The 44,916-nt window shown below is 38.1% G+C and carries 45 protein-coding genes and 2 pseudogenes (1 of these 47 cut by a window edge); 12 read left to right on the top strand and 35 right to left on the bottom strand.

Annotated features, from left to right (window positions below; translation table 11 throughout):
• Positions 1-230: the 5' portion of a sodium:calcium antiporter gene (locus FIM44_RS02950; protein ID WP_238699887.1), read on the bottom strand. Its footprint begins 715 nt before the window's first position; only the first 230 of its 945 coding nucleotides appear in the window; the start codon lies at positions 228-230; its stop codon lies off the left edge, out of view.
• Between FIM44_RS02950 and FIM44_RS08595 the strand changes: the two genes are divergently transcribed.
• On the top strand, positions 217-414 hold the full coding sequence (locus FIM44_RS08595; RefSeq protein ID WP_033123711.1) for a hypothetical protein: 198 nt from the start codon (positions 217-219) through the stop codon (positions 412-414). The genes FIM44_RS02950 and FIM44_RS08595 overlap by 14 nt on opposite strands.
• Here the strand turns inward: FIM44_RS08595 and cagG are convergent.
• The 6 genes from cagG to cagB form a co-directional block, all read right to left on the bottom strand.
• Positions 400-831 (bottom strand): cag pathogenicity island type IV secretion system translocation protein CagG, encoded by a 432-nt coding sequence (gene cagG / locus FIM44_RS02955; RefSeq protein ID WP_140579029.1) that lies wholly within the window; start codon positions 829-831, stop codon positions 400-402. The two genes, FIM44_RS08595 and cagG, sit on opposite strands and share 15 nt — an antisense overlap.
• Positions 832-885: 54 nt before the next feature.
• A complete protein-coding gene (gene cagF / locus FIM44_RS02960) occupies positions 886-1,692 on the bottom strand; it encodes a type IV secretion system chaperone CagF (RefSeq protein ID WP_140579030.1) in 807 nt (268 codons plus the stop codon).
• A gap of 1 nt (position 1,693) precedes the next feature.
• A complete protein-coding gene (gene cagE, locus FIM44_RS02965; protein ID WP_140579031.1) occupies positions 1,694-4,645 on the bottom strand; it encodes a cag pathogenicity island type IV secretion system ATPase CagE in 2,952 nt (983 codons plus the stop codon).
• 8 nt (positions 4,646-4,653) lie between these two features.
• Positions 4,654-5,277, bottom strand: coding sequence for a cag pathogenicity island type IV secretion system protein CagD (gene cagD, locus FIM44_RS02970; RefSeq protein WP_140579032.1), 624 nt, complete (start codon positions 5,275-5,277; stop codon positions 4,654-4,656).
• A 1-nt stretch (position 5,278) separates the two neighbouring features.
• The gene (cagC, locus tag FIM44_RS02975; RefSeq protein ID WP_140579033.1) at positions 5,279-5,626 is read right to left on the bottom strand and encodes a cag pathogenicity island type IV secretion system protein CagC; all 348 of its coding nucleotides are present in this window, start codon (positions 5,624-5,626) and stop codon (positions 5,279-5,281) included.
• A gap of 165 nt (positions 5,627-5,791) precedes the next feature.
• Positions 5,792-6,019, bottom strand: coding sequence for a cag pathogenicity island protein B (cagB, locus tag FIM44_RS02980; RefSeq protein ID WP_015642708.1), 228 nt, complete (start codon positions 6,017-6,019; stop codon positions 5,792-5,794).
• A gap of 268 nt (positions 6,020-6,287) precedes the next feature.
• On the opposite strand from cagB, the gene cagA (FIM44_RS02985) reads away from it, so the two are divergent.
• On the top strand, positions 6,288-9,839 hold the full coding sequence (cagA, locus tag FIM44_RS02985) for a type IV secretion system oncogenic effector CagA (protein ID WP_140579034.1): 3,552 nt from the start codon (positions 6,288-6,290) through the stop codon (positions 9,837-9,839).
• Positions 9,840-10,021: 182 nt separating this feature from the next.
• Entirely contained in the window at positions 10,022-10,204 is a 183-nt protein-coding gene (locus tag FIM44_RS08810) for a hypothetical protein (protein ID WP_078258545.1), read from the top strand.
• On the opposite strand, the pseudogene FIM44_RS02995 reads toward FIM44_RS08810, so the two are convergent.
• Positions 10,161-10,265, bottom strand: a pseudogene (locus FIM44_RS02995) (RNA-guided endonuclease InsQ/TnpB family protein); the annotation flags it as partial. The gene FIM44_RS08810 and the pseudogene FIM44_RS02995 overlap by 44 nt on opposite strands.
• A 124-nt stretch (positions 10,266-10,389) precedes the next feature.
• Between FIM44_RS02995 and FIM44_RS03000 the strand changes: the two are divergent.
• Positions 10,390-10,764 (top strand): C-terminal helicase domain-containing protein, encoded by a 375-nt coding sequence (locus tag FIM44_RS03000; RefSeq protein ID WP_238699542.1) that lies wholly within the window; start codon positions 10,390-10,392, stop codon positions 10,762-10,764.
• A 253-nt stretch (positions 10,765-11,017) separates the two neighbouring features.
• Here the strand turns inward: FIM44_RS03000 and FIM44_RS03005 are convergent, their stop codons facing one another.
• On the bottom strand, positions 11,018-11,206 hold the full coding sequence (locus tag FIM44_RS03005; RefSeq protein ID WP_000849501.1) for a hypothetical protein: 189 nt from the start codon (positions 11,204-11,206) through the stop codon (positions 11,018-11,020).
• Positions 11,207-11,584: 378 nt separating this feature from the next.
• Here FIM44_RS03005 and cagA (FIM44_RS03010) point away from each other — a divergent pair, with 378 nt between their 5' ends.
• Complete coding sequence (cagA, locus tag FIM44_RS03010; protein ID WP_140579034.1) at positions 11,585-15,136, top strand: type IV secretion system oncogenic effector CagA; 3,552 nt, start codon at positions 11,585-11,587, stop codon at positions 15,134-15,136.
• Positions 15,137-15,567: 431 nt separating this feature from the next.
• Here cagA (FIM44_RS03010) and murI read toward each other — a convergent pair whose 3' ends face one another.
• Both murI and rho read right to left on the bottom strand, forming a co-directional pair.
• Positions 15,568-16,335 carry a glutamate racemase gene (gene murI / locus FIM44_RS03020; protein WP_140579035.1) on the bottom strand — a complete coding sequence of 256 codons (768 nt, stop codon included), beginning with the start codon at positions 16,333-16,335 and terminating at the stop codon, positions 15,568-15,570.
• A 36-nt stretch (positions 16,336-16,371) separates the two neighbouring features.
• The gene (gene rho, locus FIM44_RS03025; protein ID WP_017280516.1) at positions 16,372-17,688 is read right to left on the bottom strand and encodes a transcription termination factor Rho; all 1,317 of its coding nucleotides are present in this window, start codon (positions 17,686-17,688) and stop codon (positions 16,372-16,374) included.
• Positions 17,689-17,947: 259 nt separating this feature from the next.
• On the opposite strand from rho, the gene rpmE reads away from it, so the two are divergent.
• From rpmE to FIM44_RS03050, 5 genes are read left to right on the top strand one after another with little or no spacing between them, the layout of a single operon-like run.
• Positions 17,948-18,151: a 50S ribosomal protein L31 gene (rpmE, locus tag FIM44_RS03030; protein ID WP_000715278.1), complete on the top strand. Its 204-nt coding sequence runs from the start codon at positions 17,948-17,950 to the stop codon at positions 18,149-18,151.
• A 24-nt stretch (positions 18,152-18,175) separates the two neighbouring features.
• Positions 18,176-19,039, top strand: coding sequence for a 16S rRNA (cytidine(1402)-2'-O)-methyltransferase (rsmI, locus tag FIM44_RS03035; protein ID WP_140579036.1), 864 nt, complete (start codon positions 18,176-18,178; stop codon positions 19,037-19,039).
• A gap of 12 nt (positions 19,040-19,051) precedes the next feature.
• The gene (gene rlmB, locus FIM44_RS03040) at positions 19,052-19,735 is read left to right on the top strand and encodes a 23S rRNA (guanosine(2251)-2'-O)-methyltransferase RlmB (RefSeq protein ID WP_140579037.1); all 684 of its coding nucleotides are present in this window, start codon (positions 19,052-19,054) and stop codon (positions 19,733-19,735) included.
• A 12-nt stretch (positions 19,736-19,747) separates the two neighbouring features.
• Positions 19,748-20,713 carry a sialidase gene (locus FIM44_RS03045; RefSeq protein WP_140579038.1) on the top strand — a complete coding sequence of 322 codons (966 nt, stop codon included), beginning with the start codon at positions 19,748-19,750 and terminating at the stop codon, positions 20,711-20,713.
• Positions 20,710-21,531: a hypothetical protein gene (locus FIM44_RS03050; protein WP_140579039.1), complete on the top strand. Its 822-nt coding sequence runs from the start codon at positions 20,710-20,712 to the stop codon at positions 21,529-21,531. Before FIM44_RS03045 ends, FIM44_RS03050 begins: the two co-directional genes overlap by 4 nt.
• 70 nt (positions 21,532-21,601) lie before the next feature.
• Here FIM44_RS03050 and FIM44_RS03055 read toward each other — a convergent pair whose 3' ends face one another.
• The 7 genes from FIM44_RS03055 to FIM44_RS03090 all read right to left on the bottom strand — a co-directional run bounded on the left by FIM44_RS03055 (position 21,602) and on the right by FIM44_RS03090 (position 27,626).
• Positions 21,602-22,039 carry a hypothetical protein gene (locus FIM44_RS03055; RefSeq protein ID WP_140579040.1) on the bottom strand — a complete coding sequence of 146 codons (438 nt, stop codon included), beginning with the start codon at positions 22,037-22,039 and terminating at the stop codon, positions 21,602-21,604.
• 472 nt (positions 22,040-22,511) lie between these two features.
• Positions 22,512-23,450 carry an acetyl-CoA carboxylase carboxyl transferase subunit alpha gene (accA, locus tag FIM44_RS03065; protein ID WP_001029384.1) on the bottom strand — a complete coding sequence of 313 codons (939 nt, stop codon included), beginning with the start codon at positions 23,448-23,450 and terminating at the stop codon, positions 22,512-22,514.
• 22 nt (positions 23,451-23,472) lie between these two features.
• Positions 23,473-24,711, bottom strand: coding sequence for a beta-ketoacyl-ACP synthase II (locus FIM44_RS03070; protein ID WP_121299699.1), 1,239 nt, complete (start codon positions 24,709-24,711; stop codon positions 23,473-23,475).
• A 103-nt stretch (positions 24,712-24,814) separates the two neighbouring features.
• Positions 24,815-25,051, bottom strand: a complete 237-nt coding sequence (gene acpP, locus FIM44_RS03075) for an acyl carrier protein (protein WP_001163091.1) — start codon at positions 25,049-25,051, stop codon at positions 24,815-24,817.
• Positions 25,052-25,280: 229 nt separating this feature from the next.
• Complete coding sequence (fabG, locus tag FIM44_RS03080; protein ID WP_001160837.1) at positions 25,281-26,024, bottom strand: 3-oxoacyl-ACP reductase FabG; 744 nt, start codon at positions 26,022-26,024, stop codon at positions 25,281-25,283.
• A gap of 38 nt (positions 26,025-26,062) precedes the next feature.
• Positions 26,063-26,275: a 30S ribosomal protein S21 gene (gene rpsU / locus FIM44_RS03085; protein WP_001117778.1), complete on the bottom strand. Its 213-nt coding sequence runs from the start codon at positions 26,273-26,275 to the stop codon at positions 26,063-26,065.
• A 100-nt stretch (positions 26,276-26,375) separates the two neighbouring features.
• Positions 26,376-27,626: a hypothetical protein gene (locus FIM44_RS03090; protein WP_024114908.1), complete on the bottom strand. Its 1,251-nt coding sequence runs from the start codon at positions 27,624-27,626 to the stop codon at positions 26,376-26,378.
• Positions 27,627-27,800: 174 nt separating this feature from the next.
• Between FIM44_RS03090 and FIM44_RS03095 the strand changes: the two are divergent.
• Positions 27,801-28,047, top strand: a pseudogene (locus tag FIM44_RS03095) (ribbon-helix-helix domain-containing protein).
• A gap of 23 nt (positions 28,048-28,070) precedes the next feature.
• Here FIM44_RS03095 and FIM44_RS03100 read toward each other — a convergent pair.
• Both FIM44_RS03100 and dapF read right to left on the bottom strand, forming a co-directional pair.
• Positions 28,071-28,718, bottom strand: a complete 648-nt coding sequence (locus FIM44_RS03100; protein ID WP_048945441.1) for a YkgB family protein — start codon at positions 28,716-28,718, stop codon at positions 28,071-28,073.
• Between the two features lie 90 nt (positions 28,719-28,808).
• Positions 28,809-29,630, bottom strand: a complete 822-nt coding sequence (dapF, locus tag FIM44_RS03105; protein WP_140579042.1) for a diaminopimelate epimerase — start codon at positions 29,628-29,630, stop codon at positions 28,809-28,811.
• A gap of 115 nt (positions 29,631-29,745) precedes the next feature.
• Here dapF and FIM44_RS03110 point away from each other — a divergent pair, with 115 nt between their 5' ends.
• Positions 29,746-30,795, top strand: coding sequence for an AI-2E family transporter (locus tag FIM44_RS03110; RefSeq protein WP_140579057.1), 1,050 nt, complete (start codon positions 29,746-29,748; stop codon positions 30,793-30,795).
• Between the two features lie 366 nt (positions 30,796-31,161).
• Here the strand turns inward: FIM44_RS03110 and FIM44_RS03115 are convergent, their stop codons facing one another.
• The 15 genes from FIM44_RS03115 to FIM44_RS03185 form a co-directional block, all read right to left on the bottom strand.
• On the bottom strand, positions 31,162-32,034 hold the full coding sequence (locus FIM44_RS03115) for a radical SAM/SPASM domain-containing protein (RefSeq protein ID WP_194148684.1): 873 nt from the start codon (positions 32,032-32,034) through the stop codon (positions 31,162-31,164).
• A gap of 33 nt (positions 32,035-32,067) precedes the next feature.
• On the bottom strand, positions 32,068-33,168 hold the full coding sequence (gene ychF / locus FIM44_RS03120) for a redox-regulated ATPase YchF (RefSeq protein ID WP_140579043.1): 1,101 nt from the start codon (positions 33,166-33,168) through the stop codon (positions 32,068-32,070).
• Position 33,169: 1 nt separating this feature from the next.
• The gene (locus tag FIM44_RS03125; protein ID WP_140579044.1) at positions 33,170-34,660 is read right to left on the bottom strand and encodes a leucyl aminopeptidase; all 1,491 of its coding nucleotides are present in this window, start codon (positions 34,658-34,660) and stop codon (positions 33,170-33,172) included.
• 47 nt (positions 34,661-34,707) lie between these two features.
• The gene (locus FIM44_RS03130; protein WP_140579045.1) at positions 34,708-35,286 is read right to left on the bottom strand and encodes a DedA family protein; all 579 of its coding nucleotides are present in this window, start codon (positions 35,284-35,286) and stop codon (positions 34,708-34,710) included.
• Between the two features lie 14 nt (positions 35,287-35,300).
• Positions 35,301-35,840 carry an adenine phosphoribosyltransferase gene (apt, locus tag FIM44_RS03135; RefSeq protein WP_140579046.1) on the bottom strand — a complete coding sequence of 180 codons (540 nt, stop codon included), beginning with the start codon at positions 35,838-35,840 and terminating at the stop codon, positions 35,301-35,303.
• A 57-nt stretch (positions 35,841-35,897) separates the two neighbouring features.
• Positions 35,898-36,230, bottom strand: a complete 333-nt coding sequence (locus FIM44_RS03140) for a hypothetical protein (protein WP_000495089.1) — start codon at positions 36,228-36,230, stop codon at positions 35,898-35,900.
• Positions 36,231-36,281: 51 nt separating this feature from the next.
• The gene (gene rpiB / locus FIM44_RS03145) at positions 36,282-36,737 is read right to left on the bottom strand and encodes a ribose 5-phosphate isomerase B (protein ID WP_140579047.1); all 456 of its coding nucleotides are present in this window, start codon (positions 36,735-36,737) and stop codon (positions 36,282-36,284) included.
• A gap of 20 nt (positions 36,738-36,757) precedes the next feature.
• Entirely contained in the window at positions 36,758-37,456 is a 699-nt protein-coding gene (locus FIM44_RS03150; protein ID WP_140579048.1) for a site-2 protease family protein, read from the bottom strand.
• Between the two features lie 8 nt (positions 37,457-37,464).
• Positions 37,465-38,337, bottom strand: coding sequence for a signal peptidase I (lepB, locus tag FIM44_RS03155; RefSeq protein WP_140579049.1), 873 nt, complete (start codon positions 38,335-38,337; stop codon positions 37,465-37,467).
• Positions 38,338-39,210 (bottom strand): bifunctional methylenetetrahydrofolate dehydrogenase/methenyltetrahydrofolate cyclohydrolase FolD, encoded by an 873-nt coding sequence (gene folD / locus FIM44_RS03160; protein WP_194148685.1) that lies wholly within the window; start codon positions 39,208-39,210, stop codon positions 38,338-38,340.
• A 78-nt stretch (positions 39,211-39,288) separates the two neighbouring features.
• Positions 39,289-41,316 (bottom strand): LTA synthase family protein, encoded by a 2,028-nt coding sequence (locus tag FIM44_RS03165; protein ID WP_140579051.1) that lies wholly within the window; start codon positions 41,314-41,316, stop codon positions 39,289-39,291.
• 5 nt (positions 41,317-41,321) lie between these two features.
• The gene (locus FIM44_RS03170; RefSeq protein WP_140579052.1) at positions 41,322-41,876 is read right to left on the bottom strand and encodes a 3-deoxy-d-manno-octulosonic acid hydrolase subunit 1; all 555 of its coding nucleotides are present in this window, start codon (positions 41,874-41,876) and stop codon (positions 41,322-41,324) included.
• Positions 41,877-41,882: 6 nt separating this feature from the next.
• Positions 41,883-43,001 (bottom strand): 3-deoxy-d-manno-octulosonic acid hydrolase subunit 2, encoded by a 1,119-nt coding sequence (locus tag FIM44_RS03175; protein WP_140579053.1) that lies wholly within the window; start codon positions 42,999-43,001, stop codon positions 41,883-41,885.
• Positions 42,977-43,996, bottom strand: coding sequence for a dihydroorotase (gene pyrC / locus FIM44_RS03180; protein WP_140579054.1), 1,020 nt, complete (start codon positions 43,994-43,996; stop codon positions 42,977-42,979). The genes FIM44_RS03175 and pyrC overlap by 25 nt, the downstream gene beginning before the upstream one ends.
• A 3-nt stretch (positions 43,997-43,999) precedes the next feature.
• A complete protein-coding gene (locus tag FIM44_RS03185; RefSeq protein ID WP_238699889.1) occupies positions 44,000-44,911 on the bottom strand; it encodes an energy transducer TonB in 912 nt (303 codons plus the stop codon).
• Positions 44,912-44,916 lie beyond the last annotated feature (5 nt).

Here is a 44,916-nt window from a genome sequence, read left to right on the forward strand (position 1 = left end):
AAAATGCTTGCAATCTGACTATTAACAGCACTAATTTGCGCGCCTTGCGTGTTGCCTTGCACGTTAAATTCCCCTGTTAATTTGCTGATATTTAAGATATTGTTCCCCACAGCCATGCTTTGATCGTTAAAACCTTGATACAATTGGTTGTATTGTTGGTTAGCGGCTTTCATAGGCATGCTTACGGCTTCAGCGATGCTTTGATTGTATTGGGTCATGATAGCGGTCATTTGCGGATTAGTAAATCCCACAACAATAGGAATAATCGCTGCTGTCATAGCACCCGCTACTATTCCTGCAAATGGCCCTGCAACACCACTTGTGCTTGAGATGACTGATGAGATTTCCGATAAGAAGCCTGCAGAAGATGATTCATATATAGCTTGTGTGCCTGCCATGTTAAAACCCCCCTAAGCTTGGTGGTAAAAACGATGAATCTGGATATGTTGGTGCATAACCATACATGAAAGGATTGTTTGGGCCGTAATCGCCCATCATTTGGCTCATGAGAAGATTTTGAATGCCCCACATCGCATTGATACCTAGATTATCATTAGGTTGAAAACTCCCTAAACTTATGTTATCAAACTTGATATTAACATTCTTATCATTATAGTCATTGAGTATCGCCACTTTTTGCTCTAGGGTTTCTTTAGGGATCTCTATTTTTAGTTGATCTCTAGAAACAAGCCCCACGCTATTTAGTGCCATATCTTCAGGACTAATATCTTTTATATCAGTGTTTTGGTCAGCGTTAAGCGGAGCGTTAAACATGCCAATGATAAGACACCAAGCAAATAGTAATCTAATTTTATAAAAATTCGTTTTCATACTTTTGACTCCTTTATTCTTATTTTTAGCACTATTCTAGCGCATTAACACCGCTCAATCGCTATTTTTATTTTGATTTTTTTGATCGAGCATTTTGTTTGTTACTTCATCAATGTTTTGAAAATATTTTTCAAAAAGCTCTTTCTTTTTAGCTTCAACGCTCATATCAACCCGAATCCAATTAGGAACAATGGAGTCCATGATTAAATGCGTGAAGTCATAGGCATGATTGGTTGGGTATATTTTGTTTTGAACATAGTATTCTAAAAAATTCGCTTGAACAAAAAAATTCTCTATATCGCTCTGCATATCCTCGCTTATGTTGTTATTGATAGGTTTTTCTAGCAATCTGAGAATCCTATACGACTGCATGATAGTTTCTAACATGAAGTAAACATAAACATAAACTAATGAGACAAAAGAATTATTTGCTTTAAACGAGCTTGCATCATTTTTCCCACTTTGAAGAGGAATTAATCTTGATAGTGTTTTTTGGGGATCTTGCCCATCGTTTATTTCTTTAAAAAAGCGGAAGTCTAAATCCTGATTACTGAGAAATGACTTGACAAAGTGAAGATTAGCATTGAGACTATCTATGAGACCTGAATAAAGGTGTTCTGTTTTGACATCATCTATATTTAAAACATTCTCATAAAACACATTGACATGGTCTTCTAAGAAATTAGAAAAATCATAAAGAGTGGTAAGGTTTTGTTCGGTGATTTCGCCCTCCATTTCTTCTTCTATGAAGTCCAATTCTTCTCTCAGTTCAAAAAGATAATTAGAAAAACTATCCAAAATCGTCAAGACATCATTTTCTAAAATTTTCAATAATTTTTGTTCACGCAAACTTTGTTTCATTTTAATACTCCTTTATTTGTTGATACATCTGCCTCAAGGCCTGATATTTATCTATGATACTATGGTTTTGGATAATCTTGTCAATTTCTTTGACAAATACAGTATCTGTGGATAAAATTTTCAAATATTCTTTAGGAATGCCTCTCAAATTAAAACTAGCGATAACGCTAGGGCTTCCATCTTGTTTGTAGAGAATTTTCCTATCTAGCCCCTTAGTGATGATTTCAAATTCTTTTTCTGTAACATTGGCTAATCTTTGGTAATCAGAAAGATTTCCCCCATCGTTTCTCAAAAAAATCTTTGTAGGGCATTGTTCTCTAATCGTATCAGCAATAGGGCAAGCTAAAAGATCAGTGATGCTTTGAGTCGCAAGTCTAACAATAGCGTTTCTTTTCCTTGCAGTTTTTAGCATGTCTCTTACAAAATAAGCGACCTTTGGATCGCCTAAATATTTCCAAGCTTCATCAATATCTAAGACAAATCTACGCCCATCCATTGCCTCTTGGATACGAGCGAACAAATAAAAACAAATAAAGGGCGAAACATCATTATTGTCTAAGAAACTTGATCCATCAACGCCAATAATCGTTTTTGAAAAATCTAAGCGATCGGTTGCTTTATTATCAAAAAGCCATTGAAATTCACCATTGGTTGATTTGCAAAAAGGCGCTAATCGCGCAACAAGCCCATTAGGATCATTGTGGTCTTTTCCGAAAGCATTAATAAGTTGAGTGATGGGATAATCTAGGTTCATATCTCCTGTGATAAGGTTGGTTACTGCCGCTGCAAGCGTGTTAGAATCAGCTAGGCTAAAAGAGATGCTGTTGCCATTTTCATCTTTTTCATCGCTTTTGGTGGCTAAGTTTTTCACAAGCTCTTTGACAACAGAAATAGCTGTTTGTTTTTGCTCCATTGTTGCATTGGATTTTTGCACACAAGCCGCCCAAGCAAAAGGATTTAATCCTGTATCTGTCCCTAGCTCAATCTTGACATACTCCCCACCCATTGCGACAATATTCCCATAAGCGCCATAATCTTTATCCATATAGACCATAGTGAGCTTTTGCTTGTCTTTGCTGACATTAGCAGGAAAATTGTGGGCAAATTGTCCCATAGCGTTTAGAGTCATTGACATAAACACCGTCTTACCTGAACCGGTTGAGCCAAGTATCAAAGTGTGCCCTGCTGAAGCTGAACCAAAATCAGTAGGCATGTGGAAGTTCAGATAAAAAGGCGAATTGATCTCGCTTTTTAGCGTCATGACGCTATTACCCCAAGCGTTATTCTCTTGATTGCCATCAAAACTCATCGCTCTCATAGCGATGAAATCAGCAAAATTATTAGAAGTTACATCAAAAATAAAAGGAAGCGTGATAAAAGAACAATGTTTGGCAAAAAAGTAATTTTCCATAGAGAAAGTCGCTGCGTTGGCTAAAAAACCTTTAGCGTTAAGACTAGAGACGCATTCCTTGACGCTTTGTTTCATTTTTTCAAAGCTATCAGCAAACAGCACTAAAGAATTACCATAACTGCCTAGCGTAATATCACCATTACCCACTAATTCGCTCAAACAACCTAAAGTCATGCCCTGCTCTTTAGAGCCTCCACTAATAATAATCCTTCTAGAGGTGAAAGCTAGTTTGTCCTTTAAAACCTGTGAGTTTTTAGGCGAATAAGCATGCATAAAGATGAATTCGCTGTCTAGAGCGTTGATCTTATCAAACAAATCGCTCTGTGATTTGGGGGCGTATTCACTAATCTCAATAGCGCTAAAATATTTTTCACTCAAATCGTCATTTAAGATTTTTCCATGCTTATTGGCAAAATAAACTTCTTTCACCCCACCATGCATTTTTTCCTTGAGATACAAGTCTTTTCTGTTGCAAATAAAAGGGGCTTCATTCATTCCCACAAGAAAATTGTAAAACTCGCATTGTTTGGAATAAACAACCCCATCTTTAATATATTCTTTTAATCTAGTGGGGTGGTATTTACTCAATAGCTCTTCTATGAGCTCTATCCTATCCTTGAAGTTTTCAAGCTTGGCTCTAATAATCCTTTGAAACTCTTCAAAATTATTGTCTGCAAAATGTTTTTTATTCATAACAGGTTCATTGAGAGTGTCTAATAAATCTTGCTCTATGGTCAGAAAAAAACTAATATTATAAAAACTTTCTCTCTTTTGCTTCTCATTATAGGCTCGCATAAAATCATTAGAAAAAATAAGACCATAGTCCCTATTGGTTTCATCAATAACGATTTTCTTTTTAACAGTGTGAAAATAAAATTTGAATTCAGGGGTAACAAAATTCCTAAAAACGCTATAAATAGAAGCGTGTAACTCTATGAGATCTTTTTTGGAAGTGGTTAAAAAATCAATGCCCCCCAATTTGATTGTGCCTAAAAGAGAATAGTTGTTAGTAAGGATCACCCCATCATCTAAAAAACATTCATAGTTATTCGCTAGGTAGGAGTTTGCCGCGCTCACAAGTCTGTCTTCTCTGTTTGGATTTAAATGGATGTCATTAGCCATTTCTTTACTAGGCTTCATGGAAAAAATGCTCATGAATGCTTTGTTTTTCACGCCCTTAAACAAAAAAGGTTTTTTAAATTTCATCGCTCGCTCCATTCTTTGATAAAGCCTATAGTCTTTCTTGAATCCAAGAGCTACAAGCACAATAACAATCGCCACAATCAAAACAGGTTCATAGGCTTGAAAAAGAATAACAGATAATACAATCGTTACAAACAATATAAATATAGAGGAATAAATAAAAGTTTCAGGGAAACCAAACAACCTATTCCCCCCATCAAACAAGACTTTAAAAAAGGGATTGACACCTTTTTGCATGTCTGTTTTAAGTTCTTCTATTTTTTGAAACTGCCGCTTTTGAACCTCTTGCTCTATGATTAGCTTTTTTTGTTCATCGGCTTGCTTGCTTGCCACAAACACCCCTCTCTTTATAGATATACCGCTTCACATGTAATTGTATAAAAGATTTTTTTGAGAGACTCTATAGTGCTAATATGTTTCAAAAGATCATTGGGGTCATAAGAATTGAATACGGCCAATAAAACATTATAGAGCTTATCATCGCATAGAATTTCTCTTGTTTCTCCGCGCAATGATAGGAAGCAGCGTTGTTTGTTAGTCGTGCTGATGCTTTTGAAAGTAAAAAAGTCTTTCACTTCAGGATTGATCTGTAATTCTACATTCAATCCCATTTCTTTACCCTTTTCATCAAAGATTTTTTCAATAACTGGATCGTAATGCTTCAAATCCTTTATTTTTTTAAGGACTCTATTGACAATCACGAAATCAAAAACTTCATTTTTGATAATATCGGGATTGACTTCTTTGAAAGTTACTTTCTTGTCTTGCAAATTTTTGATAGTCGCCTTGAAACTATCAAAATCTAAATTCGTATAAACACGCCCACTAGGAGTGTTTTTTTCTTTTTCTAGCGCTTCTTTTTTCGCTTGATTATCATCATTTGCCAACCCATACGAACTGAAAACAACGAGACTTAAGAGAACTTTCAAAAAAAAGTCTCTTAGCTTTTTATTACTATTATTGTTATTCAATTTAGCTAGCTCCTCCACTCTCGCCAATATTGAAGCCAAACTTAGTGCTCAAATAAATAATACCGCCTGCCACCGCTAACATAGCTATGGGTTGCGCATAAGCAAAAACAGTCGCCTGACCTCTTTTGATGTCATCAGAGATTTTCCAAATATCCGCTATGCCTTTGACCCCTAGAGCGCAACCACCCACGATCGCTAGAACAGAAATGATCTGAATAACCAAAGTTTTAGTCTCAGTAACGCCTGTTGCAGGACTGGTGACCGCCATTAAAGGATTGGTTGTCATCATTAACCCTAAAGTTACTACAATTTTCTTGTAGCTGTCAGTGATTTTTGTAAGAAATTTCATGCGTTTCCTTTCAGATTGAAAATATGGTGTGATTATACCAAAAAAAAATATTTTTACACTTCCACGCAAGCACCACTAGATTAACTGGTCTTGTGTGTATCCTTCTTGATTTAGAGAAAAACCGACACTTTTGTTTGACAATTGGCACAATTTAGAACAATAAACCTACTTGTCCCAACCTTTTTTGTTTCTCAAGTCGTTGTAGAATTGTAGATCTTTAGGATCTTTGATGTATTTTTTAATAATCTCAGGTTGAAACCTAAAAACAAGCAAAAACAAACCCAAGCTGATCAGAGTGAGAATAAAGCTCCATTTTAAGCAACTCCATAGACCACTAAAGAAACTTTTTTTGAAGCTGTCTTTGAAAATCTGTCCTATTGATTTATTTTCCATGTGGATCACAAACACTTCTTATTAAAATTTGTCTATTTTAGCAAGTTTTTGTCAATTGCGGGTAAAAATGTGAATCGTTCCTAGCCTTTAGACGCTTGCAACGACTGGAATTTTTCAATATCAACAATATATTAATGAAAAAATGCTTGATATTGTAGTATAATGAGAATGTTCAAAGACATGAATTGACCACTCAAAGCGTGTAGTGGCTTTTAGCGGTCTTTGATACCAAATTCTAGGTCAAATTCTAGGTATAGAAGGAGAAATAATGACTAACGAAACCATTGATCAAACAACAACACCAGATCAAACACTAAACCCAACGGATTTTGTTCCGCAACGATTTATCAATAATCTTCAAGTAGCTTTTATTAAAGTTGATAACGCTGTCGCTTCATTTGATCCCGATCAAAAACCAATCGTTGATAAGAATGATAGGGATAACAGGCAAGCTTTTGAGAAAATCTCGCAATTAAGGGAAGAATACGCCAATAAAGCGATCAAAAATCCTGCCAAAAAGAATCAGTATTTTTCAGACTTTATCAATAAGAGCAACGATTTAATCAACAAAGACAATCTCATTGCTGTAGATTCTTCCGTAGATAGCTTTAAGAAATTTGGGGATCAGCGTTACCAAATTTTTACGAGTTGGGTGTCCCTTCAAAAAGATCCGTCTAAAATCAACACCCAACAAATCCGAAATTTTATGGAAAATATCATACAACCCCCTATCTCTGATGATAAGGAAAAAGCGGAGTTTTTGAGGTCTGCCAAACAATCTTTTGCAGGAATTATCATAGGGAACCAAATCCGATCGGATCAAAAGTTCATGGGCGTGTTTGATGAATCTTTGAAAGAGAGGCAAGAAGCAGAAAAAAATGCAGAGCCTAGTGGTGGGGATTGGCTTGATATTTTTTTATCATTTGTATTCAACAAAAAACAATCTTCCGATCTCAAAGAAACGCTCAATCAAGAGCCAAGGCCTGATTTTGAACAAAATTTAGCCACCACCACCACCGACATACAAGGCTTACCGCCTGAAGCTAGGGATTTGCTTGATGAAAGGGGTAATTTTTCTAAATTCACTCTTGGCGATATGGAGATGTTGGATGTTGAGGGAGTCGCTGACAAGGATCCTAATTACAAGTTCAATCAATTATTGATCCACAATAACGCTCTATCTTCTGTGCTAATGGGGGGTCATAGTAACATAGAACCTGAAAAAGTTTCATTATTGTATGGGGATAATGGTGGTCCTGAAGCTAGGCATGATTGGAACGCCACCGTTGGTTATAAAGACCAACAAGGCAGTAATGTGGCCACACTCATTAATGCGCATCTTTATAACGGCAGTGGGTTAGTCATAGCGGGTAATGAGGATGGGATTAAAAACCCTAGCTTCTACCTCTATAAAGAAGACCAACTCACAGGTTTGAAACAAGCAATGAGTCAAGAAGAGATCCAAAACAAAGTGGATTTCATGGAATTTCTTGCACGAAACAATGCTAAACTAGATAACTTGAGCGAGAAAGAGAAAGAAAAATTCCAAACTGAGATTGAAAATTTCCAAAAAGACCGTAAGGCTTATTTGGACGCTCTAGGGAATGATCACATTGCTTTTGTTTCTAAAAAAGACAACAAGCATTTAGCTTTGGTTACTGAGTTTGGTAATGGGGAAGTGAGCTATACTCTCAAAGATTATGGGAAAAAACAAGATAAAGCTTTAGATGGGGAGGTAAAAACCACTCTTCAAGGTAGCCTAAAATATGATGGCGTGATGTTTGTTAATTATTCTAATTTCAAATACACCAACGCCTCCAAGAGTCCTGATAAGGGCGTGGGCACTACGAATGGCGTTTCCCATTTGGAAGCAAATTTTAGCAAGGTAGCTGTCTTTAATTTGCCTAATTTAAATAATCTCGCTATCACTAATTATATAAGGCGAGATTTAGAAGATAAATTGTGGGCTAAAGGATTGTCCCCACAAGAAGCTAATAAGCTCATCAAAGACTTTTTGAACAGCAACAAAGAAATGGTTGGAAAAGTTTCAAACTTCAATAAAGCTGTAGCTGAAGCTAAAAACACAGGCAATTATGATGAAGTGAAAAAAGCTCAGAAAGATCTTGAAAAATCTCTAAGGAAACGAGAGCATTTAGAGAAAGAAGTAGCGAAAAAATTGGAAAGCAGAAACGACAACAAAAATAGAATGGAAGCAAAAGCTCAAGCTAACAGCCAAAAAGATAAGATTTTTGCACTTATCAATAAAGAGGCTAGTAAGGAAGCAAGAGCGGCCGCTTTCGATCCGAATCTTAAAGGCGTTAGGAGCGAATTGTCTGATAAACTTGAAAATATCAACAAGAATTTGAAAGACTTTGGCAAATCTTTTGATGAACTCAAAAATGGCAAAAATAATGATTTCAGCAAGGCAGAAGAAACGCTAAAAGCCCTTAAAGACTCGGTGAAAGATTTAGGCATCAATCCAGAATGGATTTCAAAAATTGAAAACCTTAATGCAGCTTTGAATGATTTCAAAAATGGCAAAAATAAGGATTTCAGCAAGGTAACACAAGCAAAAAGCGACCTTGAAAATTCCATTAAGGATGTGATCATTAATCAAAAGATAACGGATAAAGTTGAGAATCTCAATCAGGCTGTATCAGAGACTAAATTAACAGGCGATTTCAGTAAGGTAGAGCAAGCCCTAGCCGAACTCAAAAACTTGTCATTGGATCAAAAAAATGAAAGTTTTAATGTTGGAAAAAATTCTGATCTACAATTCGTTAGAGATAGTGTGAGGGGAACCCTAGTCGGTAACGGGTTATCTAAAACAGAAGCCACAAAGCTCTCCAAAAATTTTTCAGACATTAGGAAAGAGTTGAGTGAGAAACTTTTTGGAAAATCCAATAACAATAGCAATGGACTCAAAAACAACGAAGAGCCCATTTACGCTAAAGTCAATAAAAAGAAAGCAGGACAAGCAACTAGCCCTGAAGAGCCCATTTACGCTCAAGTTGCCAAAAAGGTGAGTGCAAAAATTGACCAACTCAACGAAGCTACATCAGCAATAAATAGAAAAATTGACCGGATTAACAAAATTGCATCAGCAGGTAAAGGAGTGGGCAATTTCGGTGGAGCAGGGCAATCAGCTAGCCCTGAACCCATTTACGCTACAATTGATTTTGATGAGGCCAATCAAGCAGGCTTCCCTTTGAGGAGAAGCGCTGGATTTGATGATCTCAGTAGAGTAGGGCTTTCAAGGGAACAAGAATTGACTCGTAAAATTGGCGATCTCAATCAGGCGGTATCAGAAGCTAAAACAGGTCATTTTGACAAGCTAGAACAAAAGATAGATGAACTCAAAGATTCTACAAAAAAGAATGCTGTGAAGCTATGGGTTGAAAGCGCGAAACAAGTGCCTACTGGTTTGCAAGCGAAATTGGACAATTACGCTACTAACAGCCACACACGCATTAATAGCAATGTCCAACATGGAGCAATCAATGAAAAAGCGACCGGCATGCTAACGCAAAAAAATCCTGAGTGGCTCAAGCTCGTGAATGATAAGATAGTTGCGCATAATGTGGGAAGCGCTCATTTGTCAGAGTATGATAAAATTGGATTCAACCAAAAGAATATGAAAGATTATTCTGATTCGTTCAAGTTTTCCACCAAGTTGAACAATGCCGTAAAAGACATTAAGTCTAGCTTTGTGCAATTTTTAACCAATACATTTTCTACAGGATCTTACAGCTTGGCGAAAGCAAATGTGGAACTTGGAGTCAAAAATATCAATACAAAAAGTGGTTTCCAGAAATCTTAAAGGATCGAGGAACACTAGAAACACCCCTTGCTAAAAACAAGGGGTTTTTTAAACTACCCAAGCAGAAATCCCAATCGTCTTTAGTGGTTGGGATGAATGCTACCAATTCATGGTATCATATCCCCATACATTCGTATCTAGCGCAGGAAGTGCGCAAAGTTACGCCTTTGGAGATATGATGTGTGAGACCTGTAGGGAATGCGTTGGAGCTCAAACTCTGTAAAATCCCTACTATAGGGACACAGAGTGAGAACCAAACTCTCCCTACGGGCAACATCAGCCTAGGAAGCCCAATCGTCTTTAGCGGTTGGGCACTTCATCTTAAAATATCCCGACAGACACTAACGAAAGGTTTTGTTCTTTAAAGTCTGCATGGATATTTCCTACCCCAAAAAGACTTGACCCTTTGCTTAAAATTAAATTTGATTGTGCTAGTGGGTTCGTGCTATAGTGCAGAATTAATTAAGGGTTATAAAGAGAGCATCAACTAGAAAAAACAAGTAGCTATAACAAAGATCAAGTTCAAAAAATCATAGAGCTTTTAGAGCAAATCAATCGCGCTCTTAACCAAAGAAAAATCAGAAAAACCATAGGAATTATCACACTTTATAATGCCCAAAAAAGACGCTTGCGATCAGAAGTGGAAAAATACGGCTTCAAGAATTTTGATGAGCTCAAAATAGACACTGTGGATGCCTTTCAAGGCGAGGAGGCAGACATTATTATTTATTCCACCGTGAAAACTTGTGGTAATCTTTCTTTCTTGCTAGATTCTAAACGCTTGAATGTAGCTATTTCTAGGGCAAAAGAAAATCTCATTTTTGTGGGTAAAAAGTCTTTCTTTGAGAATTTGCGAAACGATGAGAAGAATATCTTTAACGCTATTTTGCAAGTCTGTAGAATAGGTAATCTTTTCCAAAGATAATCATTAGACATTCTTCGCTTCAAAACGCTCCTAAATTGCAAACTTATTTTTTGAATGCTTTACTTTATGGTGAGCCATAACTTTATAATCTACCGATCCATCGCATGACTTTTAAAATACTCAAAGATCCTAGATGAGAGCTTGAGTTGGATTGACTTTATTTTAATTTTTCTTTATTTTGAAATATCTTGAAATGCTTGGCTCAATCAACATTTAACAAAAAAGCCAAAACATTTTTTAAGAAGAAAAAACCCTAAAACCCAATATCAGTTTGATTGCTAAAATAAGAGCCACCAAAGTCCTTAGGCGTGTAATGCGATTCTTTTTCTATAGAAGTATCTTTAATGCAAGCAACACGCAAAGCGTCAAAACGAGTTTCAACGCTAGCGCAACCGCCGAGTAAAGACGCTCCAATGAACATGCTATTTCTAATGGTTTTCATTTTATATCCTTTTGTTTTAAAATTTTTAATAACTTACATACTTTAATCATGCGTCTATGATAGTTAAGATTTATTATGAAACAAAAAGTAAATGAAACTCAAAACAATCACAATAACGCCCTAAATCCAAACCATAAGTGCTACCCTTTGTAATCCTTGATAATTTTTGCTATAATAAAGCCCTAACTAAAATTTCTCCTTTTATTTTAGTTAGACTTCTTGAATTAAAATTATAGTAGGCTTGTTCACCTTGTTCTAAATATTGTGGTATAATGAGAAGGTTCAAAGACATGAATTGACCACTCAAAGCGTGTAGTGGCTTTTAGCGGTCTTTGATACCAAATTCTAGGTCAAATTCTAGGTATAGAAGGAGAAATAATGACTAACGAAACCATTGATCAAACAACAACACCAGATCAAACACTAAACCCAACGGATTTTGTTCCGCAACGATTTATCAATAATCTTCAAGTAGCTTTTATTAAAGTTGATAACGCTGTCGCTTCATTTGATCCCGATCAAAAACCAATCGTTGATAAGAATGATAGGGATAACAGGCAAGCTTTTGAGAAAATCTCGCAATTAAGGGAAGAATACGCCAATAAAGCGATCAAAAATCCTGCCAAAAAGAATCAGTATTTTTCAGACTTTATCAATAAGAGCAACGATTTAATCAACAAAGACAATCTCATTGCTGTAGATTCTTCCGTAGATAGCTTTAAGAAATTTGGGGATCAGCGTTACCAAATTTTTACGAGTTGGGTGTCCCTTCAAAAAGATCCGTCTAAAATCAACACCCAACAAATCCGAAATTTTATGGAAAATATCATACAACCCCCTATCTCTGATGATAAGGAAAAAGCGGAGTTTTTGAGGTCTGCCAAACAATCTTTTGCAGGAATTATCATAGGGAACCAAATCCGATCGGATCAAAAGTTCATGGGCGTGTTTGATGAATCTTTGAAAGAGAGGCAAGAAGCAGAAAAAAATGCAGAGCCTAGTGGTGGGGATTGGCTTGATATTTTTTTATCATTTGTATTCAACAAAAAACAATCTTCCGATCTCAAAGAAACGCTCAATCAAGAGCCAAGGCCTGATTTTGAACAAAATTTAGCCACCACCACCACCGACATACAAGGCTTACCGCCTGAAGCTAGGGATTTGCTTGATGAAAGGGGTAATTTTTCTAAATTCACTCTTGGCGATATGGAGATGTTGGATGTTGAGGGAGTCGCTGACAAGGATCCTAATTACAAGTTCAATCAATTATTGATCCACAATAACGCTCTATCTTCTGTGCTAATGGGGGGTCATAGTAACATAGAACCTGAAAAAGTTTCATTATTGTATGGGGATAATGGTGGTCCTGAAGCTAGGCATGATTGGAACGCCACCGTTGGTTATAAAGACCAACAAGGCAGTAATGTGGCCACACTCATTAATGCGCATCTTTATAACGGCAGTGGGTTAGTCATAGCGGGTAATGAGGATGGGATTAAAAACCCTAGCTTCTACCTCTATAAAGAAGACCAACTCACAGGTTTGAAACAAGCAATGAGTCAAGAAGAGATCCAAAACAAAGTGGATTTCATGGAATTTCTTGCACGAAACAATGCTAAACTAGATAACTTGAGCGAGAAAGAGAAAGAAAAATTCCAAACTGAGATTGAAAATTTCCAAAAAGACCGTAAGGCTTATTTGGACGCTCTAGGGAATGATCACATTGCTTTTGTTTCTAAAAAAGACAACAAGCATTTAGCTTTGGTTACTGAGTTTGGTAATGGGGAAGTGAGCTATACTCTCAAAGATTATGGGAAAAAACAAGATAAAGCTTTAGATGGGGAGGTAAAAACCACTCTTCAAGGTAGCCTAAAATATGATGGCGTGATGTTTGTTAATTATTCTAATTTCAAATACACCAACGCCTCCAAGAGTCCTGATAAGGGCGTGGGCACTACGAATGGCGTTTCCCATTTGGAAGCAAATTTTAGCAAGGTAGCTGTCTTTAATTTGCCTAATTTAAATAATCTCGCTATCACTAATTATATAAGGCGAGATTTAGAAGATAAATTGTGGGCTAAAGGATTGTCCCCACAAGAAGCTAATAAGCTCATCAAAGACTTTTTGAACAGCAACAAAGAAATGGTTGGAAAAGTTTCAAACTTCAATAAAGCTGTAGCTGAAGCTAAAAACACAGGCAATTATGATGAAGTGAAAAAAGCTCAGAAAGATCTTGAAAAATCTCTAAGGAAACGAGAGCATTTAGAGAAAGAAGTAGCGAAAAAATTGGAAAGCAGAAACGACAACAAAAATAGAATGGAAGCAAAAGCTCAAGCTAACAGCCAAAAAGATAAGATTTTTGCACTTATCAATAAAGAGGCTAGTAAGGAAGCAAGAGCGGCCGCTTTCGATCCGAATCTTAAAGGCGTTAGGAGCGAATTGTCTGATAAACTTGAAAATATCAACAAGAATTTGAAAGACTTTGGCAAATCTTTTGATGAACTCAAAAATGGCAAAAATAATGATTTCAGCAAGGCAGAAGAAACGCTAAAAGCCCTTAAAGACTCGGTGAAAGATTTAGGCATCAATCCAGAATGGATTTCAAAAATTGAAAACCTTAATGCAGCTTTGAATGATTTCAAAAATGGCAAAAATAAGGATTTCAGCAAGGTAACACAAGCAAAAAGCGACCTTGAAAATTCCATTAAGGATGTGATCATTAATCAAAAGATAACGGATAAAGTTGAGAATCTCAATCAGGCTGTATCAGAGACTAAATTAACAGGCGATTTCAGTAAGGTAGAGCAAGCCCTAGCCGAACTCAAAAACTTGTCATTGGATCAAAAAAATGAAAGTTTTAATGTTGGAAAAAATTCTGATCTACAATTCGTTAGAGATAGTGTGAGGGGAACCCTAGTCGGTAACGGGTTATCTAAAACAGAAGCCACAAAGCTCTCCAAAAATTTTTCAGACATTAGGAAAGAGTTGAGTGAGAAACTTTTTGGAAAATCCAATAACAATAGCAATGGACTCAAAAACAACGAAGAGCCCATTTACGCTAAAGTCAATAAAAAGAAAGCAGGACAAGCAACTAGCCCTGAAGAGCCCATTTACGCTCAAGTTGCCAAAAAGGTGAGTGCAAAAATTGACCAACTCAACGAAGCTACATCAGCAATAAATAGAAAAATTGACCGGATTAACAAAATTGCATCAGCAGGTAAAGGAGTGGGCAATTTCGGTGGAGCAGGGCAATCAGCTAGCCCTGAACCCATTTACGCTACAATTGATTTTGATGAGGCCAATCAAGCAGGCTTCCCTTTGAGGAGAAGCGCTGGATTTGATGATCTCAGTAGAGTAGGGCTTTCAAGGGAACAAGAATTGACTCGTAAAATTGGCGATCTCAATCAGGCGGTATCAGAAGCTAAAACAGGTCATTTTGACAAGCTAGAACAAAAGATAGATGAACTCAAAGATTCTACAAAAAAGAATGCTGTGAAGCTATGGGTTGAAAGCGCGAAACAAGTGCCTACTGGTTTGCAAGCGAAATTGGACAATTACGCTACTAACAGCCACACACGCATTAATAGCAATGTCCAACATGGAGCAATCAATGAAAAAGCGACCGGCATGCTAACGCAAAAAAATCCTGAGTGGCTCAAGCTCGTGAATGATAAGATAGTTGCGCATAATGTGGGAAGCGCTCATTTGTCAGAGTATGATAAAATTGGATTCAACCAAAAGAATATGAAAGATTATTCTGATTCGTTCAAGTTTTCCACCAAGTTGAACAATGCCGTAAAAGACATTAAGTCTAGCTTTGTGCAATTTTTAACCAATACATTTTCTACAGGATCTTACAGCTTGGCGAAAGCAAATGTGGAACTTGGAGTCAAAAATATCAATACAAAAAGTGGTTTCCAGAAATCTTAAAGGATCGAGGAATACTAGAAACACCCCTTGCTAAAAGCAAGGGGCTTCCTAACTAAAGCACCCTAATAGACACTAACACGAAAGGCTTTATTCTTTAAGGTCTGCATGGGTATTTCTTACCCCAAAAAGACTTAACCCTTTGATAAAGAAACTTAATTAAGAGTTATAAAGAGAGAATTTTAGGAGCTATAAGAGTGAAGCATGGCATTAGTTTTGTAGATGTGAGTGTTCCTTATTAGGGGTATAAGTTAAGTTTTTGTTTGGAAAGAATTGAATATATAGGGGAATTCACTCTATTCTGCTTGCATGCTTTTGGGGATGGATTAAATCTTAGTGATTTATCGCAGGTTACAGAGATTGATTCTATGACCATTCAAAAACACCTAGATTTTTTAGTAAAGTGGGGGTTTGTGGATAGAAAGCATTTAGCGTTACAATTTGAGCCATTCTTTAGCCTGTTTTTCTAGCCAAATTACATCGCCGCTCGCATGAAATTCCACTTTAGGGAATGCGCATGCGTTTTTCTTAAGGGCGTATTTTTGCTGCAAATATTCTACAATAGCATCGCCAGAATGGATGAGTAGGGGGGGCGTTGAAAGGGCAAAATGCTCCATAAAATAGCTCTCAATTTGGTGAGCGATCAAGGGAAAATGCGTGCAACCTAAAATAACCACTTCAGGCAAGATCTCTAACGGAGTGAAATAATAACGCATGCAAGTTTCTAGCAATTCGCCCTCTAAAATACTTTCTTCAATCAAAGGCACAAAAAGAGAAGTGGCTAAATGCGAAACGTTCAAATAGCCTTGTTGTTTCAGGGCGTTGTCATAAGCGTTGGATTGGATCGTCGCTTTTGTCCCTAGCACTAAAATGGGGGCGTTTTTATCTTTTACTTGTTGTTTGATCGCTAAAATGCTTGGTTCAATCACGCCCACAATAGAGATTTTGGAATGCTTTTGCATCTCTTCTAAAGCCAGAGCGCTCGCTGTATTGCATGCCACAATCAATAATCCAATCTGGTGCGGTTTGAAAAAATCCAAAGCCTCTAATCCAAATTGCTTGATCGTGGTGGGGTCTTTAGTGCCATAAGGCACTCTAGCGCTATCGCCATAATAGATGATTTCATCAAATAATTGCGCTTTTAAAAGGCTTTTTAAAACGCTAAACCCTCCCACACCGCTATCAAAAACGCCTATTTTCATGACACTTTTTTAATTTAATGGGATTAATTAGGGATTTTATTTTTCATTCATTAAATTTAAAAATTCTTCATTGTCCTTAGTTTGTTGCATTTTAGAATACACAAAGCTTAAGGCTTCTATATCATCCATTTGCTGCATCACATTCCTTAAAACCCACACTTTAGTCAAGCGGTCTTTACCAAGCAAGATATTATCTTTTCGTGTGCCGGATTTTAAAATATCAAAGGCCGGGTAAATGCGCCTGTCTGCAATATTCCTCGCTAAAACGATTTCGCTATTCCCGGTGCCTTTAAATTCTTCAAAAATCACCTCATCCATTCTAGATCCCGTTTCAATCAATGCAGTAGCGATAATCGTCAAGCTCCCGCCTTCTTCAATATTCCTTGCGGCTCCAAAAAAGCGCTTGGGCCTGTGCAAGGCGTTCGCATCCACGCCCCCACTTAAAACCTTACCGCTTGAAGGCGTTACAGCGTTATACGCTCTGGCTAAACGGGTGATAGAATCCAATAAAACCACCACATCTTTGCCCATTTCTACTCGCCTTTTAGCCCTTTCTAGCACCAACTCAGCGATTCGTATGTGGTTGTTTGCGGGCAAATCAAAAGTGGAGCTAAAAACTTGACCTTTAACGCTTCGTTGCATATCCGTAACTTCTTCAGGGCGCTCATCCACTAAAAGGATAATCAGTTCCACTTCAGGGTGGTTAGAGGTGATGCCTTGGGCGAGTTCTTTCATTAGCTCCGTTTTCCCAGTCCTTGGTGGCGCGACGATCAAAGCCCTTTGACCTTTCCCCACAGGGCTGAATAAATCTAGCATTCTACCGGTAACTTTAGTGGGTTCGTATTCTAATTTGATTTGTTCATCAGGGAATAGGGGGGTTAGATTGTCAAACAAAGGGCGGTTTTTAATCTCATCTGAAGGCAAGTAATTGATGGCTTCTATTTTTAAAAGGGCGTAGTATTTTTCCTGGTCTTTGGGGGATCGCACTTGACCGGTAACAATATCGCCATTCCTTAAAGCAAAACGCCTGATTTGAGAAGGGCTGACATAAGTGTCGTTATGCCCGTCTGAAAAACTCCCATCAAACCCCCTTAAAAAGCCATAGCCATCAGGCATGATCTCTAAAATCCCGGTAAAAAGAATGTATCCGCCTTGCGTGACTTGGGTTTTTAAAATTTCAAACATCAAGTCTTGTCGTTTGAATTCTTGAGGGTTTTCCACTTTGAGCTTGTTAGCGATTTCTAAAAGCTTTTCAGTAGGGTAGGTGCGTAAATCTTCAATGTGATAGCCACTCACTGGCGTGTGTGTTTTGACTTTGTGCGGACTCTTGTGTGCAGGCGCGTTTTCGTTCATTAAATTTCCTTTTAAAAAAAGAGGTTTCTAGTTTGCTGCCATTAAGATAAAAATACAAAAAGCAAATAAGGCAAAAAATGGTATAACCAACAAGATACTTAAATTAAAATGGTGGATCATAAGGTGTTGGATTTTGTAATGACTATGCTATCATAATTTTTTTAATAAAGTCAAATTTTATTTTAACTTTAGAGTGGTTTTAATTTATTGTTACTTATGCTATAATTTTAAGTTTAAATTTAAAAATAAAGGATACTTGATGAAAAAAGGCATTCACCCCGAATATATCCCATGCAAAGTTACTTGCGTAACTAGCGGGAAAGAAATTGAAGTTTTAAGCACCAAACCTGAAATGCGTATTGATATTTCTAGCTTTTGCCACCCTTTCTATACCGGTAGCGATAAAATCGCTGACACTGCAGGGAGAGTAGAGAAATTCAAGCAACGCTACAACTTGAAGTAATTCTTTTAAAAAGCGTGGCTTTTTGTGCTGTATTTTTTGCCCACTCCTATAGGTAATCTCGCTGACATTACGCTACGCGCCTTAGAAGTTTTAGAGCGTTGCGAGGTTTTTTTATGCGAGGATACAAGGGTGAGTAAGAGGTTGTTGCACTTGCTTGCACAAAACCCTATTATTAGCCATTCTTTCCCCAATATCGCTACTCAAAAAAGGGAATTTATCGCATTCCATTCGCACAACGACCGGGAATTTTTAAACAAAGTAGAGCTTTCTTTTTTTGACAAAGAAATCGCTGTGATGAGCGATGCGGGCATGCCAAGTTTGAGCGATCCAGGCATGAGTTTAGTCGTTCACGCTTTAAAATATAATATTCCCTACGATGTTTTGCCTGGGGCTAACGCGCTCACTACGGCGTTTTGCGCGAGCGGGTTTTTAGAAGGGCGGTTTTTTTACGCCGGCTTTTTACCTCATAAGAGCAAGGAAAGACGCTTAAAAATCGCTAAAATTTTAAACGCTTTAGCGTATTTAGAAGAAAAAACCCCGGTGGTTTTTTATGAAAGCCCACACCGATTGCTAGAGACTTTAAAGGATTTAAACGATTTGGCTAAAGGCATGCATTTGTTTGCGGCTAAAGAGCTTACCAAACTCCACCAGCAATATTATTTAGGAGAGGTTTCTCAAATTATAGAGCGGTTGCGACAAAATAATATCCAAGGGGAATGGGTTTTAGTGCTTTTGAATGAGAAAAAAATAGAGCCTTGCATGGGGCTATCGGCGTTATTGGAGTTGGATTTACCTCCTAAAATTAAGGCTAAAATTGAAGCCGCTATGACACAAAAAAACGCTAAAGAGCTTTATTTCCAGCGTTTGTTAGAAGAAAAAAATCAATAAAAGGGGTTTAGCATGCAAGCAGTAATTTATGGCAAGCAGGTGATTATGCGCATTCTAAACTCTCATCAAGAAAAATTGCAAGAAATCTATCTTTCTAAAGAAATAGACAAAAAGTTTTTTTTCGCGCTCAAAAAAGCATGCCCTAATATCATCAAAGTGGATAATAAAAAAGCGCAAAGCTTGGCTAAGGGGGGGAATCATCAAGGGGTTTTAGCTAAGGTGGAATTGCCTTTAGCGCTTCCTTTAAAAGAGGTTAAAAAAGCTCAAAAACTTTTGGTGCTCTGTGGGATTACGGATGTGGGGAATATTGGGGGTATTTTTAGGAGCGCGTATTGCTTAGGAATGGATGGCGTTATTTTAGATTTTGCTAAAGAATTGGCTTATGAGGGGATTGTGCGATCCAGCTTGGGGCTTATGTATGATTTGCCCTTTAGCGTTATGCCTAACACGCTGGATTTAATCAATGAATTAAAAACGAGCGGGTTTTTATGTTTGGGCGCGAGCATGCAAGGCTCTAGCCAAGCAGGAAATCTGTCCTTAAAAAAATGCGCTCTTTTTTTGGGGAGCGAGCATGAGGGGTTGTCTAAAAAAATCCTTGCTAAAATGGATGCTATATTGAGCGTAAAAATGCGAAGAGATTTTGATTCGCTCAATGTGAGCGTGGCAGCAGGGATCCTAATGGATAAAATCAACTAGGTGGTCAATTGAATGGAACAGAATAAAAAAAGTTTAGAAAATTTAGATCTTTCTGATGTTCAAAACATTTCTAAAGATATTTCTGGTGCGGCTTTAGAAGAATTATCGCTTAAAAATTTAGATAAAAATTTGCAGATTTTAAAAGAAGTTGGAGTGGCAGAAATTTGCAAAGCGACTAAAATCGCTTCTAAAAATATCCATTCTATCTTGGAAAAACGCTATGAGTCTTTATCAAGGGTGCATGCTAGGGGTTTTATACAGATTTTAGAGCGCGAGTATAAAATTGATTTGAGTGCATGGATGAAAGAATTTGATAAGGCGTGTGCTTTTAAAGAGGGTGTGAGCGAAGAGCAAAATCAAGAAACAGACCCTGAAGAAAAAACAAAAAACCCTTTGAAAGTTGAGATAGATTACAGCATCAATCAGGCCAATACTTCATTATCCAAAAAATCTTCCAAATGGAAACCCTTTGTTTTGGTTTTAGGGGTGGTTGTCATTATTTTGGCGGTCGTTATCATTCAAAACAGCTCTTCTTTGAAAGAAGAAAGAGGGCAAGAAAGCGCTATTAAATCCGGCACTAAAAAGAATTCTTTCAATGACGCTAATCTTGCAGAAGAAAACAAGCCAGAGCCAACGCCTAAACTAGAAGAAAAACACAAAGAACAAGACAAGCAAGAAAAAGAAGCGATCAAAGAAGATCCTAATACCATTTATATTATCCCTAAAAAAGATATTTGGGTGGAAGTGGTTGATTTAGATGAGAAAAAAAACTCTTTTCAAAAGGTTTTTAAAAAAAGTTATCCTTTAGAGGCTAAAAACCACCGCTTGTTGTTACGCTTTGGGCATGGGCATCTTATTCTTAAAAACAACCATCAAGAACAAGATTATAACGACAGCAAAACCAGGCGGTTTTTATACGAGCCAAATAAAGGCTTAACGCTCATCAACGAGGCCCAATACAAAGAACTCCAGCAATGAAAAACCTTTTTTTAGCTTTTATTGTTGGGGGGACGCTATTAAGTGCTGATGCTTTAAACGATAAGATTGAGAATCTAATGGGGGAGCGAGCTTACTATACGAATAAGCTTTTTTTAGAGCGTTTGTTTAAAAATCGTAAGGCTTTCTATGTAATGGGGCGTTTGGATTCCTTGAAACTGCTCAACACTCTCAAAGAAAACGGGCTTTTGCCTTTTAATTTTGACAAGCCAAGCATGTTGAAAATCACTTTCAAGGCTTCAAGCAATCCCCTAGCGTTTGCCAAAAGCATCAATAATTCTTTGAGCATGATGGGGTATTCGTATATTTTGCCCATTAAAATGCAAAGCTCTTCAGGCGAGAATGTTTTTTCATACGAGCTTAAAACGGAATATGTTTTAGACCCTAACATTTTGATAGAGACGATGAAAAGGCATGGTTTTGATTTTACAGATATTAGACGGGTGTCTTTAAAAGAGTGGGAATACGATTTTTCTTTACAAGAAGTCAAGCTCCCTAATGCGAGAGTCTTAGTTTTGAGTAGCGATCCTGTGGAGTTTAAGGAAGCGAGCGGGAAATACTGGCTGAGCGTGAATCAAAACGCGTATTTAAAAATAAGCTCTAATAACCCTTTATGGCAACCCAAAGTGATCTTTTATGACGAAAACTTAAAGATCATTCAAATCATTGCTAAAGAAAACAGACAACAAGAAATCGCTCTTAACTTGCTTGATGGCGTGCGTTTTATCCATATCACTGACGCGAAAAACCCTATCATTTTAAAAAACGGGATTAGCGTGGTTTTTGATGCGATGCCTTAAGTAGGGGTAACCCTTATCCAATTGATTGGAATATAAGAAAATACGCTTTTAGATTTGAAAAAAGAGAGCCTTAATAATAGCGATCCACCCAATATTTACCAAAAAAAATCTTTTGTATCACACAGCCCACCAATAGATCAGCTCCCGCTTCTATAAAAAAGACAGCCCACCAATTAATAAAACCAAACCATACAAAAAATAAATGCGCTGGTAAAGCGCCAAGCAGTAGTGAAACGCCGCTCACAATAGAAATTCCAAAGCGGGTTTTAAAGATTTTACTTTTTTTGCCAAACGCCATGTCTGCTACAAATTCCCCACTAAAAAAAATCAAAAACCACCAAATCAAATGTTCAGGCATCAATAACCAAGCAACTGCGCTACTTCTATTAACCGCTGTAATGACAAAAAGTGAGAAAAAATACACGCTTGCAGATGCAAAATGCCTGCCCCTATTCCTTAAAGACCAATTCCTAGAAAAGCGGCTTTTGATTTTTTCATATATAACCATGGGATTTCTTTCTTTTTTAAAATACCATTAGACCTAACTTCTGTATTGTAAAATAAGAATGCTTTCATTCAATACGCTGATCATGATGATTGTCTTTTTATATTCAAACAAAAGGAGAGAATAGCAGATTGGTAACATAATGATGTTTTTTATATTATTTTACAAACTATGTAAAATATTCGCTTTTTTCTAAAATGATAGCAAGTAGTGAAAAATTTAGCTTTGTTTTTATTGAGCGTTGGTTATAAAAAAATATTGCATTTTTTAAGATTGGATAGTAAAGAGTTTGATTTTATTCAAGCGGTATTTTTTAAAGCGTTCTTTAGGGGGGATTTTAGTTGTAGGGGGGAACGATTTCAAAATACCCCTTACTTCCTTAAGAAAATGGGTTTAAAATAAAGTTTAAAAACACAATTTTAAAAATTAAAAAACCAGTTATCAATATTTTATTAAGGCAAAGTTTTTTATAGATTTAATCCATGCCCTCCACAAACGAACCAAGCGACATCAATTTTTGATAGCGGTTGTCAAGGAAATGAGGGTCTTGTTGGATAGTCCTTAGAGCGTCTAAAAAATATTCTTTGATCGTGTTGGCGGCTGAGAATTTGTCTCTATGAGCCCCCTTGCTAGGCTCTAAAATAATATCATCAATAAGCCCCGCCTCCTTTAAGTCTCTAGGCGTGATTTTCATCGCTTTAATAGCCACTTCAGTCTTGCTAGGGTCATCCCAAAGAATCGCTGCGCAACCTTCTGGAGATATAACGCTAAAAATGGAATATTCCATCATAGCCAACTTGTCAGCTACCGCAATCGCTAACGCACCACCACTGCCCCCTTCACCGATAATTACAGAAATAGTAGGGACTTTTAAAGAAGCGAACTCTTGGAGGTTTTTAGCGATCGCTTCACTCTGGCCTCTTTCCTCTGCACCAATCCCCGGATACGCCCCAGCTGTATCCACAAGCATTAAAATAGGCAAATTAAACTTTTCAGCAAATTTTGCCATTTTCAAAGCCTTACGATAGCCACAGGGGTTAGGCATGCCAAAATTTCTTAAGAGCTTGTTTTTAGTCCCTCTGCCTTTTTCTTCTCCGATCACCACAACCGGAACATTATCAATTTTCCCTATAAAACACACGATCGCTTTATCATCGTTATAGTGCCTATCCCCAAAGACTTCATACTTATCTTTTAAGATGAGATCAATGTAATCCATAGCGTAGGGTCTATCAGGGTGTCTTGCTAATTGGAGTTTTTGAAAATCAGTGAGATTGGAGTAAATGCTTTTAACCTCCTTATCCAATCTTTTTTCTAAGATTTCTTTAGCGTCCTCATCGCCTCTAATAAGGGCTAATTCAATTTCATTTTGAATCTCTTTAATATGATTTTCAAAATCTAAATAAATGGCCATTCAAAATCCTAACTTTGTAAAACTAGGCTTTTTTGAAAATCACAACACCATTAGTGCCACCAAAACCAAATGAGTTACTCATCACCGCATCCACTTGCTTTTCTCTAGCCGTATTAGGGATATAATCCAGATCGCATTCTGGGTCAGGCGTTTCTTGATTGATGGTAGGAGGTAAGATCCCTTGATTCATGGCCATGATAGAAATAACGGCTTCCAACGCACCCGCAGCGCCCAAGCAATGCCCAATCTGCCCTTTAGTGGAGCTAACAGGAGGGACTTTTTCTTTAGAACCAAACACATTTTTTAGAGCGATGCTTTCATACCAATCATTATAATGCGTGCTTGTCCCATGAGCGTTCACATAGCCTACTTCCACTTTCGCCATTTCTAAAGCCATTTTCATGGCTCTAAAAGCCCCTTCGCCCTCAGGGGCTGGGGCTGTGATATGGTTAGCATCGCCGCTCTCGCCATACCCGGCAAATTCTGCATAAATTTTTGCCCCTCTTTTTTTCGCGCTCTCGTATTCTTCAAGCACCAAAGCCCCAGCGCCTTCGCCCATCACAAAACCATTGCGATCCTTATCAAAAGGTCTTGAAGCTTTTTTGGGATCATCGTTCCTTGTAGAAAGGGCTTTAATGCTCGCAAACCCCCCAATCCCTACAGGACAAATGGTGGATTCCGCTCCCACGACTAGCATTCTGTCAGCCCCATTAAGCAGAATGGTTTTAACGGCCTCAATAATGGCATGAGTGCCTGCTGCACAAGCCGTTACGCTAGAGAGGTTAGGCCCTTTAATGCCAAACTCAATGGAAGTGAAACCACCAATCATATTCACTAACGCAGAAGTGATAAAAAAGGGATTGACTTTTCTAGGGCCTTTTTCAAAACAAAAAATGGAATTCGCTTCAATATTGCCTAACCCGCCAATCCCAGAGCCAGAGCTTACGCCCATGCGATTTGCCAATTCTTCAGGGCATTTGTTGTGAGCGTCTAAAATCCCACTATCTTTCATCGCCTCTCTTGTGGCTTTCAAGGCTAATTGAATGAAACGACCCGCCTTTTTAACATCTTTGGGATTCATCACCTCTGTAGGGTCAAAGTCAGTGATTTCTCCAGCAATACGCACAGGAAATGCGCTCGCATCAAAACTTTCTATGTGTTTGATACCGCATTCCCCTTTAGCGATCGCTAAAAAAGAATCTTCTTTATTTAAACCTAGCGAATTGATCATTCCCATTCCAGTTACTACAATCCGACGCACCAACAGCTCCTCATTTCAAAAACTTTCATTCAATAAAACTAGATTTTAGCTAAAGCCAAATTTTTAACTAAAACCTGGAGACAAACGCTCCAAGTTAAAAAGATTAAGCTAGTTTATTATCCTCAATATACTTCACCACATCGCCCACATTGACGATTTTTTCCGCTTGCTCATCAGGAATCTCAATGCCAAACTTTTCTTCTAACGCCATGATTAATTCCACGACATCTAAAGAGTCCGCACCCAAATCCTTCACAAATTCTGCCTCTGGCGTAACTTGCGCCGCATCCACATTCAACTGCTCAGCAATAACTGCCTGAATATCTTCAAATAAAGCCATAATTAAAACTCCCTTGTTTTGTAAAAATTAAATCAACCATTATTGGAGCGTTTATTTTTGCTCCAAAACATCTAAAATCCTATACAACAAATAAATTACAATGAGAAATAATATTAAGTAAATAATCCCCATTTGATAACAACCTCTTTGTTTTAGAATAACCTCATAATGTTAGCATGATTTTTGCCACTTACCAACTTTTATCGCTAAAAGAACCCTTCGTTTAGGACTACATATAAAGCCCGCCATTGACTTTGAGAGTCTCTCCAGTGATGTAACTAGAGTGATCACTCAAAAGAAACGCTACCGCTTCTGCCACTTCCTTAGCAGACCCTAGCCTGTTTAAGGGAATATTTTTAACATAATCCGCTTTGAGTTCATCTTTCAAATTGGCGTTCATGTCGGTTTCTATAAAACCGGGCGTTACAGAGTTGAAACGAATATTCCTTAAAGCTCCCTCATAAGCAAAGGACTTGCTCATCGCAATCATCCCCCCCTTACTCGCTGAGTAGTTTGTCTGCCCCATATTGCCTCTTTCACCAATGATAGACGCAATATTGACCACGCTCCCAAAACGACTCTTGCTCATCACTTTTAAAGCCTCTCGGCAACCTATAAAGGCTGAAGTGAGGTTATTGTCTATGACATGGTGAAAATCTTCTGTTTTCATTTTGATCGCTAATTTATCGCGCACCACACCGGCGTTATTCACCAAGTAAGACAAACCCCCATCGCTTTGGACAATGGTTTGTATCGCTTCAACAAAATCGCTTTCAGAAGCCGCATCAAATTTAATGACAGCTGCCTTATAGCCTTTTTCTTCAAGCTCATTTTTCAAAGCGTCAGCCACTTCAGCATTACTGCGGTAATTGATCCAAACTTTCAGCCCCATAGAAGCGAGAGTTTTGGCGATTTCGGCCCCAATGCCTTTAGAAGCTCCCGTAATGAGAACATTTTTCCCTGTGAATTGCATTATTCCATAATCCTTAAATTTTAAATTCGTTCAAGTTCTTATAGTCTTGATTCATAACGCCTTAACATGTAAAGACGCTTTAAGACTTTCTTTTTAGCGCTGATTTTTTGTTTTTTGCGTTTTTCAGTCTTAGACTCAAAGAACCTTCTAGCGCGGCATTCTGTTACCACCAAATTGCGATCGGTTTGCTTTTTGAATCTCCTATAAGCTTCATCAAACGCATCGCCTTCTCTAACCTTAATCCCTGGCATACTGCTATCACCTCTTTTCCATAGCTTAAAATCATTGCTTAACAATGGCTACAAATGAAATAGCATTATATAAGACGAATTAACTGGTTGTCAAGAATTTTCACTTTTTTCTAGCAATTTTGTTAATAAGGTTATAAGGATCAAAGGCAACCGTCATATACACTTGGTAAGATTCTGACCAAGGCAAGCTCCTATCAAAGCCCCCACGCATCGCATTAAGCACGAAGTTGATGCGGACCGATGCGAAGTCGTTTTTCCAATTGTAATAAAAATCAAAACGATTATACATGTTGGCTTGAAAGAATGGCACGCCACGATAAATAGGCGTGGGGCAGTAAGAAGGCGTGCAATACATTTCAACATATTGGTATTGGTTATAAAAAGGCATTTCTGGGGTCTTGGCGAAGAAAAATAAATTGTGTATTCCAAAGCCTTTGTATTGGATCTCCACATCCAATTGCCCGCCCACGCTATTCATAAAAGGCACATTTTTGTGGATTTGCCTTAATCGGCTTGATTCAGAAACCATACCAAAACTGGCGTTGAGCTTTTCCATAAAGGGGGCGATGTCTAAAAGGCTTGTTCCTATGTAAGCGTTAAAGTAGAGGCGATCCATAAGATAAATATTATTATTTTCAATCGCTTTTTTTTCATTAAACTGCATGCCATCAGCCCCATTCAAAAGGTATTTGTCTTCATTATGGAACAAGACAAAATACCCTCCAATACCCAATAAATCCTTAAAGAAATTATAAGCGACAGAGCCGTTCATTTGAAACCTATCCATCGCGTTCCCATAAGGGTTTCTCCCAAACTTACAAGTGTTGTAACAATTGCCTCCAAACCAATCTAGCATGAATTCCGCATGCCCATAATAGGGTTTTGAAGGCGAATAATGGTTTTGAAATTGCAATAAAAACCCTCTAGCGTTTGGATCGATAAACCAATAATAAGGGGCAAAAATATTCAAACCATACCTTCCTAAGAGGTTTTTCCTGGGAAAGATGCCGCCATAAAAAGTAAAACGCTTCCCCCTAGCCTTATAATACATAGTAGGCCCCCAGCGGTAGGGAAAATTAGTGCTGTAGTTATGGAAGTTTTGAAAAAAATACGCCCCCACAGTCAAGCTTTGCTCCACACCTCTTGTATAAAATTGGATCCCAAAATTTGGAGTCAAACGGGTTTTAAGATTGGTGTTAGTATTGACCCAATAAGGCGTTGAGCCTTCATGGTCCATGATAAACATATTGAAACCCAGATTGTATTTAAAAATATTCCAATCAAAAGCGTAAGAATTAACCGCTAATAAACAGACTAGAAAAGAATGTTTTAAAAAGGTGTTTATTGCCACTTGTTACCCCTATGTCATCATTATTGTTGATAAAAAAGCTTATCTTGTAACCAATGGGTATTCTAGCACATCTAAAAATATTTTTCTTTAGATTTAATATAAAATAGCGCTTATTTCATGTTAGAATAGCCGTTATGATGTTACATTACAGACTAACTAAAAAAGGAAATTTTAATGGAATTAGGAAATAAAAATATAAAACCCGGTCGTAAGCGTGTCGCTGTAGATGAGTTGAAACGCAATTTTTCAGTGACTTTTTATCTCTCTAAAGATGAGCATGATGTTTTAAGACGATTAGCTGATGAAGAAGTAGAAAGCGTCAATTCCTTTGTCAAACGCCACATTTTAAAAACAATCATTTACAAAAAAGGCACTAACCAAGATCTTTCTATTTAATTGTGATTCTTCTAGTAGGCTTTAAGCCTACTTTAAGGCGTTCGTTCTTTAAGAGCAACACCCGCTAGAGCATTTAGTTTTAATCCCTACCGATGAGCGATCCATCAAGCAAAACCCTTTCCCCTCCAAATAGCGTTTCGCATCAAATCCGGCCACAAACAAGCCTCCAGCAAATAACGCCAAGTCTTTAACCACTAGTCTTCCAGCTCCAGAAAGCCACGGGAAATGCTGATTGACAAACACCTCTGGAGTTGTGAATAAAAAAGATAAGGTCGTGATCGTCATTCCAGCGACAAGCAAGCCCCCAATCACGCCCATTAAAGGCATCCAAAGCCCTAAAAGCACCAAAACACCTAGGATCATAATCGTAATCCCTAAAGCTTCAGCCACTAAATAAGTGCGGTTTTCTTTATGCCATTCTTTGTTTTCAACGATTTTAGGGTCATCTTGCATTTCTTCTTGCATGGATTGGGATTCAGACATTTTGTGTTGTTTGTATGCGGGTTTTTTAAATTGATACATGAAAGAAAAGAAAGGGGAGTTAGCCACAAAAGGAGCGATCCCTTCAGCTTCATACGGCACAAACTTAAGCCCTCCAATCCAAATAAAAATGATAAAAATAGCTATATGCATCAAATAGCCGCCTAAATTTTGGAGTTTTGTAATCACTTCAAGCAATGATTTTAACGCTTGCATGGTTTTATTCCTTTAGGATATTTTTTATATTGCTAAAAACAGCCTAGAAATGATAGCGCATTATGTTTAATTACAACAAAATCATTACTATTACAAGAAATAACGATCAAAAACACTCATGCCCAAAACATTCATGCCAATATAACGCACCGCACCCTTATAAAAAATTCCATCATTTTTTAAAGAAAGTTCTAAAGATTCGTTGCTTTTAGGGATGAGAGTGGCTTTTTTAGGCGTGTTATAAAAAATGCGCGCGGCGATAAAAACCGCCGCCATGCCTGTCCCGCAAGCCAGCGTGAAATCTTCAACCCCTCTTTCATAAGTTTGTAAAAAAATCGTCTCTTCATTTTCTATAAAAGCGATGTTAATATTAGCGTTAAATTCATGCCTTAAAGCCTTTAATTCCAACACGTTAAGGGAATTTAACCACTCTTTATTTTTTACAAATCCCACTAAATGCGGCACTCCTGTATCTATGAGGTAGAAAGTAGGGATATGTTCTAAAACGCTGTTGTTGGTAAAAAATTTTTCGCATCTTAAAGCGGGTATGGTGTCTAGGATTTTGTAGTTACCAAGATTGCTCTCTATGATATTGGGCTCTTCTATGCAAACAGAAATCTCTCTTTTTCCGGCTAAAAAAACATGGTTTTTAGAGGCTATAGCATGTTGGTAGGCAAATAACCCCACGCAACGGCTCGCATTCCCGCACATGCCAGCTTTAGAGCCGTCTGAATTGTAAAAATCCCATTCGTAATCATAATCTTTACTCGGTAAGACAATTACAAGCCCATCAGCCCCAAAACCCTCATGCCTATGGCACACCTGTTGGGCTAAATTGGAAAAATCTTTTTTTTTGAAACTTTGCGTGATTAAAAAATCATTCCCGCTCCCTGAATATTTGTAAAACACCATTGATTGCAAGCCTTTTTGATTTTAATTATAAGTTAAAAGAGGTTTTTTATCCTTAAAAGAGCGTTTTTTAGCTAACATTTGATAATTTTTGGTTCAGTTTAATGGGGATAATTTCATGAAGGCTCAGTATTTCTTTTGGATTCTTTTTTTGATTGGTTTTTATTGGATGATCTATTTGTATCAAGATTTTTTAATGGATGCATTGATCGCTGGGCTTTTGTGCGTGGGGTTTTTTCAAGTGAAAGTTTTTTTAGATAAGCGTTTTTTCAATGTTGTCAGTTCGTTTTTATGCGTTTTGGTTTTAGCGAGCGTTTTGATCGTGCCGTTGTATTTTATTGTCTATAAAAGTTCTAATATCATTTTTGAAATCAATTTTGAAAAATTTTCAGCCCTAATCAAATGGCTTAAAGGGATAATCACCGAAAATTTGTCGCATTTTCCTGCCATTCATGATGGAGTGAGCAAGTTTTTAGAAAATTTTAGCGCCGCTTCCATCACGGGTTATTTGTTGAAAATAAGCAGCTATGTGGGGAGATACAGCTTGAAACTCATTACAGACGCTTTGTTTATTTTAGGGCTGTTGTTTTTCTTTTTTTATTATGGGGAGAGATTTTATCGTTATTTTTTGGGGGTCTTGCCTCTTGGAATCCATCAAAGCAAAAAGATTTTTGAAGAAGTAGCTGGGATTTTACGCATCGTGCTTTTAACTTCTCTCATCACGGTTATTTTAGAGGGCGTGGCGTTTGGGGTGATGATCGTATGGTTTGGGCATGACGGCTGGTCTTTAGGGATTTTATACGGCCTAGCGTCTTTGGTGCCGGCTGTTGGGGGGGCTTTGATTTGGATCCCTATAGCGATTTATGAGCTTTATCATGGGAATGTGAATGAGGCTATTTTTATCGCTTTGTATTCCATTTTATTGATTAGCGTGCTGATTGATAGCGTGATCAAGCCAATTTTAATCGTCTTCATCAAAAAAAGAATCTTTAAAACCACCCTTAAAATCAATGAAATGCTGATTTTCTTTTCCATGATTGCTGGGATTTCACAATTTGGTTTTTGGGGGATTATTGTAGGGCCTACTATCACGGCGTTTTTTATTGCACTGCTGCGATTGTATGAAAATTACTTTATCCAAAACGATCAAAAAACATGCGAATGTTGAATGAAATAACGCAAAACAACTAAAAAGCGTAGAAATCAAAGAGTGGGGTCAATTAGTGTTTTTGAATGGCATCAAGAGAAGCCCACGATTTTTTCGACCCCACAAGCTATTACAAACAAAAAAAGAGAGAGCCATTTGCCTTTTAACCCTTAAAATTTTGACAATTCTAGCGGCACCAACCCAAACATAAAAGATAAGAAAATATAAAGAGTAAAAGCTTTTAATCGCTGTTTATTGCTGAAGTGATCTAAACGCCACCACAATTGCAAAACCAATGACTAATGAGCTATTGAAAGGATTACAAAACGCGCTAAAAATAACAGCCTTTTCAAGAAATAAGCAGGGCTAATCCTTAAGGGAGTGGTTTTATTTTTTGTAGCGGATCAAAGGGTAGGAGCAGTTTTTGCATAAGAGTTCTAACGCTTCGCCTTTTAAAAAATGGGTTTTGATGGCCATAGCTTTTTGGCTCTTTAAAATATCTTTTAGGGGCGTATGGTTCAAATCGCCAAGGCTGATATTAGCTTGCGTGTCCATGCAGCACGGCACGACAACGCCATTAGATAAAATAGCGATTTGCTTGATTAAGCCATAACAATAGGGGATCTTTGATTCTTGGTTTGAAGGATTTTGGGCGTTCAAATTCGGCCATTTAAAGGTTTTTTGGATATTCAAAAAACTTTTTTTAAACAAACGAGCGCGGCCTTGCGTTTTTAAACCCTCTAAAGAAACACATTCAAAGCTTTCTAAAAAAGGCTTGATCAAATTCTGGTGTTTCTCAAGGGTGCTGTCTTGAATGCGTAAATTCAAAAACGCTTCGCTGTTTTTTTCAAATTTGTAGCGGCAAAATTCTAAAATCTTTTGGATGTAGCGGTGCTGGTTGATTTTGTTGTGATTATCTAGCCCTGCGTCCAAAGAAATAGAGATTTGATAGATTGCATCGTGTAAAAGCGCCTCAAAATCGCGCAAATACACCCCGCTAGTAACCAAATCCACTTTCAAAGAAAAGCCTCTAGCGGTGTTGAGATAGTGGTTTAAATTTTTGAGCTTGCAAGGATCGCCTAAAACATGCAAGGTGATAATTTGGGTTAAGGGGGCCACTTCTTTGCAAACTTTTTCAAATAATTCTAAAGGCATCACGCCTCTGATATTTTTGGGGTTAGGGCAAAAACCACATTGCAACCCGCAAATATCGCTTAATTCTATATAAATTTTTTTAAAAAGTTTCTTATTGGGTGCCAATTCAGAAAATAGTAACGCTTGTTTGAAAAGACACTAGACATTGAAGCGAAAATGCAACACATCGCCATCTTGGACGATATAATCCTTACCTTCAATGCGTAACGCTCCCTTTTCTTTCGCTCCGGCTTCGCCCTTATAAGCGATAAAATCATCATAACTGATGGTTTCAGCTCTGATAAAGCCTTTTTCAAAATCCTTATGGATCACCCCAGCAGCCACAGGCGCGCTAGAGCCTTTTTTAATCGTCCATGATCGCACTTCCTTGACTCCAGCAGTAAAATAATTGATCAAGCCTAATTCCTTAAAACTCAAACGAATGGTTTTTTCTAGCCCGCTTTCTTCTACGCCTAAACTTTGCAAAAATTCTTTGACTTCATCTTCACTCATAGAAACCATTTCTTCTTCTAATTTAGCGCACAAGGCAACAAACTCGCTATTTTGGGCTTTCGCATGGTTTTGGACTTTTTTGGCATGCTCATTGAGAGCGTTTAAATCTTCTTCGCCCACATTAGCGGCATAGATCATTTTTTTATGAGATAAAAAACGCAATTCCTTGTCCAATTCTAAAAAAGTCTCGCTTGTATTCAGGGGGAAAGTTTTCGCCGGCTTTAATTCTTCTAAATGCGTTTTTAAACTCAAAGCACATTCTAAAAAATTTTTAGCGTCTTTTGAGCTTTTTAGGGCTTTTTGCAAGCGATCGATTCTTTTGTCTAAAGTGGCAATATCCGCTAAAATCAACTCCAATTCAATAATCTCTATATCATTTAGGGGGTCAATTTTATCGTTCACATGCGTGATGTTGTCGTCTTCAAAACAGCGCACCACTTGCAAGATCACTTCGCATTCCTTGATATTGGCTAAAAATTGATTGCCTAAACCCTCTCCCTTACTCGCTCCCTTAATCAATCCGGCAATATCCACAAATTCCACCACAGAATGCAAAATGCGTTCGGGCTTTACGATTTGAGCCAACGCATCAAGCCGCCTATCAGGCACATTCACGATGGCTTTATTGGGTTCAATGGTGCAAAAAGGGTAGTTCGCACTCTCTGCGTTTTGGGTTTTAGTGAGCGCATTAAAGGTGCTGGATTTGCCCACATTAGGCAAACCCACAATGCCTACAGACAAGCCCATTTCAAGCCTTTTTCAAAAGCTCTTCCACAAAAGCTGTGCAAGCCCTAACCCCAGCCCCACTCGCTCCAAAGCTGTTCACATCCCATTCTTTTTCCACATAAGCAGGACCTGCAATGTCAATGTGTAGCCACTTATCCTTGAATTCATCTCTAATAAATTCATTTAAAAACAAGCCCGCTGTGATCGCACCGCCATAGCGTGAAGAAGAAATATTGCACACATCAGCGATTTTAGATTCAATCAATTTCTTTAAATGGCGGTTAAAGGGGAGTTTGGCTAATAATTCGCCAGATTCCAACCCTGAAGTTTCAAAGAGGTTTTTCAACTCTTCATTATGCCCCATGATCGCTGAAGTGAATTCGCCTAAGCCCACAACGCATGCCCCGGTAAGAGTTGCAAAATCCACGATCACATCAGGGTTTAAGTCTTGAGCGTAGCTCAAACAATCCGCTAAAACCAAACGCCCCTCAGCGTCGGTATTGCGCACCTCTATGCTCTTGCCTTCTTTGGAGATTAAAATATCATCTGGTTTATAAGCGGCCGGGCCTATCATGTTTTCTGTAGCCCCAATAATGCCATGCACTTCAGCTTCCACGCCCAATTTGGCTAATGCGTTTAAAAGCCCAATCACCGCAGAGCCACCGCCTTTATCCGCTTTCATGGTAACCATGTAATCGGCCGGTTTCAAGCTCAAACCCCCGCAATCATAAGTCAAGCCCTTACCCACTAAAGCGATTTTTTTCTTCGCTTTTTTAGGCTTATAAACTAAATGGATCAAGCGAGGAGGATTGACTCCAAGAGAGGCTTTATTGACCGCTAAAAAGGCGTTCATTTTCTTTTCTTCTAAAAATTTTTCATCATGGACATGGATTTCTAAATGGTTTTCTTTAGCCACTTTTTGCGCCACTTCAGCCATATAAACCGGAGTGCCAATCATAGGGGGGGTATTGACTAGATCTTTAACGATATTCAAGCTTTCTGTCATGATTTCAGCGTATTTTAAAGCTTCTTTAGCGCTCTTCTCTAAAGAATTCGCGCAAGTTTTTTCGCAAGGTTTGTGCAATTCTAAAGCGACAATGGCTTCTTTTAAAACGCTTTCTTTTTTGTTGGATTTAAAAGTGTCGTATTCATACAAGCCTAATTTCAAGCCCAAAAACAACGCTTTCAAGTTTTCTAAAAGCGCGTTATCTTTAGCAAGCATTTTGCAAGTATAAACCCCCACTTTAACGCTTTTAAAAGCGAGTTTTTTAAGGGTGCGAACGGCTAAACACGCGCTCTCTCTCAATAAATGTGCATCGTCTTCTTTAACGCCCACATACAAGATTTTATTTTCTTGGTCTAAAAACGCGCCTTCGCCTTCGTATTTAAAGGTTTCTAGCAATTCTTTATTTTTGACCCAAGCGTGGCTAAAATCCTTATTGATAATAAAAACTAAACCGCATTCAGCTTTTGCGTTTTCAAAAGTGGTTTTTTCTAATTTGATTTTTAACATAAAGTCTCCTTTTTTAATTTCATATCTTTCAAGAATTGTATTGCACTCTAGCGGTTTTTCTTGCTATAGTATTGGAAATACCATAGAATCAACGCCAAGAAAGATACTAATAGTAATATTAGCACATAAGGGTGTTTTTTAAGCCACTCTAACGCATGCAATAACTCTTCTCCCAAACACCACGCCAGAATAATGGTAATGCTCGCCCACATCATCGCGCTAATGAGATTGATGATAGCGAATTTTAAAGCGCTATAGCGTGTGAGGCCTATGCTAATGGGAATGATGGTGCGCATGCCATACATGTAGCGTTGGATAAAAATGATAAACCAGCCGTGTTTTTGCAACAATAAATGGGCTAGGGCTAGTTTTCGGCGTTGTTTTTCTAGCTTTTTTTGGATGTAAGCTTTATTGGTGCGGCCGATGTAAAAATAGATCTGATCCCCCACAAAACCCCCAATCCCTGCGACTAAAATGGCTAACCCTAAATGCATATGACCGGTATAGCTGGCAATCCCTGCTAAAATTAACCCAATCTCGCCTTCTAAAATGCTCCACCCGAATAAAATGAGATACCCCCAAGTCGCTGCATGCTGATTCCATAAGTCAATGATGTATTCTTCCAAAATTCACCCTTATTCTAGCACTCTAACAAACAAAAGGTTTTCACTCGCTCTTCTAAAAGTTGGATACCCGGTAATTCTTTTAACCCTATCAAAAAGCATGCTTCTAGGCATTCAGCTTGTAGGGCTTTGATAAGCTCAAGGCTCGCTAAAGCTGTGCCACCAGTGGCTAACAAGTCATCAATTAAGACCACCCTTACCCCCTTAACCCCCCTAAAAGCGTCAGAGTGGATTTCTATGCTGTCGCTCCCGTATTCTAGGCTGTAGCTTTGAGACAGGGTGTGCGCGGGGAGTTTGCCCTTTTTCCTCACAGGCACAAAACCCACCCCAAGCGCATAAGCGAGGGCAGAGCCTAAAATAAACCCCCTAGCTTCAATGCCCACGATAAAGTCTATATTGAGAGCGAGATAGCGTTTTTTGAGCGTGTCAATGAGTTTGTTAAAGAGTTTGGGGTAGTTGAGTAGTGTGGTAATGTCTTTGAATAAAATCCCTTTTTTAGGGTAATCTTTCACTTCTCTGATGCTTTGTAAAAGTTCTTCTTTGAGCGTTTCATTCATTTTAATATCCTTTAATATCACTGATTGGTTGTAGGATTTTGATTTATTATAGCGTTTTTAAAGGAGAGCTTCTATTTTTTGCTCCAATTCTTTAATACGATTTTTATATTTATCCGATTCGCCTTTGTATTCAGAGTTGCGCTGTTTAAGGGCTTTTAGTTCTGTTTTTAACGAGCTCATTTCTTGAGTGAGAATATCAATATTGCCTAAAGCTCTTTGGAGTTGCAACTGGTGTTTTTGGATCAAAATTTCAGCTTCTTGTAAGGTGAGCTTCATGGATGCGTTGGTGCGTTCTTGCCGCTTAGCCACGGTTTTAAAAAAGAAAGTGCGCACACCCATATAAAGGATAAAAACAATAGCGATAGTGATGATAAACCATTGGGTAAACATTCTATTAAAATATCCTTTTTAGCGAAACGATGTAATTATACTACATTAGGTTTATGATTTCAGCGATTCATCTAGTTTTTGGATGCGTAGCACATGACGGCCTTGTTCAAATTCTGTAGAGAAAAACGCTTCTAAAATGCTTTCCACCACGCCAATACCGCTAATCTTTTCGCCCAAACACAAGACATTAGCGTTATTGTGCAAGCGAGTCATTTTGGCCATGTAAGCATCAAGGCACAAGGCGGCTCTAATACCCTTAAAACGATTAGCGCCCATGCTCATGCCTATCCCTGTAGCGCACACTAAAATACCATAGCTTTGCGCATTTTCTAAAACCTTTTGGCACACTAATTTGGCGTAATCAGGGTAATCCACTCTCATGGTGGGTAAAAAAGCTTGGATCTTAAAATGTTTGTCTTCTAAAAAATGTTGAACAAACTCTGCAAGATGCAACCCTGCATGATCGCTGCCTATAAAAACTTGAGAAGATTTTAAGGGCTTATTCATAAGCTCTCCTTGATAAAAGATTAAGAAAGGAGTAAGGAAAATAAAAATCTTGTGGGCGCATGGATAAAAAACTCCGATAAAGGGGGGATAAACAAAAAGATAAACACAACCAACAAGCCGTAGCGTTCCATTTTAGAAAACCATTCCAATAAAAACGCGCTTTTAAAATGCAACGCTAAAAAGCCTAACGCTTTGGAGCCGTCTAAGGGCGGGATAGGGAGGCTGTTGAAAACGCCTAAGACAAGATTATAAAGAATGCTTTGAATGAGGAAGGTTACTAAAGCGAGCTGATAAAGGTTCAATTCATTGATATTTAAAGCGTTGATCCCTAGTTTTTGGAAGCTCCAATGCGTGATGGAAGCGAGCAGAACGGCTAGGGTGAAATTATAAGCCACCCCGGCTAAACTCACCACTACGCATGCCAAAGAGCCTTTTTGAGAGACAATGTAACGCATATCCACAGGCACGGGCTTAGCCCACCCAAACAAAAAAGGGGCTTGAAAAATGAGTAATAAAGCCGGTAAAAGCACCGAACCCATCATGTCTAAATGCCTGATAGGGTTTAAACTCAAACGCCTAGCGTCTTTGGCGCTCCTATCCCCAAATAAAAACGCGCTCAAGCCATGCATGATCTCATGCCCTATGATAGCGATTAAAAGGGCTAGGATTTTCATTAAGGTGGTAATAAAACTTTCTAAAGAGAAATCAAAAAATTGCACAAAAAACCTTAATGCGTTGCGTTTTCTTTTTTAATGATTTTTTCTAAGCCTCCAACGCTTTTAAACATGCGTTCCCAACGCACCAGATAGCGTTTTTTGGGGTTATTTTCTGCATCCATTTCCAAGCTATTTTTTAAACTCAAACTGAAATAAACAAACCAAGGCGAACCCACGATGTTTTTATAAGCCACACTCCCCCAAAAGCGCGAGTCGCTAGAATTATCCCTGTTATCGCCGATCATGAAAAATTCATCGTCATTGATTTTTTTATAAAACACCTTTTCGCCCTCCATTTGAATGAGTTGCATGCTGATATTAGCTTCTGTGCCTTGAGTGGCTAACTGCTCCATTAAGTGGAAGGTTTCATTGTCTTTTTGGTAATGGATACCCGGATGCTCATTTTTATAAGGGTTTAAAACAAAAATTTTACCCATAAATTCTTTAGTCATGGCGTTAGGGTAATGTTTAGCAATGTAAGTTTTGTCCGTGTCGCTCTCAAAAGGGTGCAAATAAAACCCCTCATTAGTGAATAACACCTCATCGCCCCCAATGGCAAAATTCCTTTTGACATAGTAAGATTTTTTTTCATGGGGAGGGATAAACACCACCACTTCGCCGCGCTTGGGGCGATCCCCCTCTATCAAATGCCCGTTATTTTTAAAATCAGGCATAACAGGAAGCTCAATCCATGGGATTTTAGGAATGGGTATGCCGTAAGAAAATTTTTTGACAAAGAGCATGTCGCCCTCATAGAGCGTGCCTACCATAGAGCGAGAGGGAATGATAAAGGCTTGCGCGATAAAAAAGATAACCAACAGCACAATAATGATCGTCCCTACCCAACTGGAGCAAAATGCATAAACAGAGCGTAAAAATTTCATTTAAAATCCCTTCCTTTGTTGTTTTTCAAAAGCGATTAAAGTGTTTTCTAAAAGCGAGACGATCGTCATAGGCCCTACGCCTTTAGGCACAGGGGTGATAAAACCGGCAACTTTTTGCGCGTTGTTAAAATCCACATCGCCCACGATACGCCCATCATTTAAATGGTTGATCCCAATATCCACCACTACAGCCCTTTTTTTTAACATGCTCGCTTTAATCAAATCAGGCTTACCCACGCCCACGCAGACAATATCAGCGTTTTGGGTGTAAAAACTAATGTCTTTAGTCAAAATATGGCACACGCTCACGCTAGCCCCAGCGTTTAACATGAGCATGCTCAAAGGCTTTCCAATGATATTGCTCGCTCCAATAATCGCCACATCCTTGCCCTTGATTTCAATATGATAATGCTTTAAAAGACGCATCACGCCCATAGGGGTGGCTGGCAGAAACGATTCTTTTTGAGTGCAGAGCTTGCCGATATTAAGGGGGTGGAAACCATCCACGTCTTTACTTGGGTCAATGGCTTCTAAAACCATTTTAGTATCAATGTGTCTGGGCAAAGGGAGCTGGACTAAAACGCCTGAAATGTTTTGATCGGTGTTGTAATCTTTAATCAAGGACAGCAATTTGGCTTCAGTAATATTTTCTTGGAGGGTTTTTAAATCAAAATCCATGCCCACCCTTTCGCATGCTTTGATCTTCATATTGACATAAGTGATACTCGCAGGGTCTTTTCCCACTAAAATCACGGCTAGTTTGGGGCGTTTATGCGTTTGCGCGGTTATTGTTTGGATTTTATGTTTCAAATCTTTTTCTATACTATAAGCTAGTGCTTGCCCGTCCAATAAAACAACGCCCCTATTTGGCATGCCTATTTGTCCTTTATCAATTAAAATCCTATTATTGTAGCAAAAATCATGCGTTTAATGGAATAAAAACCCAGTTTGTCAATCTTTAAGATTAGCCCCATGATAGAGCAAGTAATAACTGATGGCCTTTAAGGATTCTAATTGCTGGTAAAACTCAGAAGCTTTTATTTTGTCGTTTTGTTTATCCTCTTGCTCTTTGTGGTTTTTATTCAAATACCTTAACCCCAAACTCGGGTTATAAAAATAATCTTTGGTAGCGATCGCTTCATAACCTAGCGCGTAATTGGGGTGGCTTGGAGGGTTTGTTGTGTTGTTAGAGAATAAAGGCTTTCCAAAACTCACAAATGGAAAACCTTTAGGAGCGACTAATTCAACAATCGTAGGGGCGATGTCTAAATGCGATCCGACTTGACTGATTGTTTCAGGCTTTAAAGTAGGGGCGAACAAAATAAGCGGCACGGATTTAATCGTATATAAATCGTTTTTAGCGTATTCATAGCTCCTGTCAAAATGATCTCCTGTGATGATAAAAAGCGAGTTAGGGAATTTTTGGCTGGCTTTTTTGATGAAACTGACTATCACTTTGTCATACCAGTAAATATGCCCTAAAGAATTAGCGTCCGGTAGATTTTCTGATTTGGGGGTTTTTTCCACAAATTTTTGGATTTTTTCTAAAGGCACGCCAAAGGCTTTGAGATTCACGTTTTTGATCGCATGGTTGCTTAAAGTCATGACCATGCTGAAAGTTTTTTCATTGGGGTTGGTGTTTTCTAAAATATAATCAAATAAAATATTATCATGCACTCCCCAGTTGCTCTCTATGGGCTTAGGGTAGGGCTTGTTTTTGGCAAATTCTAAGAGATGGTTATTGAAATAAAGGGCGTGAAAACCTTGTTTTTTGGTGAAACTGGTTAGTTTGTTCCAAATCCCGCTACCCCCATAATAAAAGTTGTTTTTATAACCCAGAGTTTTTGTAATATTGCCAATCGCCATAGGAAAGCTAGGGAGAATCACTCCTGAATTGACTAAATTATTATCATTGATATAAGGCAAGCCTGTGATTTGGACATCCAGGCTTTTAACGGTTCGTGGGGCGCTTTCAATAAAAGCAGAAAGCATGTGAGCATGCTCTTTTTTAACCAAATCTTGTAAAGCGCTCGTTAGCCCTATGGAATCAAATTTTTTATCAAAATGCCATGAGCTTAAGGACTCTGAAACGATATAAAAAACATGTTGAATGGTTTGAAGAGAATCGTTGTGGCTTGTTTGAGAAAGCAACTCATAGAGGTTGTTTGAAGGGTTTTCTTTAAGATTGAAATAATTTTTCGCCACTTCTAAAGGCGTTTCTTTAGCAAAATCGCTGAATTTAAGGTTATGGCTTTGTCTGTAATTGCGTGCCAAAAGATAAAGGTTGCGAAACGCTCCGGGGGTAATTTTCATTAAAAAAGGATCTTTGGCTGGCTCTATGCTGAGATCTAAAGACGCGCCAACAAAGCTCAACTGCGCATTGATGTAAAACATTTGCGTGAGCGAAAAAAGCGCAAATAAAATGAAAGTTTTAAGGGGTTTGGTGGCTTGATACACATTGGGTTTGAAAAGGGCGTTTTGGAGTTTGAAATAGATAAAAGAGATTAAAACGCTAAGGATTAAAAAGAGTGAAAAACTAGAAAAAATAGGGTATTCCCCGCTCATTTTTAAAATCGTGAGCGTGTCTTCATGCAAAAATTCCAATAAATTTTCATCAAACACATTCCCATAAATGCTATAATAAACAATGTTTGCAATGTTTAAAAACAGGATAATAGCGATAGAAAAATACGCCACAATATTAAGCATTTTGGTTTGGTGTTTAGGGGCCAATAACCCTAATAACCCGATGATGATAAAAAGGATCGCTAAGCTTGAGACCACACGATTATCGTATCTAGCTCCATTGAATAGGGTTTTGATGATTTCATCAAAAATAGGGTTTTTTAAAGCATGCTTATAATATCCCGTATAAAGGATAAAGCCGATACGATTGAACACAAACAACAAGCTCATAAAAAAGGTGAAATAAAAACCTTTTAAAAAGAGCGAAAAAAGAGCATGAGATAGGGATTTCATAAGCGTTAATACAACCTTTTTTTAACAAGAGATAAAGTCTTAAAAAAGACAAAAAGAAGCAAGGGGAAATCCAATAAAGAATCTAAGATTTGAAAATTAGAACGCATTAAAAGCGAACTGGATAACGCTACTAAAGCGATCACACCTAATAAAGGGCTGCTCAAAAACAAACTGCTGCAAAAAAGCGCGCTAAAAATAAGAGAAGCCATGAAATGATGGTAGATTGAAAAAGGCAAGAACCCTAAAACATCTGTCAAAAGCAACAGATTGAAAAACAGCATGACGCTATAAGATTGCAAGGTTTCTAAAGGGGGTTTTTTGAGTATATGACAAGAAAAGATCACATAAGCAAGGATCAAAAGACAGCTAAAAGGGCTTAAGGGGGCTGTAAAACTGCTTAAAAATTCATTGAGCGATAGAGAGTCTTTCAAAGCGATATTGCTTAAAATCACGCTTATCAAAGAGAGCGAAAACCTTAAACTTAACGCCTTATTTTTGAAAAAAAAGAAAATTAAAAAAAGCCATACAAAACTCAGCGTGTAAGAAGAAGGTATAAGCATCGTTAATTACTTGAGAAGGGAATTTAAATAAGCCATATTAAAACGGATGTGTTTGATATGAGAGCGGTTATAGGTATAGACAATATCTATAAAATGAGGATTAAGGCTATAGCTTGGGTAACTCACTTCATTGGCTTTGTCTAAAACTTTTAAGGTTTTAAACGAGTTGGAGTTTTCTAATTTAGAAAGCAGGAGTTCTTTACGGCGCAAAGATAAATCGCTAGGGTTGTGGATCAAATACAATTCTTCGTTTAAATTGATCAAATTCAAAGCGTCATTCAAGTTTTTCAAATTCGTAAGCATGGGTTTTTGCCAAGCGGTGGGGGTTTTACAGGTTTCTAGCATGAGGCTATCTTTAAAAGAATGGTTTCTAAACGCCATGATGGCGCAATCTTTAAAGGGGGTTAGGCTTGGCTGGAGCTGGTGGTTTAGGGCATTAGGCCTTAAAAGCTCTCTTGGGTTATTTTGTTTGTCAAATTTCAACAACAAGGGGTATTGGGTGGCTAACTCGTGATAGAGCGGTAGCACAAACCCGCCATCAGTGGTGTTTAAAGGTTTATTTTTTATCAAATGGCTTAAGTTTAAAAAAGGGCTTAAAGGGAGTTTTCGCGCAAACTTAAAATGAATCGGCTCTAAAGCGCTTTCAAATTGATAGATTTTAGAAGTGGCCCACCCACCCATGCTCACCCCTACGACAAATAACAAGATTTTATTATCATGCAAAAAAAGCAAGGGGTTGCCTAGTTTTTTGATGTATTCATGTGCGTTTTTGGAAAGTTCTTCTTTGGTTAAAATAATGAAGGCTTCACTCCAGCGATTAATCTTGCCATCAAAAAGATTTGCGCTGATTTTCACATCTCTTGCCCCTTCTTTAGTGCCGCTAAAATAAGCGTTCAAAAGATTATCATTAGGCAAGCTGATTAAAGAGCTCGCATGCACGCTTAAAGCGTCATTGGGTTTAGGGATAGTGAGTTGCGTGAAATAGGGGGGGTTTTGAGTAACAAGGGTTTGATTGTGCGTGAAAGCATAGGGGGGGGTTTGATGCGTCATTATAATTAAAAATAAAACGATAAAAAGCCCCACAAAAAAGGCGGCATGCTTTAGGCGATTTCTTGAAGGTTCCAAGATAGCGTTTCGCCCCCTCTTAAGATAGCGATTTTTTCATTCAAACAAAGCGTGTGTGTAGGGACTATAAAGGGTTTTTTAGACAAACGCACTTTTTTACTGGGTAGATTGTCTAGCGCGTAGATTTTTTTAGCGTTATCGCTGATAAAGGCTTGCAAGTTTTCTAAAGCGTTGTGTTTTTCAAAAAGTTCACATAACGCAGGCAATAAAATAGGGGCAGAAAAGATGCCCGCCGGGATGCTAGTGCTATGCTTTTTAGAAATGAAATGCGGAGCGCTATCAGAGCCAAAAGAGATTTTAGGGTGGGCTTTTAAAGCAAGGGATAAAAGCCTTTCTTGGTCTTTTTTGGTTTTGATTAAAGGTTTGCAAAAACAATGCGGGTTCAAACTCCCCCCTAATAAATCATCTAAAGTCATGCTGATATGGTGTAAAGTTAAAGTCGCATAGAGGTTGTCATGCTTTTCAATCAAAGCGATACTGCGCCAGTCGCTCAAATGCTCTATAATGATTTTGAGTTTAGGGAATGAAAGGGCGAAAGTTTCTAAAACGCTATGGCATAAAAATTCTTTATCCAAACAAAACCCGGCTTGTTCTGCATGGATGCATAAAATAAAGCCTAATTTCTGGGCGTTTTCTAAAACCTCCAAAGTCTTTTCACCCAACAAATCCGAAGTGCCGTTTTGCGCGTTTGTGGTCATGCCTTTGGGGTAGAGTTTTAAAAATCTGATACCTTTTTCGTGAGCGCGTTGCAATTCTTCTAAAGTCAAGCCATCGTTAAAATACAAACTCATTAAAGGTTTGAAGTTTGAAGAATGGTTTAAAATTTCTTCTTCGTATTCAAGGGTGGTTGGAGTGTCAATCAAGGGCTTACTGAGATTAGGCATGATCACCGCCGCGCTAAAAGGATCGCTAGAATATCTTAACACCGCTTTTAAAAGTGCATTTTCTCGCACGTGCAAGTGGGCGTCTATGGGGTCAAAAAGCGTGATTTCCATTTTTTAATTGCCCCCTAAATAATAACGCACTCTAATGCGAATGAGGGTTTTAGTTTTGGGGCGTGGGTAATCCTTATAAGCGATCTGAATGGTCTTTAAGGTGTTGTCATCAAGCATTTTGTATTCAGAGCCAATGATGATTTTAAGATCGGTAATATCGCCGTTAGGGTGCAAGTAAAACTCTACCGCATTCGTCCCGTCCTGCCCTAAATAAGCCGCTACTTGAGGGTATTCTAAATATTTTTGCGTGATGCGCCCAATATCTCTTAAATTATTCCTGATGAAATCTTTTTCGGCTGTGCCTAAATCCCCAAATTCTTCGCCATACAATTCATCAATATCCCTTCTGGTTTGGTTATCCAAGCCTTTATTATTTTCTTTTCTGGGTGGCGCAACTTCTTTAGGCAAGAAAGAAAGCTGGTTAGGGTCAAATTCTTTTTTGACAGGTTTTTTCTCTTCTATTTTTTTCTGCTCTACTTTTTGTTCTACTTTCTGCTCTACGATTTTTTTCTCTTCTTTTTTCTCCTCTACTATTTTTTTCTCTTCCACTTTTTCTACTTTTTTAAGAGCCTTATGTTTGTGGTTGGGCTTTTTGAGTTCTGGTTTGGGCTTTGGTTTAGGTTCAGGCTTTGGCTTTTCTATAGGTTTTGGCGGTGTTGGCGGTGTAGGGGGTGTCGGGGGCGTAGGGGGATTTTGCGGGCCTGCTGGCGTGGGTTTAGGTGCACCCTGGGTGTTTTTACTGGAGTCCTGCGCCTGGCCTCGTTTTACAACCAATAAATTTTCCGGATTTAATTTAACGAGCCTGGTTTTTGCAAGAAAAAACTCTTCTCTGTTTTCAAATAAAAAAAAAATAACCAAAAGTAACAAGACAACAAGACCGAGAAACAAGAAAAACTCCACGTTACAAAGCACCAAACGAT

Source organism: Helicobacter pylori (assembly GCF_006440215.1).
GTDB lineage: Bacteria > Campylobacterota > Campylobacteria > Campylobacterales > Helicobacteraceae > Helicobacter > Helicobacter pylori_CS.

Coding starts and splice junctions, on each gene's coding strand:
- pyrC (WP_140579054.1), bottom strand. CDS start 43,996: ATGGAAATCACGCTTTTTGACCCCATAGACGCCCACTTGCACGTGCGA.
- FIM44_RS03045 (WP_140579038.1), top strand. CDS start 19,748: ATGGAACAGAATAAAAAAAGTTTAGAAAATTTAGATCTTTCTGATGTT.
- fabG (WP_001160837.1), bottom strand. CDS start 26,024: ATGCAATTCACAGGGAAAAATGTTCTCATTACGGGAGCTTCTAAAGGC.
- FIM44_RS03050 (WP_140579039.1), top strand. CDS start 20,710: ATGAAAAACCTTTTTTTAGCTTTTATTGTTGGGGGGACGCTATTAAGT.
- cagA (WP_140579034.1), top strand. CDS start 6,288: ATGACTAACGAAACCATTGATCAAACAACAACACCAGATCAAACACTA.
- rpsU (WP_001117778.1), bottom strand. CDS start 26,275: ATGCCAGGGATTAAGGTTAGAGAAGGCGATGCGTTTGATGAAGCTTAT.
- folD (WP_194148685.1), bottom strand. CDS start 39,210: ATGCCAAATAGGGGCGTTGTTTTATTGGACGGGCAAGCACTAGCTTAT.
- FIM44_RS03005 (WP_000849501.1), bottom strand. CDS start 11,206: ATGAAAACCATTAGAAATAGCATGTTCATTGGAGCGTCTTTACTCGGC.
- FIM44_RS03125 (WP_140579044.1), bottom strand. CDS start 34,660: ATGTTAAAAATCAAATTAGAAAAAACCACTTTTGAAAACGCAAAAGCT.
- FIM44_RS03140 (WP_000495089.1), bottom strand. CDS start 36,230: ATGTTTACCCAATGGTTTATCATCACTATCGCTATTGTTTTTATCCTT.
- acpP (WP_001163091.1), bottom strand. CDS start 25,051: ATGGCTTTATTTGAAGATATTCAGGCAGTTATTGCTGAGCAGTTGAAT.
- ychF (WP_140579043.1), bottom strand. CDS start 33,168: ATGGGCTTGTCTGTAGGCATTGTGGGTTTGCCTAATGTGGGCAAATCC.
- FIM44_RS03055 (WP_140579040.1), bottom strand. CDS start 22,039: ATGGTTATATATGAAAAAATCAAAAGCCGCTTTTCTAGGAATTGGTCT.
- rho (WP_017280516.1), bottom strand. CDS start 17,688: ATGAACGAAAACGCGCCTGCACACAAGAGTCCGCACAAAGTCAAAACA.
- accA (WP_001029384.1), bottom strand. CDS start 23,450: ATGGCCATTTATTTAGATTTTGAAAATCATATTAAAGAGATTCAAAAT.
- rpiB (WP_140579047.1), bottom strand. CDS start 36,737: ATGAATAAGCCCTTAAAATCTTCTCAAGTTTTTATAGGCAGCGATCAT.
- cagB (WP_015642708.1), bottom strand. CDS start 6,019: ATGGAAAATAAATCAATAGGACAGATTTTCAAAGACAGCTTCAAAAAA.
- lepB (WP_140579049.1), bottom strand. CDS start 38,337: ATGAAATTTTTACGCTCTGTTTATGCATTTTGCTCCAGTTGGGTAGGG.
- dapF (WP_140579042.1), bottom strand. CDS start 29,630: ATGGTGTTTTACAAATATTCAGGGAGCGGGAATGATTTTTTAATCACG.
- rpmE (WP_000715278.1), top strand. CDS start 17,948: ATGAAAAAAGGCATTCACCCCGAATATATCCCATGCAAAGTTACTTGC.
- murI (WP_140579035.1), bottom strand. CDS start 16,335: ATGAAAATAGGCGTTTTTGATAGCGGTGTGGGAGGGTTTAGCGTTTTA.
- FIM44_RS03165 (WP_140579051.1), bottom strand. CDS start 41,316: ATGAAATCCCTATCTCATGCTCTTTTTTCGCTCTTTTTAAAAGGTTTT.
- cagC (WP_140579033.1), bottom strand. CDS start 5,626: ATGAAATTTCTTACAAAAATCACTGACAGCTACAAGAAAATTGTAGTA.
- apt (WP_140579046.1), bottom strand. CDS start 35,840: ATGAATGAAACGCTCAAAGAAGAACTTTTACAAAGCATCAGAGAAGTG.
- cagF (WP_140579030.1), bottom strand. CDS start 1,692: ATGAAACAAAGTTTGCGTGAACAAAAATTATTGAAAATTTTAGAAAAT.
- FIM44_RS03170 (WP_140579052.1), bottom strand. CDS start 41,876: ATGCTTATACCTTCTTCTTACACGCTGAGTTTTGTATGGCTTTTTTTA.
- FIM44_RS03110 (WP_140579057.1), top strand. CDS start 29,746: ATGAAGGCTCAGTATTTCTTTTGGATTCTTTTTTTGATTGGTTTTTAT.
- cagG (WP_140579029.1), bottom strand. CDS start 831: ATGAAAACGAATTTTTATAAAATTAGATTACTATTTGCTTGGTGTCTT.
- rlmB (WP_140579037.1), top strand. CDS start 19,052: ATGCAAGCAGTAATTTATGGCAAGCAGGTGATTATGCGCATTCTAAAC.
- FIM44_RS08595 (WP_033123711.1), top strand. CDS start 217: ATGATAGCGGTCATTTGCGGATTAGTAAATCCCACAACAATAGGAATA.
- FIM44_RS03100 (WP_048945441.1), bottom strand. CDS start 28,718: ATGCAAGCGTTAAAATCATTGCTTGAAGTGATTACAAAACTCCAAAAT.
- cagA (WP_140579034.1), top strand. CDS start 11,585: ATGACTAACGAAACCATTGATCAAACAACAACACCAGATCAAACACTA.